Consider the following 57,671-nt stretch of genomic DNA (forward strand, 5'->3'; position numbering starts at 1 on the left):
TCGCCTATCTGCGGAGGCTGCTGGGCTGAGCCGGACGTGCCGGGCGGCGTTCGATCGCCGCCCGGCACCGGGTAGACAGGGGCTACCCGCATCGAAGGAGCCGCCCGTGCCCGCGCAGCCGCTGGAAGGCATCACCGTCGTCGCCCTGGAGCAGGCCGTCGCCGCCCCGTTCGCCACCCGTCAGCTCGCCGATCTGGGGGCCAGGGTCATCAAGGTGGAGCGGCCGGGGCGCGGGGACTTCGCCCGCGAGTACGACCGCGAGGTCATGGGCGCGTCGGCCTATTTCGTCTGGGTCAACCGCGGCAAGGAGAGCGTCGTCCTCGATGTCAAGGACGCCACCGACCGGGCGCTGCTCGATGCGATGCTCGCCCGTGCCGATGTCTTCGTGCACAATCTGGCGCCCGGCGCCGTGGACCGGCTGGGCCTGGGGGCGGCGACGCTGCGGGCCGCCCATCCTCGCCTGATCACCTGCGCGATCTCGGGATACGGGGACAGCGGCCCGTACCGCGAGAAGAAGGCGTACGACCTGCTGATCCAGTGCGAGGCGGGGCTGCTGTCGATCACCGGCAGCCCGGAGGCCCCGGCCCGCCCCGGGATCTCGATCGCCGATATCGCGGGCGGGATGTACGCCTACACCGGCATTCTCACCGCGCTGTACGAGCGGGAGCGCACCGGCGCGGGGACCGATCTGAGCGTGAGCCTGCTCGACGCGCTGGGCGAGTGGATGGGGCACCCCTATTTCGCCCAGGCGTACGGCGGCGCCGGAGTCGTCCGCAGCGGCGCCCGCCATCCGTCCATCTCCCCGTACGGCGCCTACCGCTGCGGGGACGGCGGTCAGGTGTTCCTGAGTGTGCAGAGCGACCGTGAATGGGTGGCCCTGTGCGAGCGGGTGCTCCGCCGCCCGGAGCTGATCCGCGATCCGCGATTCGCGGACAATCCGCTGCGCCGCACCCATGACGAGGAGCTGACGGCCGAGCTGGAGGCGTGCTTCGCGGACCACACCGCCGAGGGGCTGATCGCGCTGCTGGACGGGGCCGGTATCGCCAATGCCCGGCTGCGCGACCTCGCGGAGTTCGCCGCCCACCCCCAGTTCGACGCCCGCGACCGCTGGGGCGAGTTCGGCTCCCCGGTGGGACCGCTGCGCGGTCTGCTGCCGCCGGTGGAGGTGGCGGGCCGCAGGGCCCCGATGCGGCCGGTGCCGGAGCTGGGTGAGCACACGGAGGCGGTGCGCGCCGAGTTCTCCGAGCCGGTCCCCCGCCCCGGGAATCCGGGACCCGCCTGACGGGCGGCTCGACCTCCTGTGCTAGGACGCTGGTCATGGAGATCGAGCCGATCACCCTGTCCACGCCACGGCCCGTGCGACGGCCGACACTGGTCCAGCGCTGGGATGAACTCACCTTCCTGCACTGGCCGGTGGAGCCGGAGCGCGTGGCCCCGCTGCTGCCCGCCGGTACGCGCCCCGACACCCTCGACGGTGTCACCTATGTCGGGCTGGTCCCGTTCCTGATGCGCGGTGTGGGCTTCGGGCCGGGGCCCGGCCTGCCGTATCTGGGCACGTTCTGCGAGACGAACGTGCGGCTGTACTCGGTGGACGGGCAGGGCCGGCGCGGTGTGGTGTTCCGGTCCCTCGACGCGGCCCGGCTGCTCCCCGTACTGGTGGGCCGGCTCACCGTCCGGCTGCCCTATCGGTGGTCGACGATGCGGCTGCGCCGTGAGAGGGACGTGATCACCTACAGCTGCGGCCTGCGACTGCGCCCGGCGGCCCGGGATCGCGCGAGCCGGGCCGTGGTGAGGATAGGCGAAGCGGTCACGGAACCCACACGGCTGGAACGGTTCCTGACCGCCCGGTGGGGGCTGCATGTGGCATGGCACGGCCGTACGGTGCACCTGCCGAACGACCACGCACCGTGGCCGCTGCACCGGGCCGAGCTGCTCGATCTCGACGACGGCCTGATCACCACCGCGGGCCTGCCGCCCATGACGGGCCCGCCGGTGAGCGTGCTGTACTCCCCCGGGGTCGCCGTGCGCTTCGGGGCCCCGCAACGCGCATGAGCCCGGGAAGTGACACGACAGTGGACGAGTCATCGCACGGAAGCCCGTCATAGGCCGATGCCGAACCGTGGACACGGGCCTGGACCCAGAAATGCCAACGCGGCGCCACGACCGCGCCAATGAGAGTCAGCACACCACGGCACTCATGGCTTGAGAACGAAACTACCGGGGTGATGGAAATCGGGTTTCGATGCGGCATGCTTCAGCGCCCAATAGCTGAGCGTACCGTTGTCGTCCTCGATCACAGCAGCCAGTGCCATCTCACCCACCTGCGGCAGGCCGCGCAGGTCCGCCCGTATCTCGACCTCGAGCCGATTCGGCTCGCGCGTGACGCGGATCTGAGGGAGGTGCGCCGGATCAGCCGGCGTCATGTTCTCGTGATAGCCGTCAAAGGTATAGAGGGCCCACTCCGTGGAGGGTGAGGCATTCAGCTCGCAGTAGGCCGTGGTGTCCGACGACTTGCGCACGAACATCTCGAAGCAGGTGTGTTTCCACAGCCCGTCCACATGACATGACGGGCGGGGGTCCGGGATACGGAGGCGGGTGAGATCTGCGTCCAGCACATAGCGCACGACATACGTTCCCCGGATCGGCTCCTGAAGATGCGCGTCGAGTGCGTGTACGGGACTCTCCCGAGAGGGGGCGAAGGGCCTCAGTGAGACGCTGCAGGGAAATCGAGGCGACCTGGCATCGCGTTCATTCCTGATCTGTGACCGTTTCACAGTGACAGAGGCTCGCTGTTGCGGAACGACGTATCTGCTGACTCTTCCGCACAATCAAGTATCGCTGCGACGGCCTCATGACTCGGCAGTATGGAACGCGTCTCCGCGTGAGCGTCGCACTTCCCTTCTATGAGATCCACGAACCTGTCGCATTGAGCCGCCAGGGGCTCGGGGTAGTCGGAGCACTCTATCCGTTCTGAGATTTCACGACCGTCACCGAGGTCATCCGCTGAAGGGAAGGCGCCATGATACGACCTTCCATACACGGCAACGGACGGATTCAAAAGATCTGCCACTATGTTTCTGTCTTTTTCACATATCGCCAGCTGCCGTACCCGCCGGGGCGACATCCTGCTTGCCGACAAACCCGCGGTACGAGCACCCGGAAACTCCAATACGGCCGCCACACTGTCCTCCCCGATCCTGCCCTCGTCACCGCTGCGGCCGATGGCAGCGCTTACAATTTTCGGGGTTTCGCCATCGAAGATGCGAAGGGTGATGTCGAGGTCATGGACCAGGACATCCCATGTCACGCCCGCATTCATCCGGGGAGAGTAAGCTGAGAGCCGCTGCGCATAAACGGCACTCGGAGCATCCGCCCGCGATAGAGCCTCGACGACCGCGGGGTTGAATCTCTCAACGAACCCGCACATCAATGGGACTCCTCGGCGCAACGCCGTTTCAACAACCTCCCTGCTTTCTCCCAGACTCGCACACAACGGCTTCTCCACGAAGAGCGGGATGTTCGCCTCCAGCGCATTCAAGGCAATTTCCCGATGCTGATCCGTCGAGGAAGCGACAACGACAGCGTCCACATTTGACAGGCTATCGACTTCCGGCATCCAATCCACACCGAAACGCCTTGCCAGGCTGCTCCCACGACACTCGGCAGGATCTACCACAGCAGCCAACTCACACCGTTGGCTTTCAGCGATGACCCTTCCATGGTGACTTCCCATTGCCCCAGCGCCGACCAGAAGTAGACGCGGCAGACTTGAGCCGGTCATGCGAGAAGGGCCGATCGGGTCTCATCAATGACGCGATCCAGGTCCGCATCCGTGAGCTGAGGATGCACAGGCAGGGCGAGGACCTCCGAGGTGATCCTCGATGCGACAGGAACCTCAGACGCCATGACCTGGGGATGCTCTCGATAGCATTCGTAGTCGAACACCAGCCGGGGGTAGTGGATGCTCGTCGCTATGCCTCGACGTGCCAATTTCGACGACAACTCCTCCCGGGTGCACGAGGCATCTTCAGTAACGCGGACGGTGTACTGATGCCATACATGGCTACATCCGTCCATGACCTGTGGAAGCACGAGTCCTGCTATACCTTGCAGGCCATTGGAGAGCCGCTCCGCGTTGTACCTCCTCCGTTCACAGAACGCCTGGAGATGGCCTATTTGCGAAAGACCCACCGCCGCATGAATGTCTGATAGCCGATAGTTTCCACCGATGCACGAGTAGTCATATCGGCTACGCATTCCCTGGTTCCGAAGCAAGCGCACACGTTCAGCAATTTCACTGCGATCCGTCGTGATGACCCCGCCCTCTCCGGCGGTTACATTCTTGGTGGCATAGAGAGAGAAACAACCGATGCCAAAGGTTCCCGCCGACCGGCCATGGCGGGTCGCCCCGATGGCCTGGGCTGAATCCTCCACTATGGCGAGTCCATGCTTCGTCGCCAGTTCGTCGATTGCCGCCATATCTGCCATCTGACCGTACAGACTCACGGGCAACAGCACCTTTGTCCGTTCGGTCAGCTGATCTGCAAGCAAGGCCGGATCAATGTTGAAGTCATCAGGCCGGATATCCGAGAATACAGCCGTTGCCCCACTGGCCAGGATGGCGTTAAGGGTAGCGACAAACGTAAACGGAGACGTGATGACCTCGTCTCCCGGCTTCAAGTCCAAAGCTTGCAAGCTCAGTGACAGCGCTGCTGTTCCGCTGCTGACCGCTATTGCGTGCTCGACGCCAGTTATCCCCGCAATCGCCTGCTCCAGCCGCTCCACCATGGGCCCCTGGGCCATTTGCCCGGACCGTAAGACCTGCAGAACGAGAGGTTCCGCGTCCCGCACATCAACAGAAACCAACGGTATCAATGGAACTCCCTGAGGTGAACGGAAAATACCTGAGTTGATCTCATTGCGGGGGTTGATCTCGCGTTATGTCGGTAATAGTCCTGTGGAAATCAGGCCCGCAGGCCAGGATTGAGAACACATCCGCAGTCTTCGTCAGCGGATAACTATAGTCGAGCGGGCGGCCATTCATATCGGTGAACATCCCCCCGGCCTCTTCAATTATTATCTGCGCGGCAACACAGTCCCAAATCTGGTTACGGCGATGCATAAACCCACCGTACGCACCCTTGGCAACCATCATGCAATCAAAAATGCTATTACTCATGCGGATACCCCTGCAGCAGGATGCGATACCGGCCAGCATCCTGCAGTCAAGGGAGATCTCGGATGGATGGATATCCATACCGTAGGCAATCAATTGCTGCGCTAAATCTCCACGTGCCTTGATTCTCAGCCTGGTTTCATTGCAGTAAGCACCCTCCCCGGCCTCGGCGACATATGTCTCGGAAAAGGCTGGCAGGGCCACCCCGCCGGCAACTGGTTTGTCATGCTTGAGGACCCCCACCATGACACCGAACAGAGGGCTCCCCGCAGCGAAGTTGGAGGTTCCGTCGATAGGATCGATGATCCAAGTGATGGGTGACGCACCACGTACCGCACCAGACTCCTCGTCAATAACGCTGTCGTCGGGGAACCTTTCGCGTATCCGCCGCCTTATCTGGCTACCAATAGCCAAATCGGCCGACGTCACTACTTGATTCCTATCCGCACCCTTAATGCGCGATGGCATGTTCTGTGGAAAAGTCATGGCGAGCTTTCCCGCATCTTCGACCAAAGATTCCAGGAAGTTCAGGTATGTCATCCGGGCACGCTCCAGACGATCACAGGAGATTTTTTACAATTCTCACGTAATGCTCCAGGATCGGCACTTCTGGAGCAATCAGATCATTCGGGAGATCATCGACGGGAAAGAGTTGTGCCGTAGTTGCCTCTTCCGGATCCAGGTGAAAATTCCAGCCGCGTGCCTTTGCTGTGTAGACGGTCGTCACATTGAAGACCTGATCACCATTCGGATATCGGAAGTACTGGTCAGCTCCGGAAAAGACGCTCATCAGCGTTAGCCCATCAAGCTCCAGGCCGACCTCTTCCATGACCTCCCGGCGCACGGTCTCCTCAAGTGACTCCCCTGGCTCCATGAAGCCTCCAGGCAATCCCCACCCTCCGGTGTCGGCTCGCTGCAGCAGCAGGACGTGGCCGTCGGAGTTCAGGACGATCGCAGCAGCTCCGGGCAGGATGAGTGGACGCGTACCCACTACCGCGCGCAATTCCGAGATATAACTCATCGAAGATCCTTCTACCAGTCCCTTACCGAGTGCCGAGTGGACGGCATCAGCGATCTCTCTTATCCGCGATACCTTGGCGGCAGACAACAAGAGTAACGACACCTGCCCGCCGGCGCACAACGATTCGTTCCTGACCGAATCTCCCGTTTTGGCCGCGGGCCGGAAGATCTTTGGGCCGGCGCCTTGACAATTCGCCGCCTACCGTAAGTATGGAGAATGCTAACCGAGACTTACCCAACGAAGCGGGCTCGGCCCCTCGGGGACCTTGAACCCATCTGGCGACACAGCTGCGCGGGGAAGCGGACACATACGATGTGTCGCGGCGCGTGGTCATTTCTGTCCTTCAAGATGAGGAGTCTCCCTCGTGAATGACACGCAGCACCAGGAAGCCGGTTTCGACAATCCCGGTTCCGAGCCCCATGTCGGGCCAAGCACCCTCAAGCGACTCGTTGCCGCATGGCCTCGACGAGCCACCATCCGTACGGACATGGCCTCTTTCATGGAATCTGGACTCCCCGATTCAGGTCAAACAGACTATCCTGTACATCTCATCCCCTTCGTCGAACATCCACGCTTCCTGGAAGCCTCTGAAGGGTCGCGTCGGCTCGTGAATACACTGGCGTGGCAGGCGTACAACGCCCGCGTCATAGCAGCCGAAGAATATGTCGCCAACCCGACATTTGAGATGCTGACACGTGGGGTGTTCCCAGGGGTCGACCGGTACGAGGTCAAAGAGGCGTTGCAGCAATCACATATCGATGAAGTGTGGCACACCTATATGCACATGACGGCCATGCAACGCACCAAAGAGGCTCGCAAACTCACCAAAGAGCCGGACTACTCCCACCCCGTGACGAACCGGCGTCTGTTCAAGCTGACCGCGGAGCGGAGTGAGAAATGGGAGCGAGACATCCTGTTCCTGGTGTGGACAGTCGTTGGCGAGCTCCATATAAACAATTTCCTTGAACTGCTCGCACGCGACAAGACGATTCAGCCCATGCATTCGCTGGTTGCACGTTTGCACGCAAGGGATGAAGCGGCGCACGGGCCGATTGTGGCTGACGTGATGAAAGATGTCTTTGTCCACCTCAACAAAGAACAGCGCGAACTTTTCATTCGTACGCTTCCTGACGCGATCATCGCCCTCGGAGCGCAGGACTACGGTATCTGGTCCGACATTCTTCAGTTCGCCGAGATCCCCGGTGCCACCGAGATCCTCGCCGATACGCACCGACAGCCGGACACGGACATGATGCTCACGGACTTCTCCACGGTGGAGCGTCTGATCCGTGAGTTGGAGATTGAGGACCGCGTCGACTACGACTTCACAAATACGGCGCCGCGGCAGGGCAAGTAGGGGCCTGCGCCCGCAGCGCATCGCGAGCACCCCGCACGGCGCCGGCGACTGGTCAGGACGGAAGAAGTTCAGTGGTGCTTCACTCCCCCGAAACCATTCAGCCGTCCAAGCGGCTCTGGTCTCGAGATTTTGTGTTCTTCTTCGCGGCCCGGACTGTGTCCATCCTCGGCGACCAGATGCTGGTTCCGACCACGATCACGGTCGCCATGCTGCAGGTCGGGTACGGCGTCACCGGCGTGGGATACGCGCTCGCTGCCTACACCGCGCCGTTAGCCCTTCTTGTCGTCTTCGGGGGCGTCCTCGTAGACCGGTTCACGCCGGTGCGCGTCATGGTCGTCGCGGACATGGCCCGACTGGTCCTCTACGGAGTCCTCGCGATCTCCTTCGCCGCCGGTACGCCTGATCTCTGGCTGATCCTCACGTTACTCGCGCTGGGCAGCATCGGCACTGCCGCCTTTCAACCCGGTTATGCGAGCGTCATTCCGCGGATCGCCGACGATGTTCAGAAGGCCAACGCGGTGATTCGTGTCACGGAGGCGCTCATGACAGTGGCGGGGCCGGCCGTCGCCGGGCTGCTCCTCGCCTTCTCGTCCGTGTCGGTCGTCCTGGCGCTCAACGCCGCGACGTTCGGAGTCAGCGGCGTCTGCCTGCTCGCGTTGCGGCTGAGGATTACCCGTTCGACTCGGCGAACGTCTCTCCGCCGCGACCTCGTCCAAGGGTGGCAGGAGTTCAGTACACGCGGCTGGCTCTGGGGAGTCATCGTGATCTGGATGTTCTACCAGACGACCGTGAACGGCCCTTTCATCACCCTCGGGCAGAGCCTCATAACCATCGAGCACGGAGAAGGCACTCTCGGTTTCATCATGTCGATGTTCGGCCTGGGGAGTGTTCTGGGCGGGCTCGTCGCCGTGCGGCTCAAGCCTCCGTACCCGCTACGGGGAGGCGCCATCGCCCTGGTCGGCACCGCCTTCAGCCTCCTCGCGATGGCTCTCCATCAGCCTCCTCCAGTGATCGCGGCTGGTTACATCCTGCACGGAGCGGGTTCCGCATTGTGGTTGATCATGTTTCAGACGAGCGTGCAGACCAAGATTCCCCCCGATGTACTCGGCCGGGTGCACGCCTACGACGTCGCAGGATCACTCATCATGAAACCCGTGGGACAGATGGCCGTCGGACCGGTCGCCCTTGGGGTCGGGGCCGTGCCGGTGCTGTTCTTCTCTCTGGCCATGCTCTTGGCCACCGTCGGGTTGCTGCTCGCTGTCCCATCGATTCGCAATCTGCGAAGGGCCACCTGAGTTGTTCGACAGCGCTCCCATGACCAGCCTGGACCGTGATCCGCCGGCCGACCAGACCAAAGGGTGGCCTGTTTGGGTGGATCCGCACCTTTCTGGACGGGTGACGATCGAGTCGATTTGCCGACCATGGACCCCTGAGTTGATCAAGTATATTTCGACTGTCATCATGGTCAGTTCCATCGGGTTCCCGTCAAAATGGCCTCACTTCACCATTATCCGTTCCTTGCACTGTGACACGAGTGCGTCCACGTGCGGAGATCTCCGGGCCGAATCGGCTTCCGTGGCGGGCCAATCTGGTGTTGTCGCAGTTCAACCCCCTCTCCCAAGCACGGTATCCGGGCATTGGGGTCAGGCGCCGTCTCGGCGCTCGGCGGGTGAGCCGGTCGACCCACGCGTCTTTGCTCGGACGTCACTCCGTGTCGGCTGAAAATGATCGAAGCCCAGGCCGGGGGCATATCTTCGCCAAGACTTCATCAGTAGCGTCTTGTGAGTTCCACGTTCGTCACCTTTGGTCTCGAAGGAGCGGTCGCAGAGTTGGGGGAGCTCAAATTGACCCAAGAAGCCTCGAACCGGGCAGTGGGAACGGAGGCATTCATGTCGCCGAGCAGTCACGACGCAACGGGCAAGCGTCCCGTACAGATCGTGCCGATAGCCAAACTCAAGTCGGCCGACTCGCCTCGGCTACTAGGGCTTGACAAACAACACATCAATGCCCTGGCCACTTCTGACGAACCGTTTCCTCCCATCATCGTCCATCGCACGAGCATGCGAGTTGTCGACGGCATGCACCGGCTGCGCGCGGCCGAACTCCGGGGTAGCGAAGCCATGGAAGTGGTGTACTTCGACGGCGACGACGAGAGCGCCTTCCTGCGCGCGGTCCGGGAGAACACGGCCCACGGCTTGCGTCTTTCGTCGGCCGATCGCACCGCGGCGGCCGCTCGCATTCTGTGCGGCAGCCCGCACTGGTCCGACCGGAGGATTGCTTCAGTGGTCGGTCTGTCGCCGACAACTGTTGGTGCGATACGCCGCCGTTCGACTGTCCAAAGCGAACAGTCGAACGCGAGGATGGGCCGCGACGGCCGCACCCGACCGCTCGACAACGGCCCCGGTCGCTTGATCGCCGGCAAACTGTTATTGGAAAAGCCGGACGCATCGGTCCGCGAGGTCGCCAGAACCGCGGGCATCTCGCTGTCGACTGCCTACGACGTGTACAAGCGGGTGCGAACCGGTTCGTCCCCAGTAGCCCCCAAACAACGGCACGAAGCCGCCGCGGGGCTCGGGCAGAACCCTCCCGAGCCCCACACGGAGCAACGAGCGGATCCCAGCTGCCAGATCGACTATCAGCGCGATCTCAGCGCCCTGAGAAAGGACCCCTCCCTCCGCCTGAGTGAGAGAGGACGGAGCCTTATCCGTTGGCTGAGCTCCCCGGCAGCCGACGAGAAGCTGCGCTGTCGCCTGCTCGAGAGCGTGCCTCTGCACTGCGTTCCCCTCGTGGTGCGCCTGGCCAGAGAGAACAGCCGTGTGTGGCATAGGTTCGCGGATCTCTTGGAGAGGCGTGAGCAAGCTTCTTCCACATGACCCGGGCATCTCTCAGGAAGGTGTGACCTCGATCATGGTCCCAAAAGCGGCGCTCTTCGACCTCGACGGCACCCTGGTGGCCACCGAGCACCGCAGCCGGTCGGCGTGGACCCGGCTGTTCCTGGCACATGGGCTGCCGGTCGACGATGAACTGCTGGCGACCTTCGTGGGACGGCGCGGCAGGGATACGCTGGCCGAGCATCTGCACCGGTTCCCCGGTGGAACGGTCGACGAGCTGTTCGCGGAGGTCATCGGCTATCAGACCGGGCCGGACAGCCCGCCTCCATACGCCGTGCCGGGCGCCTCGGCCTTGGTAAAGTCCCTGCACGCGGAAGGGGTTCCCATGGCGGTGGTCACTTCGGGGCCGCGTGACCACGCTGGAGAACTACTCGACCTGGTGGGCGGCGCCACGATGTTCGTGGCGCTCATCGCCGCCGAAGACGTGAGCCGGGGCAAGCCGGACCCCGAAGGTTTCACCGCGGGGTGCGCGGCGCTGGGTGTCGCGCCCGCCGACGCCATCGCCTTCGAGGACGCCCCCGCGGGTATCGCAGCGGCACGGGCCACGGGTTTGCGCTGCGTCGCGGTCACCACGACCCATCCCGCGGCGGCCCTGGCGGACGCCGATCTCGTGATCTCCGATCTCACCGAGCTCAACTGGTCGACGCCGGCTCGGGAAATCGCACCCTGAGGGTCCACGGCGGGTACCGGGCACGATCCGTGATCGCGGGTGGATCAGCCACCCAGCTCGGAGAGCAAGATGACGCCGGAGTCCTCCAATTCGTACAGCACACGAGGGCCTACACGGTGGCGTCGGACGAGCCCCGCCGAGGAGAGGACGGCGAGGTGTTGCGACACGGTGCTCGGTGCCAAGCCAATCGAACTGGCCAGTCCCGTCGTAGTCGTGGGTGACAGCAGCGCACGTAGGACCGCCGCGCGGCCGCGCCCGAGCAAGATCGTGAGACTGTCCCTCGGACGCGGATCGTCGACCGGCTTACCGATGTCACTGCCGTGGCCACTGAGCACGGCGGCGCCCTGCGCCTGATAGGAGAATGCGACCGTGTCGTGAAGGGTGGAGAAAACCCGGGTACCGCGCGCGAACAGCACGGAGACGATGATCAAACGACCGTCTGTCATCGACCAGTCCAGGTCGGCCTGGTGCGGCACGTTCAACTCTGGACGCTCCCAGCGGATCCGGCCCCCCAGCTCCCGCAGCATCATGTCCGCCCCACAAGTCACCAGAGTGCGACCGCGTATCAGGATCTCTTCCTCCAGCACACCACGCATGGCGGGCCAATAGGGCGCGACCGCAGCACTCCAGTAGTCGCTCATGAGTTGCGCGAACCTGTCGTGGCCGGCCACTCGCAGAGCCATCAGTTCGTCCTCGATAGCGGGCGAGGGCTCCATCGGTATAGGGCTGAGAGAGGACCACGACGGCCTCCCCCACTGCGATCGCATTGTCGTGGCCAACTCTCGGTACAGCGCGGGTGATACCCGGCGCAGAGCCGAATCGGCCCATTTGGTATAGGGGTGCGGAATCTCGCTGCGGTACCGAACGGTCAACGCGAGGCTGGAGATGGCCTCCCATAGCGGGCTGATCGCGATGCGTACTCGACCGAGTGTCAGCTCGTCGAGGCGTATTCGAATCATGCGGACCCGGACAGCGAACTCAGGACTCTATCTTCAGCGCCAGGTCCTGACACAGCGTCAATACCTCGTTGATCCATTTCGCCGGGTTACCGGGATCGAAATTGCGCATCGTCTCGAGATCCCAATACTGGGCGAACGTAAGCGCCGTAGGATTGGCCGCCTGAAAACGGCGCGCCCGCCACTTGGGATTGCTGACGTACGGTCCTCGTTCTTCCAACAGCGCATCGACAGTATGGCCAAGAGCGATCCGGGCCGAGAGTACGGCACTGTTGATGTCCCCATCTTCCAGCTGCCCGAGGGTGTCCTCGACGGCACGGTGTGCCGCACCGAGCGATCGCGTCACCATGATGGACCGAAAGGCCGATGCCTCAAGCTCGGCTCGGCGACGTGCGACCCAGTCCTCTCCGATGAGCGGCACACATGTCGTCAGTCGTTCGAGAAATACCTCTTCCCGCCGCGCGAGAGTATCTCCGCTCGCGGCCCGAACTTGGTCGAAGTTCGCCCAGGAGACCTTGGCGAGCATCTGGTCGACCTGATCGTCCAGCCAGTAGGCGAGGTCCCAGCTACGGCTGTCGGCATAGAACGACTGCCACCCGACCACAGCGGGACGTAGCGGCACCGAGACCTCGATGCTCTCTGGCCCTGACCATGACTCAGTGCTGATCAGGTAGATATCGAAATCGCTTCTCTCGTTATTCCAGCCGCGGGCAGCCGACCCGACCAGCAGTGCCGCTTGACAGGCGCCCGGAACCAGTTGCCGATCGCGCAGTGTATCCACCATCCGGCTCAGGTCCATCCCCATCAGCGATCCCTTCGAGAGGAACAACTACGGACATCAGCAACAGCTTCGGCAGAGAGCGAGTGGAGAGTACGCAGCTTCGGCTCAGCGTGGCATGTCAATAGCCTGGTGAGCAGTTGAAATGCGCGATCCCAGGCACAAGGTAACCATTTGTCCATTGCGAGTACGAGATGACGCGTGCACGATTCATCGACCGTTCGGGACATCGCCGTAGTCTTCTTGACACCGTTCGTTCAGGCGCTAGGGTGATTTCGCTTACGTCGTCCAAGTGATTCCGTCGACAGACGGCCCAGTGGGTTGCGTATGAACGGGGGTAACGACGTTCGATGACGCGATGCGCGCGGTTCGCATCGCGTGCCGCGTCTACTTCGGTGATCCGTCGACACCGTCATTCCTCTTGTCCGGATCACAGTCAGCTATCGGTGCTCTGGATCTGTACCATCGCGCTCTTTCAAGGACTCTCCAGAAGCTGCGCGTATTCGTCGGTAGAGCTCCATCGGGAGGAGTACACCTTGCCTTCACAGCGAGTCACGTTTCGTCAGCTCATGGCAAACGGGAACCTGATACGCGCCGCCGGCGCGCACGACGCTCTCGGTTCCGCACTGGCCCAGCAGGCCGGGTTCCAAGCCGTCTGGGCGTCAAGCCTTGAGGTCTCCGCATCGCGGTGCCTTCCGGACGCCAGCGTTCTCACGATGACCGAATACCTTGCCGCCGCCGCGAACATGCAGAAGGCGGTCGACATCCCGGTTGTCGCCGACGTGGACACCGGGTTCGGCAACAACCTCAACGTGGCGCACATGGTCCGCGAGTACGAGGCAGCAGGTATCACCGCCGTCTGCATCGAGGACAAGGTCTATCCCAAGGTCAACAGCTTCGCTGCCACTGACCACGAACTGCTTCCGGTAGGCACCTTCACGCGCAAGCTCGCAACTGCGAAGGCCGCTCAACAAGACGAAGATTTATACGTCATCGCCCGAACCGAGGCCCTCATCAACAACAAGGGCGTCGATGAGGCGCTGGACCGCTGCTACGCCTATGCCGAGGCCGGGGCGGACGCGGTGCTGGTCCACTCCAAGAAGAAGGACCAAGGGGAGATCGTCGAGTTCCTCGACAGCTGGGATGGCCGCAGCCCCGTCGTGATCGTGCCAACCACTTACCCCCAGTGGTCCGCGGATGAGGCGGAGAAGCACGGGGTATCCATGGTGATCTACGCCAACCAAGGGCTGAGGGCCACGATCCAGGCGCTCCGGGATGCCTTCCGCACCATCTACGACGACGGCACGTCGCTCGGTGTCGAGAACGCTATCGCGCCTGTCTCCGACATCTTCGCCCTTCAGAAGCTCGATGATTGGCTGGCACTCGAAGCGTGATATCCAACGACAACTTCTGCATGGCGCTGAAGGAGCGCGGTTTCGGATTCATCGCAGGAGTCCCCTGTTCACACTTCTCCGGACCGATCGAGCGGCTGACCCGTGAAGGGATCTACCTGTCGGCGGCCAACGAGGGCGCCGCCCTGGCCGCGGCGGCCGGCGCGAGCGTCGCCGGACAGCGCTCCGCCGTCATCGCACAGAATTCCGGGCTCGGGAATCTCATCAATCCGCTGACATCGCTCGTCCAAACATACGGGATTCCCGTCCTTGTGTTCATGAGCCTCCGTGGCTGGCCCGACCCATCACAGGATGAGCCCCAGCACGCCATCATGGGGGCCACGACGCACAGACTCCTGGACTCGCTGGGGATTCCCCATGTGACTGTCCCCGCCGATGCCATGGAGCTTGGCTCCACGCTTGATCAGGCCGAAGAACACCTTGCCGCACGAAGAAGCGTGTTCATCCTGACCGAGAAGGGGGCCATCGAGAAGCACCGGAGTTCCGCCGATCCGGATGCGGCGGGCCTGAGCCGGGTCGAGGTGCTTCGCGCGATCGAACCGCTCCTGGAAGGCGCCGCGGTCGTCTCGACGACCGGCTACACCTCACGTGAGCTATTCGGTGTCATCGGCTCCAAGGAGCACTTCTACATGCAGGGCTCGATGGGTCACGCCGCCGCGTTCGGCCTGGGCGTCGCCCTTCGGTCGCCCCAGCGTCCTGTGATCGTTCTCGACGGTGACGGTGCCGCCATCATGCATCTCGGCACTCTGTCCTCCACGGGCGCCGCCGCGCCGGGCAACCTCGTCCATCTCATCTTCGACAATGGGACATATGAATCGACGGGCGGGCAGATGACAAGTTCTCGCTCGACCGACTTCGCCGGAGTGGCCCGCGCCGTCGGGTATGCGTCGGCGCACGAGTGCCATTCCATCGACCAGGTCACGACCGCACTCACGGTGGCACTCAAGGGGAGTGGCCCCCACCTCATCGCTGTACGCATAGTCAGTGGGGGTGTCTCCGCCTTCTCCCGTGCGACCGCGTCCATGACCACCACCGACATCCGCGAAGGCTTCGCGGCACGACTTCGGGCCGAGAGGCCGTCTGTCGTCGACGCCGCCGCGGGCCGCCCCGCGGCGGAACGAGTGCAGATCTCTTCGGCACCATAGGCAGGAGACCGGCCGACTGCCCGTGCGGATTCCCGGGCAGCCGGGGAGGTGAGGTCGCTGCGTGGAACATCCCACACCACGGCACGACGAAGACAGGAGTCCCATCAACGATGCGAATCCAGGGGGGCGCCACTGAGTTCCCGGGCGCGTGTCCGCGCCCAGGCATCGGCCTCCAACACCGTTTCCAGACTGTCAGCGGTTGGGTCCCCGAGTTCGGACACCACCTCGGTGACCGTGTCCATGATGGTGAGGAACGGCAGGCGGCCCGCCAGGAAGGCGTCGACGCATACCTCGTTGGCCGCGTTGAACACCGCCGGCGCGCAGCCGCCCAAGCCACCGACATGCCGTGCCAGCCCGACGGATGGGAACGCGTCATGGTCCAGCGGGAAGAGTTCCCAGGACTGGCATTCGCTCCAGTTGAAGGTCCTCGCCGCACCGGGCACCCGATCCGGCCACGACAATCCCAGCGCGATCGGCAGACGCATGTCCGGTGGGCTTGCCTGAGCGATGGTGGAACCATCGACGAACTCGACCATCGAGTGGATCGTCGACTGAGGGTGAATCATCACGACGATGTCCTCGTACGGCACATCGAACAGCAGATGAGCTTCGATGACTTCGAGACCCTTGTTCACCAGCGTGGCCGAATTGACGGAGATCACCGGACCCATGGACCAGGTGGGGTGTGCAAGTGCCTCCTCAACGGTGACATCTGCCAGTTCTGCGCGACTGCGGCCGCGGAACGGCCCTCCCGTGGCGGTCAGCACGAGCTTTCGCACCTCGCTCCGACTGCCGCCACGCAACGCTTGGGCCAGGGCGGAGTGTTCGGAGTCGACGGGAACGATCTGCCCCGGCCGGGCCTCGCGCTTCACCAGTTCACCCCCGACGATCAACGATTCCTTGTTGGCCAAGGCGAGCGTCGTACCGGCCCGCAGTGTCGCGAGCGTGGATGTGAGGCCCAAAGCTCCGGTAATGCCGTTGAGTACCACGGTGGCGGGGAGAGCCGCCACTTCTTCGACGCCGGCGCTACCGGAACAGATTTTCGGCCGCGGCCACTCACTCGCCGCCAGGCCGCGTCGGTCCGCCTCGGCCGCCACGGCTTCGGACACCGCCTCAGCGGCTTCCTCCCTGGCAACGGCAACGACCTCGGGCCTCAAATCCAAGATTTGCTCGGCGAGCAATTGGACGCGTCCCCCACCCGCGGCCAGACCGACGACGGTGAAACGATCCGGATTGCGTCGGATCACGTCAACCGCCTGCGTTCCGACCGATCCGGTAGAGCCCAGAACAACGACCGCTGTCATGAAATTCTCCCAGCTTGAGCCAGCTGCACGTCGTGGCCTGATCCTTCTCAGGTTCGCTGCCCGCGCAGTCCGACGCATCCTAGCAGGGAACTGGATCAGATTGAGTCGATATCAATGGCTCATCAAATCTTTCACATAGGTGACGACTGGCGTCATTCAAATCAGCGAGAAAGGACACCCGGATGGCCGAGTTCAATCTTGTCCGCCTGTCGCAGCTGCTCCGCGAACATGGAGAGCAGGATGCCTCCGTCGACGTGGACTTGGCGGGCAACATCGAGGACATCACATTTGAGGATCTCGGCATCGATTCACTGGCCCTGTTCAACACCTTCGTCCAGATCGAGCGGGAATACACCGTCGAGCTCTCCTATGACGTCGCCGTCGACGCAGAGACCCCCGGCGAACTGGTCAAGTTGGTGAACGAGAAACTCGCTACGGGTTCCTAGCCGGCGTCATGAAGTCCACCTATACGGAAGGGTGAGGTTGCGATGTGCGGAGTGACCGGGTGGGTTGATTTCAGTCGGGATCTGTCACAGGAAAGCGGAACGCTGCAGGCAATGACAGATACACTGGCGTGTCGCGGCCCGGATGCGGAGGGTATCTGGCTGAGCGGTCACGCGGCCTTCGGACACCGAAGGCTGGCCGTCATCGATGTCGAGGGTGGAAAGCAGCCGATGACGGCGGAGAGCAGGGCAGCGACCCAACCCTTCGTGCTCACCTTCAGCGGCGAAATATATAATTTCCGTGAACTGCGGAACGAGCTGATATCGCACGGCCATACTTTCCGGACAAAGAGCGATACTGAAGTGGCCCTACGGTCCTATCTTCAGTGGGGCGTCTCATTTGCCGAACGACTCAATGGCATGTACGCGATGGGCCTGTGGGATCCTCGCAGCCAGGAGCTTATTCTCGTTCGTGATCGAATGGGAATAAAGCCGCTCTACTACTTCCCGACGCACCATGGAGTCATCTTCGGCTCGGAGCCCAAGGCGATCCTCCGTCATCCCGCCGTACCGTCCCAGGTCAGCGCCGACGGCCTGCGTGAAGTGCTCGACATGGTGAAAACGCCGGAGCATGCCGTCTACAGCGGAATGTACGAAATACGCCCCGGATACCTCTTACGAGTAAATCGATCCGGTCTCACCAAACACCGGTACTGGGCACTTGAGGCGAGGCCGCACGTCGACGAGCTGAACACGACCGTCGAGACCGTGCGCGACCTGCTGGCAGACACTGTGCAGCGCCAGATGGTCTCGGACGTCCCCTTGGCCACACTGCTGTCGGGCGGCATCGATTCCTCAGCCGTCACCGCACTGGCGGTCGACACCGTTGAGCCAGGCACCCTCCGGTCCTTCTCCGTTGACTTCTCGAAAACCCTCGACGCATTCGAACCGGATGCGGTGCGGGGCGCTGCCGACGCACCGTTCGCTCGTGAACTCGCCCAGCATGTGCACTCAAATCACACCGAGATCATGCTGGATAGTCGCGAACTACTCGACCCGGCCGTCCGCTCGGCGGTACTGGCCGCCACAGATCTACCGCCCGCCTACTGGGGAGATATGTGGCCGTCGCTGTACCTGCTGTTTCGGGAGGTTCGAAAGCACTGCACGGTCGCGCTGTCCGGTGAGGCAGCGGACGAGCTTTTCGGGGGCTATCGATGGTTCCACAACCCGCGTGCGGTCGGGGCCGATACCTTCCCTTGGCTGACCTCTGGATCCTCCCGCTACTTCGGCGGCTTGCGCTTGCTTGACGCTAGTCTGCTGGAGAAGCTCGACATTCCCGGATATCGTGCGGCCCGTTATCGAGAGGCGTTGGCCGAAGTGCCCACCCTTCCCGGCGAGAGCGGCATCGAACGCCGAATGCGGGAGATCACCTATCTCAATCTCACGCGCTTCGTCCAGACCCTACTCGACCGCAAGGACCGGATGAGTATGGCCGTCGGCCTGGAGGTACGCGTCCCGTTTTGCGATCACCGGCTCGTGGAATACGTCTTCAACGTGCCATGGAGTATGAAGTCGTTCGATCGCCGGGAGAAGAGCCTGCTCCGCGCCGCTGTCGGCGATCTCCTACCGTCATCCATCCTCACGCGAGCAAAGACGCCATATCCGACCACCCAGGATCCCGACTACGAACTGGGTCTACGGAAGGAGATGCAGGGGATCTTGGCTGACCAGGACGCGCCCGTCCGGCCCCTGCTCGACACGGAAAAGGTCCGCACGGCGCTGGCCCGGCCCAAAGAGGCGGTCAGCCGCTCCTACAGCCGAGGAAGTCTGGAACTCGCGGTCTGGCTCAACCGATGGCTGACCGAATACGACGTCAGCCTCACGATCTGAGGAAAAGCAGCGGTGATTCCCATCGAGCCTGACATACTGCACCCGGCCGAAAATCTGCCAACTCCGGAGATCAGATCGTCATCGGTCATCGATCTCAACGTGCTGCGGTTCCGGCTGAGCAGCAACCTCGAAGAATTCCCGGCCCGGTCGTACTTCACACGCTTTGCCGACGACGACACCCCCGTGGATTTCGAGCTTCGCTGTATTGATACCGACCGCGATACGGTCGACGTCTCGTCCATTCGGCATCTGGTGGACACTACGGTGCGGGCGAAAAGGTTCACCAAGGGCTACTACAGGGGCCCCTATTTCGGCGATCCGGTGTATCTCATCACGCGAAACCGGGAATTCTATGTCTTCGGGCGCTCGCTTGAGAAGATCGTGTGGCCGTACTTCGTCAAATACCTCCTGAGCATATACGCTGCGGAGAACAGCTACCTGGACCTCAAGGCCGGCGGGTTCGTCCTGCCGGGCGGTGGAACACTTCTGTTCGGACAGACCGGCGGGGGCAAGAGCGTATTCTTGGCACAAGCCTGTATGGCCGGAGCTCAATTCCTCACCAATACCCACACATTGGTAAAGGGCGATATGGCGCATGCCGTACCCTCGGCGATGCGAGTGCGTCGGGACGTGTGCTTCGGTGAGTTGATCGACCGTCATGGGCTCCCTCCGCACATCGAAGCAGGAGAGTACATATCCAGCCCGGATGTACTCTTCGAGCAGCCAGCCGTGGATGCCGCTCGCATCCGTAACATAGTGATCGTCAATTCACGTCCAGAGGCACCCAGTGGATTCCGCAGGGTGGACCCGAGCACGGCCTTTTCTTTTCTCGATCAGTTCGGTCTAGGTGTGACAACGTATGGGCTCAAGGACGATCTGATAGCTCATTTCGGCTACGACCTCCAGCGTTACGCAGAGCACTACAAGTCCATGAAAGAAGGCCTTTCCCGTCTTTGCGAGAACGCTCGGTGCTTTGTTTCGAACATCGATATGATGGATGCGCGCGTTCGAGCATCCACCCTCTCCGTCCTGTCCGCATCAGGTTCCTAGCGTGTCGTACTCAGAAAAGGATTCTTCATGGGAGCACGTACTGTCGGGCACCGGCAAACCATAACGAGGGAACTGGTACACAAATGGTCGATCGATGAGGTCTTCATCACGGATTTCGAGCCCATCTCGGAGGATCGGATGGCGCTGGGCGCGCAACTGCCCCGCGCACACGGGTTCTACTGTGAGTACCCGCTACAGAACCGCCAGCCCGATCTCGCGCTGCTGGTCGAAATCTGCCGGCAGGCGTGCTTCGTCGTCGCGCACCAGCAGTTCGGTGTACCTGTCGAGGGGAACAACTACCAGTTCCTGTTCCAGGAGCTCGATGCGGAACTGGTCAACAAAAGGCCGCTCGACACCACGCGACCGGTCAATGCCGTCGTGGACAGCACCGTCGAGCGGGTATGGAAACGCGGAAACATGGTCTCTGGTCTGCTGTGGCGATTTGTGATGCAGGCAAACGAGGAGAAGCTCGCCGTTATACGTATCCGTATGACCTGGATCGAGCGGACGAAGTGGCGCGAGATGCGCGAATTCATGCGCAGGGGCCGCAGCCTTCCGTCAGAACTGAAGATGCCGGATCCTCCTACCACCTCGCTGACCCCGCAGGAGGTTGGGCGAGTAAACCCCGAGAACATCGTCCTGGCAGATCTCTCCTACGGCGACGAGGTCTCCACGGCCACTATACGGGCCGACATCGGACACCCAGTCCTTTTCGATCACCCAATCGACCACATCTACGGCATGGTGCAGCTGGAGGCGGCTCGGCAGCTGGCCGTGGCCACCATCTCCAGGCGCACCGGGACCCCGGCCAGTGAAATCAGGATGACGGCCTGTGCAACGAGTTTCACCTCGGTGGCAGAGTTCGATTTGCCCACCGAGCTGCGGGCACGAGTTGGTAGCGCGGACGATCCGGCCAAAAAGCATCTGGGAACGCCTCTGACCATTGAGGTCAGCCAGCAGGGACGAGTCGCATCCCGCTTCGATCTCCACGCGCGGATGGACTGAGTAATTCCCATCAACCCGAGCGATTTCAGAAAGCAGGGAGGCTGTGGCGACCATGCCCAGTACGATCCCCGTCGAGTTCGGCACGGGTCGGCTCGGTGACGAAATTCCGTCCTGGCTGTCGATCCAACCGCTGAAACGCAAGCTCTACGGCATTGATCTGTACTTCCGCGAGGCATGGGGAGAGCTCTCCACCGCTGCCAGGTCGGCTGACGAGCTGCGGGGGTGGATGAATCGGCACGCGATTCTGTTGTGCAAGCCGGACGCCGTCGTCAGCCGACAGTTGGAAGCCGTCTTCGACTGGCTGGCGCGACACGACATCAGGGTAGTCGCATCGGAAATCACAAGTGCCTCCCGGCATGTGATCCGTGCGCTATGGGAGTTTCAATGGAACATCGCCACACGCGACCGCCGCGATGTCACCGAGTTGTTCATGGCGCGATCGCATATGCTGGTGCTCGTGGTGCGGATGCCCTCACATCCCGTCCCAGCGGCGGTACGCATGGCCGCGCTCAAGGGATCGGCCGATGCCTCAGTCCGGGAATCCCATCAGCTTCGGTCGTCGCTGAGCACGGTCAACTACATCTTGAACGCCGTGCACTCGCCGGACGAACCCGCCGATTTTGTTCGTGAGCTGTCCGTCCTCCTCGATGAGGAACAGAGGCGACGGGTCCTCCACGCCATGCTGATCGACGCTGAGCACTCGCCTTCGGCTGAAGCCGAGCGGCTCTACCAGCAGACCGATAGGGAACGGTCCCTCGACTACGCGACGCGCCGGTCCGAATGGCTACATGCCATCGTCGCCACGGAGCACGGAGGGTTGATCGACACCGACCACGGCCTATTGCTGACAGAGCTGTTGGCGTCGGTTGAAGCGGGCAAACGCGGGTGGCATGAGTTCCCCACGGCCATGGTCCACGCACAGGTTCCGTGGGACGCCTGGGACACGGTGGTACTCGGCACGACCCTGGCCGATGCGAATGTGCCAGGTCGGTTCCGCATTCTTTCCGGGACCTCGGTGACGGAGTGGGTCCGCGGCTGACCAAGTGACCTATATCCGGGGCAGGTACAGCTCGGTCCGCCTCAGCCATCGGTCTTCCGGAGGAATGCGGTGATGGCCTCGGTGATCTCCTTCGGCTTCTCCTCCTGGGGAAAGTCTCCGCAGCCTGGCATCACGACCAGGGACGCATCGGTGAGCAGCGCCGAGAAGCGCTGCCCGGTCGACACCGGTACGATCGGATCCCGTGCACCGAAGATCAGCAACGTCGGCACCGCGAGGCCACTGATCGGTCCGGCCAATGCGTCGAAGTGTTCCCCGTAACTCAGCCGCAGGCCGAGCCCGGTCCGCGCCATCTCGGGTCCCTGGCGCCGCAATTGCTGGAAGTAGTGGTCCACCACTCCCGGCTCCGGGTTGTAGTCGGGGCCGTGAGCCGCCAGCCACCGCCGTTCGAACGTCCGCCTGGGGAACAGGCGGGAGACCCAAGCGCCCAGCCTTCGGCGGGCGAGCAGCCGGTACAGCGTCAGGTTCGCCTCTGTCTCGCCAAGTGCTCCAGCCGCCATGAGGACCATACGGTCGACGCGTTCCCGGCTCAGGGCGGCGAACCAGGCGGCGAGTGATCCCCCCATCTGGCTGCCGACGAGGATGGCCCTGTCCACTCCCAGTTCGTCCAGGAGATCCGCGACGAGCCGGACCCAGCGATTGGCGTCCCACCGCCCGTCCCGACCGGACGAACCGCCGCTACCCGGCAGGTCCACCAGGATCACCCGGTACCGGTCGGTGAATGCGGGATGGATATGGCGCCAGGTGAATGCCGAGGTCAGAAAGCCATGCAAGAAGACGAGCGGCGGCCCGTCCGGTCGGCCCTTCTCGTAGACGCGGAGCTGTCCATCGGCCAGATCGACCAGTCGGGAGGAGTGTTTCTCCTCAGGTGTCGAGGTCATCGCTCCACCCCGAAGAACTCGGTGACGATTTTGTTGAACGGCAGCGGTGCCTCGACCGGGGGCACATGTGCGGCGGGCAGCAGCTCCAGTGACGCGCCCGGGATCGCCGCCGCGAGTTCCTCGGTCACTGACGGCGGAAAGAGCATGTCCTGCTCTCCTCCAATCACCAGAGCGGGGCAGCGTACCGCGCACAGCTCGGTCAGCAGGTCGTGCTCGCGTGCCTGGCCGTAGATGCTGCGCAGCGCCGCGGTGGTGTACCGATCGAACATCGTCCGCCGCAGATGTGTCTCCATTCTGACCATGCGTTCGCTGCCGGCGGCCGAGAAAAGAAAGCTCTTCAGCACCTCCCAGAAGTTGGGCAAATCGTCGCGGTCGAGGAAGCCGTTGAGCATCTTGAGGAAGATGCCCGCCGAGCCACCCGGCCGGGCGAAGGACGCGACCAGCCCGAGACGGCGGACCCGATGGGGATGGCGCAGCGCGAGGTGCTGGACGACGAGACCGCCGTGGGAGAGCCCCAGCACAGACGCCCTGGGGATGCCCAGCGTCTCCAGGAGCCTGTCCAGGTCGTCGGCGTGCTCGGCGTTGGAGGGGAAGCCGCGCCGGGACGGAGAGTCGCCGAATCCACGCATGTCGTAGGTGAGTACGGAGTAGTGCTGCGAGAGTTGACGGATCTGCCGTATCCAGGTGCCGGCCAGCGTCGAGACCAGGACGAGCGGCGGGCCCTCCCCCTGGATTCGGTACCTGATCCTGCCATTCCCGAGATCCATGGTTCGTCGTGTCATGGTCATTCCCTCACGCTGAGCCACTGCGCCCCGGTGCCGTAAATCTCCTCGATCTTGTGCCGGCGGGGCTTGGTGGTTTCGGTCATGCAACCGTCCGCCACGGAAGGCATGGCGGCCACGACCGAGAAGAAGTGAATGCGCTCCCAGGGGTGCAGGCGCTGGTTGACCGCCTTGAGCAGGGCCCTGCATCCGTCCTCGCTCCTTTCCCCCTCCGGGGAAGCCGGATCGAAGAACAGAAGAGCACCCAGGCTGGACGCATCGGTCTTCATGACGGCACACAACCCTGCCCCGGTGGCGGCAGTAACCGCTTCCTCCAGGGAGCGCAAGAAGACCTTCTCACCGTTGGGCAGGGCCACGAAGTCCCGTATACGTCCGTACACGCTCAGGTAGCCGTCCGCGTCGACGGCACCAACGTCGCCCGTCGGCCACCAGGCGTCCGGGTTCCGTGCCACCGGTACGATGCGGGGCCCGGACACCTCGCCATGGCGAAAGGGTGTGGGGGTGCGGACCAGGATCTCACCGGTGGCCGGGTCGGTCGTCACGTCCCCCCAGGGGATGGGACGGCCGACGGTGCCCGGCCGGGTGGCCCCGGGGACATTGAGGCCGATCATTCCGAGCTCGGTGGTGCCGTAGACCTCGTAGACTGGCAGTCCGTCGGCGCGCAGTTCGGTGAGCAGCTGTGGATCGGTGGGCGCGCTGCCCACGAACACCGCCTTCAATGCGTTCCCGAAAACCGACGCGTACGCCTTCGACATGCCGCCTTCCACGTCGTCCGGACCTTGTCGCCGCGCGATGTCCTGCGCTCGCTTGTGCAGGTGCTGCAGCGAGCGCGGTACGGCCACATGAAGGGTGGGAGACCAGTTGACGCTGTCCGTCGTGATGCGGGCCGGGTCGCTGAGGACGAAGTCCATCCCCTGCCCGAGCCCCCAGTACAGCATCATGCGCTGTGGCAGGTGGGACAGCGGCAGATAGAGCAGCAACCGGTCCCGGCCGTCGAACCCGTACAGTTCCGCGAACCGGTCCATGGTGTACAGCAGCGGGGCGGAGTGGACCGCGAAGAGTTTGGGTTCGGAGAGGGTGCCACTGGTCGAAACGATGGTGAACGGGCCGTTTCCGCGGTCCGCCGGTTCGAAGGCGTCCGACGGCGCACCATCGGCTTCACCGATCAAGGCGGCCGCCGACGGCGCCGCGCCGACGCTGTCGCCCAGGCATACCACGTCCATTCCCGCGGTACGGAAGGCGGCGACGCAGTCTGCCCGGTCGGTGAAGACCACGCGACAGCCGGCTTCGTCGGCGGTGGCCACGGCCCGGCCCTTGGGAGCGCTCGGATAGAGCGCGACCGAGACGGCCCCGGCCAGCAGGACCGCGAGATCCGCCAGGACCCACTCATAGGACGTCGCGCCGTGAATCGCGACCCGAGAGCCTGGGGTGACGCCTCGCTGCCGCAGGGCGGCGGCGAGCAGAGTCGCGTCACGGTGGCACTCCGGATAGGACACGGACATCCGGGTCCCATCGCGCCGGCACAGCAGAGAACTCGACGCCCTGCTCGGCATGGCGGCGACAATCCCGGTGAGCGTACAGCGGTCCCCGTATTCAACCATGACCATGTCAACCAACTCGTGGAGCCATGTCAACCAACTCGTGGAGCCGTGGCGGCCCGGTCAGAGCCGCCCCGCTCCAGCGCATCGGTGAACAGCTGGGCGTACGCGCGGAGGGTGTACTTCCAGGCGGCGACCATCACCGTGTACGCCTCCGAGGACTCCGCGCAGCGGTCGAATCCCTTACGGACGACCTCGATGTGCTCCTGGTCCTCGGTCGAGTGCACCTTGAGGAAGGACAACGCGTCCTTGGCGAACTCGTATTGCCGCATGGCCTCGGCCGCCTTGGGGGCGAGAGTGGCACCGAGCCCTTCCGTGGCGGCGGCGAACCCGATGATGCCGATGGGATTGGCGGCTCGAGCCAGATAGTGGTTCTGCCCCACCATGGTCCAGGTGCCGAGACCGGGGATGATGCCGAGGTACTCGTCGGGGGCGATACCCAGCTTCTCCAGATCTCGTACGCAGAGCCTGTTGTGGTGACGCTCGTCGCGTGCCAGGTCCAGGAACCAGTCCTGCAGCCATTCGCGGTCGCTGTGCGACGCCGCGGCCGACAGGAAGTAGGGGGTCTGGGTCACCAGGTGGTAGGTCTCGCGCAGGTAGGCCGCGTAGACCGGCTTGGTGAGCGTCCCCTCCAGGATGCACGCGATGAAAGGGTGTGTTTCGATGTACTCCGCCAGCACCGGCGCCGTCTCGGCTTCTGCCCGCGCGTACGCACTCGTGGTCATCTCATGCCTCCAGCAGGCCCAGCTTGGACATCGTCTCGCCGAATCGCGCTCGGGTACGGGGGATGTAGTCGGCCTCGACGAAACCCTCTTCGATCGCCCATGAGATGGTCTGCGAGAGCTCGCCGCCGAGGTAGTTGTCGAGGTGCTCCTGGTACCACTTGCAGTACTCGATGCCGCGGCGCCGGGTCTCCTCGCTCTCTTCGAGCAGGCGCTTGGCCACTGTCAGGCCGAAGCCCATGTGACGGCGCTCCTCGCGCTCGATGCGGGAGAACTCCGGGAAGTACTTGGGCTTGTTCCGGCCGAGCTGGTGCAGTTCCTCCATGGCCAGCACGCCCTCGGCATAGAGGTTCAGCCCGATGAGGACCTCGATCTCGTCGTCACTCTCATACAGCTTGCGGAAACGCCGGTCGATGTCGTCGATGCGGTACTTGTCGTGGTCGAACTCATCCCAGACCAGTCCCAGCCGCTCGACGCCCTCCTTGAACAGGCGGGCGTGCACGACCTCGTCGGACGCGTGGTGGATGAGGTACGACTTCTCACGCAGGTTCTCCCGCCGTGGGATCCAGCGGGCGCACAGGTCGATGATCTCCAGCTCGGAGTAGTAGAAGTTCAGGTACACGGTCAGCACCAGGTCCAGGGCGTTCGGACCGTGCTTCTCGGTGATTTCGTCCTTGAGGGTCGAACTGCTCATGGCGGTGCCTCCTTCACTCCGGGTGTGACTGCGGGGCGGTAAGCTCCTCCTCCACATCGATGGCGAGGGCCTTGAGGAACCTGCTGGTGAGGTTGTACGTGCCGATGGCGAGCACGATGTTGACGATCTCGGCCTCGGTGAACACGCCACGCAGCCGCTTGCGCAATGCGTCGGTGGTGCCGTCCGGGTCCTGCGTCAGCCGGTCGGCGAGTTCGAGGATCAGGGCTTCCTTCGGATCGAACACCTGAGTCTGCGCCCGGGAGTCGCCGACGGCGCTGATCTCGTGCTCGCCCATACCCGCCCGGCGAGCTGAGGCGCTCATGTGGGCCACGCAGTACGCGCATTCCTGGGCCTTGGCGGTGCTGAGCGCCGCCAGGGCCCGCAACCGGGGGCCGATGGTGGGCGAGGCGTAGATCTGCGCCCAGAAGGGGACGAAGGCTTGGAGCAGATCCGGGCAGTGCGCCATCGCCCGGAGGATGTTCGGCACGAACCCGTACTCCTCACGGACCGCGGCGAAGACGGAGCGCACCTCGGGGATGACGTCTTCATCCTGCTGAAGGTCGACGATTGCCATCAGATACCGCCTCTCAGGCTTCCGCCGATTCCCGCGGCTCGAACAATCCGAAGGTGATGGCCTCATGGACCAGTGCCCGTGCCCGGTCCGCCGGTTCCAGCTCCTTTTCCACCAGCAGTCGGACGAGTTCCTCGGCGGACCGGCTGCCGTCGGCCAGGTCCCGAATCGCCGACAGCGCCGGGGTGAGCGGCATACTGGTGCCGGAGGGGTGGCGCAGGACCTGCGACGACCTCAGATATCGGCCGTCCACGGCGAGTTCTTCCCCGAGCTCGATCGCCTCGGCCGGTATCACCGGCTGCCGCCAGTCCACGTTGACGCCGGCGGACTTGCCCTCGAAGATCCCCTCGATGGTGCCGCGCAGCTCCGCGGGGACGTCCAGCTGTGCCAGGAACCTGCGGTACCAGGAACGGTGCTGGAAGGCACCGGCGATGAGGGAGACGAAGGCTTTCTCCGGTGCGATTCCCGGCACGTCGAACTGGCTGCGCGCGTGCCAGAAGTAGGACTCCTTCGACCCGCCATGACCGCCGTGACTGCCGTGACCTCCGTAGAGGAAGTAGACCTGGGCACGCAGCCGCTCGAATTCCTGGCGGTAGGTGCTCTCGTAGAAGTCCAGCACCGTGTCACGGCTGATCGCGGGCTTGTCCAGGATCGTGTTCACAGCGGTCGCGGCCAGGTATCCGCTGAGCATCGACAGGTGCACCCCGGTCGAGAAAAGCGGGTCGATGAAGCAGGCCGCGTCGCCGACGGCGAGGTATCCGTCCCCGCTGAACCTGTCGTAGATGTACGACCAGTCGCGCTGAGCGTGGATCGTGTCCGCCTGTTCAGCGTCCTTCAGCCGCTCGACCAGCTCGGGTGTCCGCTCCAGGCAATTCTGGTAGTAGCGGTCCAGCCCGGATGCCTTATGCCTGAGGTACGACTCACGGTCGACGACGACGCCGATGCTGGTGAGGTCGTCGCGCAGCGGGATGAACCACCACCAGCCCTCGTCGAAGGTCGGCAGGAAGGTGTTGCCCGCGTCCAGTCCGGCTGGGCGTTCGGCCCCCCGCCAGTAGGTCCACAGCGCCATGTTCTTGAGGTAGGGGTCCCACTCCCGCTGATGCAGCCGCTTGGTCACCAGGCCGCCCTGGCCCGAGGCGTCCACAAGCCAGCGGGCGGTCACGGACCCGAGGTTGCCGGCCGCGTCCGTGTAGTCGACCCGTACGGTGCCGTCGTCACCGATCGCGAAGTCCGTGACGCGGTGCCCCTCACGCGCGTCGACGCCGTGTTCGCGGGCGTTCTCCAGCAGCATCTGATCAAAGGGGCCGCGCTCGACCTGGTAGCCGTAGTCGTACGGCATGGCCAGCGCGTCCTTGAAGTACACCGTCCACGGCTCGCGTCGTTCTCCCCAGACCCATTCGACGCCGTGCTTCTTGACGAACCCGGCATCTTCCAGTTTGTCCAGGACACCGATCATCTTGAGCAGGTCGGCAGTGCCGGAGAGCAGCGATTCGCCGATGTGGTAGCGGGGGAACTGCGCCGATTCGAACAGAATGACGTGCTTCCCGTACTGGGCCAGCAGGGTGCTCGTCATGGATCCCCCCGGCCCTCCGCCGATGACTACGACGTCGTACTCGCATGCGGAGTCCGTCATTTTTCTCCCGTCCCGGTGCTTCAGTGATATACGTCTACTGTGCTGTCGTACTCCATGAGGTAGCGGTAGAATGACGCGCTGGTTCTGAACGGCCGCGAGAACAGCTCGGCCACCCGCAGGAGCAGCGCGATACTTCGTCCGGAACCTTCGAGTTCCGTGTCGATGAACTCCTTTCCGGTTTCCTCGAAGCCGAGTGCGGCCAGCGGGCCGATGGGCGTCGTCGCGGTTTCGGTGAAGAGGTCGGCCATAATGTGCGTGGCGTTATGGACGACGGACCAGTGAATACATCCCTTCACCAGCGCGGCGAGCACTCCGTACGGCATCAAGTCGTACCGCTGGTTGCGGTACTCGGGGAGGATCATCAGCCGCTGACACTCGATGAGCCGCCGGTCGGGAGCGCGCAGATCGTCGATGGAGACGAACTGCTCGATGGGCAAACCACCGCTTCCGTCTTCCACCAGCCGCATGGTGCCGACCGCCCGACCTTCGGCGCGGGCGAGCAGATAGGTGGCCTGCGCGTCGTAGCGATCCTTGTGCCGGGGCCCGTTCGCCGCGGGGAGCCAGCCGCACTCCTGCCCATACACCGCCTCCCACAGCGCGTCCACGGCTTCGAAATCCGCTTCGGTCGAGGCGATGTACAGGAAGAACGGTTGATCAGAGTTCTTGGGCTCCTCGCGGAATTTCCAGCCCGCGAGATGCTTTTTCGAGGGTCTTCCGGCCGTCGACCTGTCCCCGGAACACGTCAGGCCTTGAGATGCCGACCAATTTTCCATGATTACCACACACGCTTATGCCGTGTCGGGAGAGGGAAAGCGGCCCCGGTGCGGCGGGCGACCTTTCATGGCCGCGAACTGCTCGACGAGGCCAACTGATTCGACGTACACGATAACGCTGCCCGCAAGCAGGACACGCCAACGGGTAACGCTCGCTGCTTATGGCAGTTAACGGCATGCCTCGATGCCGAGCAATAATGCCCGCGAAGAGCCGCGTCAAAATCCAGCCACCTTTGGCGAGTTCCCGGCAGTGCAGCCCGCCGCATATACCCCCTTGCGCGCCGATCTGGTCGCCCCAGACAACCCCACAAGACCGTTCCGCACTTTGGCCAGTTGCTGGACCCTGAACAGTCATAACGCTTGTCAGGTTGTGCGCGGGCTGCACGGGGCGAGGCGCAGGCGCTGGTTCCGTGAGCGGCGAATACAGGACATGAGTGCGAGATCCAGCCAGAGTGCACGGCACTGTTGGCCGCTTATCGAAATTCTGGGATCCTCGTCCTTCGGGTCGGCTCTCGACGCCCCCCATTCAAACCTGGTTCGAATATCCTCTGGGCCCAGGCCGAGTACCTGACCACCAATTCCCTGGATTGTGTTCCGGCTGGTGCGGGCTCAAATGGACGGCCGCTGGAAGACGTCACACAACGGATCGCACAAAGGAATCCAGTCGTATGGCCACCGTGACACCGAACCCATTGACCGAATCCGGCATGGGCACCATCCTCTCTGCCGCGGAGGGCACCGACCTCGCGGCCCTCGGATCGGACATCCGCGAGGCGGCCCCGGTAAGCGGCTGCGTACTCGTCAGGGGCCTCAGCCTCGACGAGCAACAGTTCCAGAGCCTGGTGCACGCCGTGGGAGAGACCGTTCACCACAAGTTCGGCGAGGGACAGGCCGACCTGCTCAAGCTCAACGCCTCGCATGACGTCGGCAAGGTCGTCACAGGGCGCGGCCCTCTCCCGCTGCACACTGACGGCATGCTGGTCGGCGAGCGCACCGACCTGATCATGTTGTACGCCGCCGACTTCCAGGACGAGCCGGGGTCGGGTGAAACCTTCGTCTGCGACCAGTTGTCCGCGTGGAACGAAATGCCGGAAGATCTTCGGCAGCCGCTCGAGCACGCCGGCTCCCTCGAATATCTCGTCGAGGAACGCGGCTATTTCCCCAACGTGCCGGAGGATTGGTACTCCATCCCCGCGGTACGTGACCATGGTCGGGTACGTTCGCTCAATCTTGCGCTGAACTTCCCCGACGGCGCCGACGTACGCGGCTGGCGGGCACGGGTCCCCAACATGTCACTCGAGGAGTCCAGCCGTTTTCTCTCGCGCCTCGATGCCTACCTTCGCGAGCCCCGCTACACATACCAGCACCGTTGGCGCGTCGGCGATCTGGTCGTGATCGACAACCAGCGCACTCTACATGGTCGAACCGCGATCGGTACCGGTGGCACCCGGGTACTGTTCCGCGGCCAGATCGCTCTCTGAGGCAGGAATATCGGAGGAACCACGGATGGATTTGTCCTTCAAGGATCAATGGCGGCTTCCGGCCGTAGTGCCGAGCGAGGTGTTCACGCGCACGGCGGAGATCGCGGTCGAATGGCTCCAGTCACTGGACAGTCGGCCGATCGCAGAGTCGGCGACCGTCCACGATCTGCGCTCACGACTCGGCGGCCCGCTCCCCCGTGACCCCGTCGATCCGCTGGAGGTCGTGGAAGACCTGGCCCGCGCGGCTGAGCCGGGACTGGTCGGGATACCCTCGGGCCGCTATTTCGGGTTCGTGCTCGGAGGAGGTCTGCCGGCCGCCGTCGCCGCCGACTGGCTCACCTCCGTCTGGGACCAGGCTCCCGCGATGTACGCGTGCGGGCCGGCCGCCGCTGTCACCGAAGAAGTGGCGGGTGCATGGCTCCGGCAGCTGCTGGGGTTTCCGGACGACGCCTCGTTCGCCTTCGTTCCCGGGTCCCAGATGGCCCATCTCACGTGCCTGGCCGCAGCCAGGCACCACGTCCTGCGAGCAGCGGGCTGGGACGTCGAGGAGCTGGGACTGAACGGAGCCCCGCCCATCCGGGTCCTCACGGGCGCCCGGCGCCACGCAAGCGTCGACCGGGCCCTCCGGTTCCTGGGCATCGGGAAGGCCTCGTTGACCCTCATTCCCACTGACGGTTCCGCCCGGATGCGAGTCCCCCGGCTACGCGAGGAACTCGCCGCCGACGACAGTCCGGCCATCATCTGTGCCCAGGCCGGCGAGATCAACACCGGCGCCTTCGACGATATGGACGCCATCGCCGACGTCGCGGCCGAGGCTCGGGCATGGCTCCACATCGACGGGGCCTTCGGCCTATGGACCGCCGCAAGCCCCGCGCTTCGCCATCTGGTCAAGGGCGCCGGGCGCGCCGATTCCTGGGCCTTGGACGCCCATAAGTGGCTCAACGTCCCGTACGACTCCGGTCTGGCCTTCTGCGCCCACCCGCAGGCCCACCGGGCAGCGATGAGTGTTTCAGCGGACTATCTGGTGCAGGGCGGTCCGGGAGAGCCACGGGAGCCCATCAACTGGACTCCCGCCTTCTCCAGGCGCGCCAGGGGGTTCGCCGTCTACGCGGCGCTCAGGTCCCTTGGCCAACGGGGTGTCGCGGAGCTGGTGGAGCGGACCTGTGCACACGCGCGGACCTTTGCCGAGGGCTTGGCCGACATACCCGGCTGTCGCATCCTGAACGAGGTCGTGATCAACCAGGTTCTCTTCCGGTTCGAGGACGACGAGACGACGGAGCGGGTCCTGCGCCGGGTTGTGGACAGCGGCGAGGCGTACATGAGCGGAACCTCCTTCGACGGCCGACGAGCTATCCGCATATCGGTGTCCAACTGGCAGACGGACGATGGTGACGTCGCTCGTACTCTTGAGGCGTTCCGGAACGCTGTGGGCCGTCAGGACACCGATGGATCCGCCGACATGGGAGGAACGAGTGCCTCGCACCGTCCGTGACCTTGCCGGTGGGACGACGGCTGCCATCAGTGCTCGCTCCGACCCGGTGATCCGGGTAGGGAATGCGCCCAGTCGGAGAGCAGGGTACGGATCGCGGCGACAAGCGCGAGGGGCTGGTCGAGCATGATGTGATGTCTCGCGCCGGGGATCTCGATGACTGAGGCGACCCGGCCGAGCTGGTCATACATGGCGTCGCGGCGTTCCGGCTGGACCATGCCGTGCTCGGCGTGCACCAGCGCCACCCGGCAGTCCAGTCGGATCAACGGGTTCTCGACCCGCTCCCGCGCGAATATGGCGGGGTCCCATTTCCAGGTCCAACCACCGGGCACCTCGCGGATGGATGTGGCGGCGACATGATCGGCGACGTAGCCGAGCACCGGTTGGTTGGGCATGGGACTGAACTGGCCGATGATCGCCTCACGCGAGGGATAGCGGCGTGTCGCCGCCCCGAAGGCGCGCCGTTCCCGCGTCGCGCGTTTCTCCGCCACTGGGCCGACCATGGGAGAGTCGATCAGGACAGCCCCCTCGATGCGGTGCCCGGACAGCGCGGCCAGCCGGAGCGTCACCGCGCCTCCCAGGCTGTGCCCGATCACCACTGGCGGCGCGTCAAGTCCCGCGTCCGCGATGACGGCGAGCACTTCACGCATCCAGATCTCGAGGCCGTACGCGTCGCGCCTACCGCTGTCGCCGTGCCCGGACAGGTCCAGCGCGACGACCCGCCCGCCGCTGACCAGCAGCGGGCCGACATGATCCCACCAGCGCGAATGTGCGGCGGCCCCATGCACGAGTACGACGCCGCGCCCGGTCGGCTCGCCCCAGGCCCGGTAGGCGATCGGGGTGCCCGCCACCGTGATCTCATGTTCGGTGACCGGCGTGGCCAGCGCGGTGGTGTACCACGCGGGTGGCGCGGCGGAATCCGGATCAGCCGATGTGGTCATACAGGAGAGTCAACCAGAGGTTGGCGACCAACGAGCGGGATCCTCGCCTCAGTTGATATCGTCGCCTATCATTTCCAAGATCCCTGCCGCATTCTCCACCATCGAGCCACTGAGCCAGCAGCCACCACCACCAGGGCCAGGGACGCCAGGAGAGAGGCGGAGCACCATGACCGATGAGTTCGGGATCGACGGGAAGACGCTGCTCGTCACCGGCTCCGGCCGTAATCTCGGCAAGGCGATCGTCCTCGAGTTCGCTGCCCGCGGCGCGAACGTCGTCATCAACTCGAGGTCGAACGCGGACGAGGCCAACCAGGTCAAGGACGAGGCGGAAGCCCTCGGCGCGAAGGCCATCGTCGTGCTCGGCGACGCGGCCGAGAAGTCGACGGTGCTGGAGTTGAAGGACCGGGCGGAACAGGCGTTCGGGCACGTGGACATCTACGTGAGCAACGCCGCCCGGCGGCTGCACAAGGACTTCTGGGATACGACGGACGAGGACTGGCACCTCCACCTCAACCAGCAACTGACCGCGTCGTGGCACCTCGCCAAGGCGTTCGCGCCGGGGATGCGCGAGCGCGGCTGGGGCCGAATCGTGCACATGAACGGGCCGGACGGCTGGATCGGCGGCCCGACCCGGATCCCCCACTCCACCGCCAAGGGCGGATTGCGGACCCTTACCCGCTCCCTGTCCCGCAGCCTCGGGCCGTTCGGGATCACGGTGAACGACATCAACCCGGGGTTCGCCGACACGATCCGCGACTTGGAGACCCATCCGGGGATGACTCCCGGGCGGTCGGAGCGGTTCGCCCGGGAGACCATCGCGATCAAGCGGCAGCCGCAGCCCGCGGAGATCGCCTGGGCGTGCGCGTTCCTCGCGGCCGAGCGGTCCGCGGCCATCACAGGCGCCGCCATTCACGTCGACGGCGGCCAGTTCATGATCGGCTGAGTGCCCGCGAAGGGCTCACCGGAAGCGTTTGAGAAACCCGGACAGCGCCACGTCCGGGTCCTGTGCCACTGCCGAAACCATTGACGCGTAGGTGTCCGCCATGGCGGACACGAGCTCCGGTGGATAGACCCCCTCGGCCCAGCGCAGCACGCCGCTCAGCCCGTCCGGCCGGGGGGTGATGAACAGTTCCAGGTCGAAGTGGCTGCTCACACCGGCGGGGAAGGGCAGTGACACCGCCTCCAGACCGTTGAAGTCCGCCCCGGCGGCGCCGTCCGCGTTCGGCGGCGTGGCCAGCATGTTGAACGCCACCTCCCCGGCCCGGGACACGGTCCGTGGCGTCGTGCCGGGGTGGGTCACCACATTGAAGATCGGGTACTCCTGGTGGGCCATCGCGTCCAGGGACGTGGTCCGGGTCAGCCGCAGCACGTCCCGGAACGTGGGCTCGGCGGGCAGGTCCACCCGCAGATAGGTCAGATTGGCGAACTGCCCCACGGTGTTCCAGGCCTCGGGGCGGATCCGGTTGGCGTGGATCGAGCAGACCACCAGCCCGAGTTCCTCGGTCGCCGCGTGCAGCACGCTGAACCACAGGGCCAGCAGCGCCGCGAACAACGTGGTGCGCTCGGCGGTGGCGAGCTCCCGCAGCGCGGCCACATCGCCGGATACGAACGCGATATCGACCGTTCTGGACGGCGGCCGCCGCTCGCCGAACTTCTCCGCCCGCTGACGCAGCCCGGCCCACTTCAGCCGCGGCGCCTGCCGGTCCCAGTACTCGGCGTGGCGGCGGCCCGGCTCGCCGGCCAGCCGTGCGTCCCGCCAGGCGTAGTAGTCGCCGGGCAGCCACTCGACGACCGGGAGCGGCTCGGTCGCCACACCGGTTTCGGCGTTGTAGAACCGGGCCAGGTCGCGGCGGATCAGGGCATTCGACCACGCGTCGGTGACCCGGTGGTTCACGTTGATCAGCAGCAGATGCTCGGTGTCGGCCAGCCGGTACAGGTCGGCCGTGAGCGGCAGGCCGTCCGGGTCGAACATCTCGGTCATGCGCGCGAGGATCAGCCGCTCGGCCTCGTCCGGCTCGGATACGACGGTCTCGCTCAGCGGCAGGTGAACACCGGGTGGCAGGACGTGCTCGCGCAGCCTCCGCAGACCGGCCCGCTCGTACGTGATCCGCAGCGCCGCGTGCCGGTCCACCACCCGGTCGAGCGCACGGCTGAGCGCGGCCCGGTCCAGTGGTCCACGGAACCGGTAGAGAATGGGCACGCTCATCAGGCCACCGGCGAGAACTCTGTCGTCCGGCACCATCAACCGGTGCTTGTCCGACTCGGTCATCGGCCCGCTCCTTCCGTGGTACCGGATGTCCGCTCGCCGATCGCCGCGGCCATCGCCTCGATCGTCGTGATGTCGGTGAAGAGCTCAGCCGGGGTGATGGCCACGCCGAGGCTGTCCTCGACCAGGCTCAGCAGCGCCATCCCGGCCATGGAGTCCCCGCCCAGGGCCATGAAGTCGTTGTCCACGCCGATGTCCTCCCGCTTGAGCACGAGCGACCACAGCCCCTTGAGCATGGCCTCGACCGGCGTCCGGGGCGCGGTCCGCCCGTCCGACTCCGCCGTCGGCCCGGCCGCGGTCAGCTCCTCGGCCAGCACCCTGGCCAGCGAGCCGCGCTGGATCTTGCCGGATTCGGCGACCGGGATGTCCGCGCGGCGCAGGAAGACCCGGGGAACTTTGACCGGTGCGAGCCGCTGCCCGAGGTACGTCCGGAACTCCTCGTCGCCCAGCGTCGCGCCCGGCCCGAGTACGAGCACGGCACCGAGGTGTTCGTCGCGGACCGGGTCCGGGATGCCGAACGCGACCGCCTCGGCCACCGCGGGATGGCTCAGCATCGCGGCCTCCACCTCGAACGGCGACACCTTCTCGCCGCCCACGTTGATCATCTCCTTGACCCGCCCGGTGATCAGGAACGAGCCGTCCGGCAGCAACCGGCCCAGGTCACCGGTGCGCAGCCAGCCGGCCCCTTCCGTGTCGCCTGCGGAGCCGCCGCGAACGAACGGGGACTTAAGGCCGGGCGGCCACACGTACCCGTGCATGACGTTGGCGCCGCGGATGACGATCTCGCCGGACGCGTCCGGCGCGGTGCTGACCTGGCCGTGCTGGTCGAGGACCGCGACCTCGGAGCCGGTCGGGACGAGCCCGGCGGCGCCCGGGTCGCCAGGCAGCGGGGTCGAGGCGATCTGGTGCGCCTCGGACATCCCGTACGACTCGACCACCGGCAGGCCGTAGCCGGTTTCGAGCTCGGCCCGCAGGCCCGCGGTCAGGGCTCCGGAGCCGCAGCGGACGAAGCGCAGCGGGCCGGGCCAGTCGCGGTCCCGGGGGACGTGCCGCACCATCAGCCGGTGCATGGTCGGGGTGGCCGAGAGCCAGGTCGCCTCGCTGTCCAGCGCGTGCCGCAGTGCGGTGGCCGGGTCCGGGGCCGGCGCGCAGACGATGCTGCCGCCCGGGAGCAGCGAGGCGATCAGCGAACCGACCAGGCCCTGAACGTGGAAGAACGGCATGATGTTGAACCGGCGGTCGGAGTCGGTCAGATGGTAGGCGTCCACCGTGGCCTGGGCGGCCGCGACCACGCCGGCGGCGCTGAGGGACACGACCTTGCCGATGGAGGTCGTACCCGAGGTCCGCAGCAGCAGCGCCTCGTCCGGATACGGCCCGGTCGCCGCCGTCTCGGCCGGGCGGCCGCCGTCCTGCGGCTCCACCACCAGGTCCTCGCCGGTGAACCGGAGCGTCACCGCCGGTGCCTTGGCCGCCGCCACCTGCTGCGCGGCGGCGGTTCCGGCCCCGTCGGCCAGCACGATCAGCGCGACGTCGAGCGTGTCCAGGTAGTCCTGGGTCTCGGTGGCCGACCAGAGTGGGTTGACCGGGCAGCACGCCGCGGCGGCGAGCACGCCGAGCAGCAGCGCGGCACTGTCGGCGTCCTCTCCCGGGACCACCGCGACCCGGTGCCCGGGGCGCACCCCGAGCCCGGTCAGCGCCGCGCGGACGGCGTGCATGCGGCCGGACAGGCGCCGGTAGCTCAGCCCGGCCGGGTCGCCCGGCGCGAGGATCGCGGGCGCGTCACCCCGGATCCGCGCATGACGCTCAATGACCGCGAGTACCGGGCTGCCGGCATCGGGGTTCGACATGGAACAACCTTTCCGTGGACTTGGATCGTGGGTGAGTGCCTCGGTCATGCCGTCGCCGTCCGGTGGAACCGCAGGCCGGTGATCCGCGCGACCGGGGCGCCGTCGGCCGACACCAGGTCCAGGTCGCTCAGGTCCCCGCGACCGCGCACCCGGCACCAGACCTCCGCCGGCACGTCGTCGAAGAGTTCGAGCCGCTCGGCCCCGGCCACGCTCCCCCCGGCGGCGGCCAGCCGGAGGCAGCCGTCGAGCACCTCGGCGGCGGAGTCGCCCGTGACCTGGATCAGTCCGCCGTCGGCGCGGTCCGGGAGGTCGCCGGCCGGTTCCGGCTCGGCGATCTCCGCATCCAGGTACGCCGTCCAGCCGGCACCGGACGCACCGGACGCACGGACGTACCCGCCGATCCGCATCGGCACCGCACCGGTACGCACCGCGGTCTGCACCGCGGCCGGCCCCACCGACTCGGTGGCCGGCTCCGGGAAGACCAGGTCGCGCAGCGCGGCCGGCGCACCGACAGCGCGTGCGGCGGCCACCGCCCAGTCGGCGCGCGCACCGGCGGACAGCACGGGTGTGGCGTCCGTCCGGCCGAACCATCGCTGGGCGGGGTCGGCCAGTTCAACCGCCGTCCCGAGCAACGGGTGCGCGCCCGCCGCAGCCGGCGCCGGCCAGAAGCGACGGCGCTGGAACGGGTAGGTGGGCAGTCCGGCCCGGCGCCGGCCGGAGCCGGCCGACACCGCGGTCCAGTCCACCGACGCGCCGTTGACATAGGCCTCGGCCAGGAAGCTCAGCACGCGCGAGGCGTCGCCCTGGTCGCGCAGCAGCACGCTGGTCACCCAGCCTCGGTCGTCGACATCGGCCAGGACGCCGCTGACCGCTGGGCTGAGCACGCCGTCCGGGCCGACCTCGAGGAAGCCGGTGACGCCCCGGTCGCGCAGCAGCCGTACGCCGTCCTCCAGTCCGTCCGGTGTCTCGGCCGGGCGGCTCCAGTAGCCGGGGCTCGCGATCTCCGAGGGATCGAGAAGTTTGCCGGTCACCGCGGAAACCACCGGGATGGACGGTGCGGAGAAGGCGATCTGCTCCACCGTCTCCCGCAGCCCGGTCCCGCCGGCCCGCGCGACCACCAGCCGGCCGGCGTCGGCCAGGGAGAACACACCGGCCAGGTACGCCGCTGCCACCTCGCCCACCGAGTCGCCCAGCAGGAAGTCGGGACGCAGTCCGTATGACCGCAGCAGCGCCGCCAGTGCCACCTCGACCGCGAAGACCCCGGCGTGCTCCTCCCGTCGCCGCGCGTCCGCCTCGGAACCGATCAGCGGCTCCAGGGAGGCCTGTGCCTCCTGCAGCGCGTCCGCGAAGACCGCTGACCGCTCGGCGAGCCGGAGGGCCATGCCGGGCCAGGAGGACTCGGCGCCGGGGAAGAGGAACGCGACGCGCCCTGGCCGGGTCACCGCCGTACGGGCGTACGCGACCGGCTGCCCCTCGGCAACGCTGCGAAGCCCGGCGACGAGGTCTTCCCGGTCGGCCGCCCACACCACCGCGCGGCAGCGGAAGCCGACCCGGTTCGCGGCCAGCGATGCGGCCACGTCCGCCGCCGGCACGTCCTGGTTGCGCCCGGCCCAGTCGGCGACGTCCGCCGCCAAGGCCCGCAGCGCACCGTCGGTACGCGCGGACACCGCCCATGGCACCAGGTCGCCCAGAGCCGATTGGGCCGGGGTGTCGCTGCCGGGCGGCACCGGCGCGGCGGGGGCCTGTTCCAGGATCACGTGTGCGTTGGTGCCGCTGATCCCGAACGTCGATACACCCACGCGCCGCGGACGCCCGTCGGACTCCCACGGCCGGGCCTCGGTCAGCAGCCGTACGTCGCCGGCCGACCAGTCGATCTGCCGTGACGGCTCGTCCACGTGCAGCGTCGCCGGCAGCGTCCCGTGCCGCATCGCCTCGACCATCTTGATCACCCCGGCCACGCCCGACGCCGCCTGGGTGTGGCCGATGTTCGACTTCACCGACCCCAGCCACAGCGGCCGCTCCTCGGGGCGGTCCTGGCCGTAGGTGGCGAGCATCGCCTGGGCCTCGATCGTGTCGCCCAGATGGGTCCCCGTCCCGTGCCCCTCCGCCGCGTCGACGTCGGAGCCCGACAGGCGGGCGTCGGCCAGGGCCCGGCGGATCACCCGCTCCTGCGCGGGGCCGTTCGGCGCCGACAGCCCGTTGCTCGCCCCGTCCTGGTTGACCGCGCTGCCGCGCAGCACCGCCAGCACCGGATGCCCGAGCCGTCGCGCCTCCGACAGCCGCTCCAGCAGCACCACGCCCACGCCCTCGGACATTCCCATGCCGTCAGCGGCCTCGGAGAACGACTTGGACCGTCCTACCGCCGAGATCGCGCGTTGCATCGCGAGTTCCGCGAGCGGCCCCGGCGTGGACATCACCGTCACTCCCCCGGCCACGGCCAGCGAGCACTCCCCGCTGCGCAGCGCCTGGGCCGCCAGGTGCATCGCCACCAACGACGACGAACAGGCGGTGTCGATCGTCACCGCGGGACCTTCGAAGCCGAACGTGTACGCCACCCGGCCGGACGCGACGCTCGACGCGTTCCCCGTCATCAGATAGCCCTCGGCCCCCTGCTGCGCGGCGACCGCGGCCGCGTAGTCCTGGCCGGCCAGGCCGGCGTAGACGGCGGTGTCCGTGCCCTTCATCGCGGTCGGGTCCAGACCGGCCCGTTCCAGCGCCTCCCAGACGACCTCGAGCAGCAGCCGCTGCTGCGGATCCATTGCCAGCGCCTCACGCGGGGACACCCCGAACAGCACCGGGTCGAAGTCCGCCACCCCGTCCAGGAAACCGCCCTCCCGCGTGTATACGCGGCCCGGCGTGCCCGGCGTCGGATCGTAGATGGCCGACAGGTCCCAGCCGCGGTCGTCCGGGAAGGCTCCGACCGCGTCCTCGCCGTCCCTGACGAGCCGCCACAGATCCTCGGGCGAGGCCACCCCGCCGGGGTAGCGGCAGGCCATCGACACGATCGCGATCGGTTCGCCCGCCGCCGCCGGGGCCGGGGCGGCCTTCTCGGCGGCCGCGGCCGCGCCGGTCACCTGGGCCACCAGATACTCGGCCAGGTCCTGCGGCGTCGGGTAGTCGAAGACCAGCGTGGCCGGCAGCGTCAGCCCGGACACCACGGCCAGCCGGTTGCGCAACTCCACCGCCGTCAGCGAGTCGAAGCCGAGGTTGCGGAACGCCTGATCGGCTTCGATGCCGCTGTCGTCGCTGTGGCCGAGGACCACCGCGGCGTGCTCGCGCACCAGGTCCAGCACCACCCGCGGATGCTCGCCGGGCGGCAACTGAGCCAGCCGGCGGGCCAGCGCACCGCCGCCGGCACCGGCCACAGCCGCCCGCCGGGGCGCACGGCCCAGGCCCTGCAATGCCGTCGGCACCGGTGTCCCCGCCGCGATCGCCTGACGGATCGCACCGACGTCGAGACCCGCCGCAAGCACCGGCCGGCCCAGGCCCAGCGCCCGGTCCAGCAGGGCGAGCGCCTGCTCCGTGCTCAGCACCACACCACCGCTGCGGGCCTGGCGAGCCCGATCCGCCTCGGTCAGCGCGGCGGTCATGCCGCTCGTCTGCTCCCACATGCCCCAGGCGATCGAGACGGCGGGCAGCCCTTCGGCCATCCGGTGCGCGGCGAGGGCGTCCAGGTAGGCGTTGGCCGCCGCGTAGTTGCCCTGCCCGGGGTTGCCCAGCAGCCCCGACAGCGACGAGAACAACACGAACGTCCGCAGATCCCGATCCCGCGTCGCCTCGTGCAGGTACCGAGCGGCGTCCGCCTTGGCGGCCAGCACCCGGCCCAGCGACTCACCGGTCAACGAGGTCACCGGGGTGTCCTCCAGCACGCCGGTCGCGTGCACCACCCCGACCAGCTCCGGGACACCCGCCACCAGCGCGTCCACCGCGACGCGGTCGGACAGGTCCGCCGCGACGATCCGCACTCGCGCCCCGAGCGCAGCCAACCCGGTCGTCAACTCGGCGGCGCCGGGCGCATCCGGTCCGGAGCGGCTCGCCAGCACCAGATCCCGAACCCCGTGCCGGACCACCAGATGCCGAGCGACCATGCCACCCAGCGTCCCGGTCCCGCCCGTGATCAGCACCGTGCCGTCGCCCACCCCGGGCATCCGCAGCACGATCTTGCCCACGTGCCGGGCCTGGCTCATGTATCGCAGCGCCGCACCCGCCTGAGCGGCCGGGAACACCGTGACCGGCAGCGGAACGGCCTGTTCCAGGACCCGCCGCCAGATCACCGCGAGCCGGTCCGGGTCCAGATCCGCCAGATCGAACGGCACCTGACGCGGATCACGGATATCGATCTTGCCCAGCTCCACGAACCGGCCGCCCTCGGCCAGCATCCCCAGCGACGCGTCCAACAACTCCCCGGTCAACGAGTTCAACACCACGTCGACCTGGCCGAACTCGGCCGCGAAGTCCGCCGTACGCGACGAAGCGATACGGGTCACGCCCAGCTCGGCCACCGCCGCCTGCTTGGGCGGGCTCGCCGTCGCGAACACCTGCGCCCCGGCCGCCAACGCCAGCCGGACCGCCGCCGTGCCCACGCCGCCGGAGGCCGCATGGATCAGCACCCGATCGCCCGAGCGCACCCGGCCCAGATCGAACAGCGCGTGATAGGCGGTCAGATACGCGGTCGCGACCCCGGCCGCCTCGACATCGCTCCACCCGTCCGGGACCGGCGCGACCAGCCGCGCATCGATCACCGCCAGCGGGCCGAACGCCGCGAACATCCCCATCACCCGCGTGCCGACCGGCAGGCCCCGCACTTGGGACCCCGTCTCGACCACCACACCGGTGCCCTCGCCGCCCGGAGGACGGGGGTCGCCGGGAAGCATGCCCAGCGATGAAACCACGTCGCGGAAGTTCACTCCGGCCACGCGGACCGCGATGCGGATCTCATGCGGTTCCAGCGGCCGTTCGGCGTCCGGGGCCGGCACCGCACGCACCTCGTCCAGGTCGCCGTCCGGACCCCATTGGAGCCGCCACGCACCCTCGCCCATCGGCAGCTCCGGCCCGTTGGGGACCGGACGCAGCCGGGGTACCAGCACTGCCCCGTCGCGCAGGGCCATTTCTCGTTCGCCGGTGGCCAGTGCCGCGGCGACGACCGCGTCGGACCCGGGGCGGCCGTCGTCGTCCAGCAGCACCAGACCCGCGTCGGGGTGCTCGGACTGCGCCGACCTGACCAGGCCCCAGATACCGGCCTCGGCCAGACCGGCCACGGTGTCGCCCGGCGCTGCCGCCACCGCGTCGCGGGTACGAACCGCCAACCGTGACCCCGCCGGATACTCTGCCCCCAGCCACGCCTGTACCAAGGCCAGCGCCGCGGACACGTCGGCCGGGTCGGCCCACGCAAGCACCGGCCGGCCCACCGCGTCGGGCAGCGCCGGGCCCACCCGGTCCCAGGCCTCCTCCGGTGCCGGCCCAAGACTGATCGGCGCCCATTCCAGCGACAGAAGCCCGGCGCCCGCGGCGGGGGCGGCGCCCAGGCGGCTGGTGTCGGCGGGGCGGGAGATGATCGCGCCGGCCGATATCACCGGCTGCCCCTCGCCGTCGGCGGCCAGCAGGGAGAACGCGTCCGGCCCGGCCGGGCTCAGCCGCACCCGCAGCGCCGACGCCCCGGTCGCGTGCAACCGTACGTCCCGCCACCCGAACGGCAGCAGAACCTGGTCGCTGTCCCCGACCGCGTCGCGGATCGCGGCGACGAGAAGGGCATGCAGCGCGGCGTCCAGCAGCGCCGGATGTATCCCGAACCCGTCCAGCCCCTCCGCCGCGGCGGCCGGGAGCTCCACCTCGGCATACACGTCCTCGCCGAGCCGCCAGGCCGCTTGCAGCCCACGGAACGCGGGGCCGTATTCATACCCGCGAGCCGCTATGTCCGCGTAAGCGTCGCTGACGGGCAACGGCTGGGCGCCGGCCGGCGGCCACTGCCCTTCCAGACCGGCGACCGTCCCCTCCGGGTCGGCCAGGGTCGCGGTCGCGTGCCGGATCCACTGCTCCCCCGTACGGGAGAACACGCCCGCCTGGCCGCCCTCCACCGACACCTGCACATCGACCGGACTGCCGCCCAGGACCAGCGGCTGCTCGAACGTGATCTCGGCGATCGCCGGCAGCCCGGCCCGGTCCCCGGCGTGCAGGACCAGCTCCGCCAGCGCCGCCCCGGGGACCAGTACCGTCCCCGACACCGCGTGATCGGCCAGCCACGGGCTCGTGGCGGTCGACACCCGCCCCGACAGCACCCAACCGGCGTCCTCGGCCAGCCGTACCGCGCTGCCCAGCAACTGGTGCCCGGTGTCACCGCGGGCGACTCCGCCCCCGGAGGCCCAGTAGCGGCGGTGCTGGAACGGATACGTCGGCAGCGTGACCGGCCGGCCCCCGGCTGTCAGACGCGCCCAGTCCACCGTCGCGCCGTGGGTCCACGCGTCGGCCAGAGAGGCGAGCAGGCGCCGCTGCCCGCCGTCGTCCCGCCGCAGCGAACCGACCGCCCACCGTCCCTCGATTCCCTGCATCAGGACCGGATGCGGGCTCACCTCGACAAACCCCTCGACGGGCATCCCCGCGACCGTCTGGGCGAACTTCACCTGCTCCCGCAGGTTCCGCCACCAATAGCCGGCGTCCAGGGTCGCCGTATCGATCGCCGTGCCCGTCACCGCCGAATAGAACGGCACCCGGGCCGTCCGCGGTGTCACCTCCACTGCCAGCAGGTCTTCGCGGACCGCCTCCACCAGCGGGTGGTGACTCGCGTAGTCGACCTCGACCCGCCGGGCCCGGATGCCCGCCGACTCACACCGCGCGACCAGCGACTCCAGCGGCGCCGGGGCACCGGAAACCACCACCTGCGAGTCAGCGTTGACCGCCGCGATCCGCAGACCGTCCCGCAGCAGGCCTTCGACCACGTCCGGGGCCGCGGAGACGGACACCATCCCGCCCGTACCCGCCAGCGCCCGCAACGCCCGGCCTCGCGCGGTGACCAGGCCGAGGGCGTCTTCCAGGGACAGCGCGCCCGCGAAACAGGCCGCGGCCAGCTCGCCCTGTGAATGCCCCACCACCGCCGATGGGACCACTCCGGCGGCTTCCCACACCCGGGCCAGACCGACCATCATCACGAACAAGGCGGGCTGGACCACTTCGACCTGGTCCATTCCCACCCCGGAGACCAGCGCGTCCCGCAGCGGCCAATCCACCAGCCGCTCGCATTCGGCCACGAACTCCGCGAACACCGGCGAGCAGGCCAGCAACTCCCGGCCCATCCCCAGCCACTGCGAACCCTGCCCCGGGAACACAAACGCCACACCACCGCTGTCCGCCGCCCGACCCGGCTCCACCCGCGTCAAAGCCTCGTCCAGCTCCGCCCGGTCAGCACCCAGGACAACCGCCCGGTACTCCAGGCCCGCCCTCGAACCGGCCAGCGACACCGCCACATCCGCGACGGGCGTGTCGACCGGGACATCGGATGCCAGCCGCGCGGCCAGCGCCTGCAGAGCGGCCTCCGACCGCGCCGACAAAACCCACGGCACCAGACCACCCGTCACCACCGGGTCACTCGCGCGGGACGGCGCCGGCGCGGCGGGCGCCTCCTCCACGATCACGTGCGCGTTCGTACCGCTGATCCCGAAAGACGACACGCCCGCCCGCCGGGGCCGCCCCGTGGATTCCCACGGGCGTGCCTCGGTCAGCAGCCGCATATCGCCGGCCGTCCAGTCCACGTGCGGTGACGGCTCATCGGCGTGCAGCGTCGCCGGGAGCGTCCGATGCCGGAGCGCCTCGACCATCTTGATCACACCGCCCACACCGGCACCCGCCACGGTGTGGCCGATGTTCGATTTCAGCGAGCCCAGCCACAACGGCCGGTCCTCCGGCCGGTCCTGACCGTAGGCGGCCAGCAGCGCCTGCGCCTCGATCGGATCGCCCAGCGCCGTCCCGGTCCCGTGCGCCTCGACCGCGTCCACGTCGACCGGGGTCAACCGGGCATCGGCCAGGGCCCGGCGAATCACCCGTTCCTGCGACGGGCCGTTCGGCGCGGTCAGACCGTTGCTCGCCCCGTCCTGGTTCACCGCGCTGCCCCGCAACACCGCGAGCACCGGGTGCCCCAGCCGTTGGGCCTCCGACAACCGCTCCAGCACCAGCACCCCGATGCCCTCGGACATCCCCATGCCGTCGGCCGCCGCCGAGAACGCCTTGCTCCGGCCGTCCGACGCGAGCGCGCCCTGCTGTTCGAACTCCGCGAACGCTGCCGGCGTGGCCAGCACCGTCGCGCCCCCGGCCAGCGCCAGTGAGCACTCCCCGTTGCGGAGCGCCTGCACGGCCAGGTGCGTCGCCACCAGCGAGGACGAACACGCCGTATCGACCGTGACCGCCGGGCCTTCCAGACCGAACGTGTACGCCAACCGGCCGGACGCGACGCTGGACGCGTTGCCCGTCATCCCGAAGCCGGCGCCGCCATCGGACAGCCGCAAGCTGTAGTCCTGCATGGCCATCCCGGCGAAGACCCCGGTGTCCGTGCCCTTCATCGCGGACGGGTCCAGACCGGCCCGTTCCAGCGCCTCCCAGACGACCTCGAGCAGCAGCCGCTGCTGCGGGTCCATGGCGAGGGCCTCACGCGGCGAGATCCCGAAGAACTCCGCGTCGAAGTCGCCGGCGCCGCTCAGGAAGCCGCCGACTTGCACGTACCCCGCGGAATCCGTCTCCCAGCCGCGGTCCGCCGGGAAGGCACCCATCGCGTCCACACCGTCCGCGACCACCCGCCACAGATCCTCCGGCGACGCCACCCCGCCCGGATAGCGGCACGCCATCCCCACGATCGCCACCGGCTCACCCGCCGACCGTGTCAGCACCACCTCCGCGGCGCTCTCCTCGACGCCCGACACCCGCCTCATCACGTATTCGGCCAGGGCCTGCGCGGTCGGGTGATCGAAGACCAGCGTGGCCGGGAGTGTCAGCCCGGTCGCCGTGGCCAGCCGGTTGCGCAGCTCCACCGCGGTGATCGAGTCGAAACCGATGTCCCGGAACGCCCGGTCGGCGCGTACGTCCGCGGCCTGGTCGTGGCCGAGCACCGCGGCGGCGTTCTCGCGGACCAGGTCCAGCAGGACGCGTGCCCGCTCGGCCTCGCCCAGGGCCGCCATCTGACGGGCGAATTGACTCGCGCCCGGCCCGCTCGCGGCGGCCCGGCGAGGCACCCGGACCAGACCGCCCAGCACCGCGGGCAGCGGGGACCCGGCAGCGATCGCGCTGCGGACCGAACTCAGGTCGAGACCGGCCGCCAGCACCGGCCCATCCGCGTTCAGCGCCCGATCGAGCAGGTTCAGCGCATGCTCGGACGGCATTGGCGTGCCGTTGGCATCAGTCGTATCGCTCTGTTCCTCCCAACGCCCCCAGGCGATGGAGACGGCGGGCAGCCCTTCGGCCATCCGGTGCGCGGCGAGGGCGTCCAGGTAGGTGTTGGCCGCCGCATAGTTGCCCTGCCCGGCGTTGCCGAGCAGCCCCGACAACGAGGAGAACAACACGAACATCCGCAGATCCAGATGCCCGGTGGCCTCGTGCAAATGCTGGGCCGTGTCCGCCTTGGCCGCCAGCACCCGGCCCAGCGACGCCTCGTCAAGCGAGGTGATCGGGGCGTCCTCGAGCACCCCGTCGGCGTGCACCACCCCGGACAGCTCCGGGACGTCCGCCACCAGCGCGTCCACCGCGGCCCGGTCGGACAGATCCGCCGCCACGATCCGCACCCGCGCCCCGAGTGTCTCCAGCACGGTAGTCAACTCGGCGGCGCCGGGCGCGTCCGGACCGGACCGGCTGACCAGCACCAGGCTCCGGACGCCGTGCCGGGTGGCCAGATGCCGGGCGACCAGCGCGCCCACCGTCGACGTCCCGCCAGTGATCAACACCGTGCCCTCGGGGTCGAGCACCGGCACCGCGTCGTCATCAGATTCGACCCGGCGCAACCGCGGCACCAGCACGACCCCATCGCGAAGCGCCAGCTCCTTTTCGCCCGTCGCCAAAGCCGCGACGACGAACGCATCGGATTCCGGGCGGCCATCGTCGTCGAGCAGCACCAGACCCGCGTCGGGATGCTCGGCCATCGCCGACCGCACCAGACCCCAGACACCGGCGTGCGCCAGACCGGCCACGGTGTCGCCCGCCGCTGCCGCCACCGCGTCGCGGGTACGAACCGCCAACCGTGACCCCGCCGGGTACCCGGCCCCCAGCCACGCTCGCACCAGGGCCAACGCGCCAGTCGCATGGGCGGGTTCGGCCCAGGCATACACCGGCTCGTCCCGGGCCTCGGGCAATTCCAGCTCCGGGCCGACCGGCACCCAGGCCTCCTCCGCGCCCGGCTCCGGCGGGCTGACCGGCGCCCATTCCAACGCCAGCAGGCCTTCGCCCGCGCCCGGGGCGGCCAGCCGGCCCGTGTCCGCCGGCCGGGAGATCATCGCACCGGCCGACACCACCGGCTGACCCTCGCCGTCGGCGGCCAGCAGGGAGAACGCGTCCGGCCCGGCCGGGCTCAGCCGCACCCGCAGCGCCGACGCCCCGGTCGCGTGGAGCCGCACATCCCGCCACGCGAACGGCATCCGCACCGCACCGTCGCCGTTGTCGCCACTGTCGTCGGCCCCGGCTATCAGAACGTGCAGCGTGGCGTCCAGCAGCGCCGGATGGATCCCGAACTTCTCCTGTCCGTCCCCGACCGGCAATTCCACTTCGGCGTACAGATCCTCGCCGAGCCGCCAGGCGGCTTGCAGACCACGGAACGCCGGCCCGTACTCGTACCCACGAGCCGCCATGACGTCGTAGACATCGCCGACGGGCAACGGCTGCGCGCCGGCCGGCGGCCACTGACCGTCCAGCCCCGTGACGGTTCCGGCCGGATCGGCCAGGGCCGCTGTCGCGTGCCGGATCCACTGCTCCCCGGCACGGGAGTACACGCCCGCCTGCTGCCCATCGACCCGCACCTGCACATCGACCGGGCGGCCAACCAGCACCAGCGGCTGCTCGAACGTGATCTCCCCGATGGCGGGCAGCCCGGCCCGGTCCCCGGCATGCAACACCAGTTCCGTCAGCGCCGCCCCGGGTACCAGCACCGTCCCCGACACCGCGTGATCGGCCAGCCACGCGCTCGTCGCGGTCGACACCCGCCCCGAGAACGCCCAGCCGGATTCCTCGGCCAGCCGCACCGCGTGGTCCAGCAGCGGATGATCCGCGTTACCGCGGCTGGTTCCGCCGCCTGAGGCCCAGTAGCGGCGGTGCTGGAACGGATACGTCGGCAGCGTCACCCGGCTGCCTTCGGGAACCACCCGGGTCCAGTCCACATTCGCGCCATGAATCCACGCGTCGGCCAGAGAGGCGAGCAGGCGCCGCTGTCCGCCGTCGTCCCGACGCAGCGAACCGACCGCCCAGCGCCCCTCGACCAGGTGCGCCAGCACCGGGTGCGGGCTCACCTCGATGAACCCCGCGGCGGACACCGCCGCGACGGTCTGGGCGAACTTCACCTGCTCCCGCAGATTCCGCCACCAATAGCCGGCGTCCAGGCTCGCCCCATCGATGGCCGTGCCCGTCACGGCCGAATAGAACGGCATCCGGGCCGTCCGGGGTGTCAGCCGCACCGCCAGCATGGCTTCGCGGATCGGCTCCACCACCGGGTGGTGGCTCGCGTAATTCGTTTCGACGCGCCGGGCCCGGATCCCCGCCGTCTCACACTGCGCCGTGAACGCCTCCAACGGCCCCGGCGCACCTACCACCACCACCGAACTGGCAGAGTTGATCGCCGCGATTTCCAAACCGTCCCGCAGCAGCGGCTCGACCACGTCCGGGCCCGCGGCGACCGACACCAGCCCGGCCGTACCCGCCAACGACTGCAGCGCCGTACCCCGCGCGGTAACCAAACGGAGAGCGTCTTCCAGTGACAGGGCACCCGCGAAACAGGCCGCGGCCAGCTCGCCCTGTGAATGCCCCACCACCGCCGATGGAACCACTCCGGCGGCTTCCCACACCCGGGCCAGACCGACCATCATCACGAACAAGGCGGGCTGGATCACCTCACCGCGGTCCAACCCCGCCCCGGAGACCAGCGCGTCCCGCAGCGGCCAATCCACGAACTGCTCGCATTCGGCCACGAACTCCGCGAACACCGGCGAGCAGGCCAGCAACTCACGGCCCATCCCCAGCCACTGCGAACCCTGACCCGGGAACACAAACGCCACACCGCCACTGTCCGCCGCCCGACCCGGCTCCACCCGCCTCAAAGCCTCGTCCAGCTCCGCCCGGTCAGCACCCAGGACAACCGCCCGGTACTCCAGACCCGCCCTCGAACCGGCCAGCGACACCGCCACATCGGCCGCCCCGGCGTCCGGGTTCCGCCCGGCCCAGCCGGCGACCTCCGACGCCAGGGCGTGCAGCCCGGCCTCCGACCGCGCCGACAACACCCACGGCACCACCACATCCGCGACCAGCGGCCGGGCCGGGCCGGGGGCCGTTACCGGCGCGGGGACCGGGTCCGGGGCCTGTTCCAGGATCAGGTGGGCGTTCGTGCCGCTGACGCCGAACGACGACACCCCGGCGCGCCTCGGACGCCCGTCGGACTCCCACGGACGCGCCTCGGTCAGCAGCCGCACCTCGCCGGCCGACCAGTCAATGTGCGGCGACGGCTCATCGGCGTACAGGGTCGCCGGGAGCACTCCGCGTTGGAGTGCCTCGACCATCTTGATCACACCGGCCGCCCCGGCCGCGGCCTGGGTGTGGCCGATGTTCGACTTCACCGAACCCAGCCACAACGGCCGCTCCTCCGGCCGGTCCTGGCCGTAGGCGGCCAGCAGCGCCCGCGCCTCGATCGGATCGCCGAGCGTGGTCCCGGTCCCGTGCCCCTCCACCACGTCCACATCGGAGGCCGACAGCTTCGCGCCGGCCAGCGCCGCCCGGATCACCCGTTCCTGCGAGGGACCGTTCGGCGCGGTCAGGCCGTTGCTGGCCCCGTCCTGGTTCACCGCGCTGCCGCGCAGCACGGCCAGCACCGGATGCCCGAGCCGCTGCGCCTCCGACAGCCGCTCCAGCACCAACACCCCGACGCCCTCGGCCCAGTTGGTGCCGTCGGCTGCGGCCGAGTACGCCTTGACCCGCCCGTCGGCCGCCAGCCCGTCCTGCAACGCGAACTCCGCGAACGTTCCCGGGGTGGGCATCACCGTCACACCACCGGCCAGGGCCAGCGAGCACTCGCCGTTGCGCAGCGCCTGAGCCGCCAGGTGCATCGCCACCAACGACGACGAACAGGCGGTATCCACCGTCACCGCGGGCCCTTCGAGGCCGAGCACGTAGGACACCCGGCCCGACGCCACGCTCGACGTGTTTCCGGTCATCCGGAAACCACTGCCGTCACCTTCGGCCAGCAGCGAGTCGTAGCCCTGGGAGGCCAGCCCGGCGAAGACTCCGGTGTCCGTACCCTTCATCGCGGCCGGGTCCACGCCCGCGCGTTCCAGGGCTTCCCAGGACACTTCGAGCAGCAGCCGCTGCTGCGGGTCCATCGCCACCGCCTCACGCGGCGAGATCCCGAAGAACTCCGCATCGAAGTCCGCCGCACCGGACAGGAAACCGCCCACCCGCGCGTACCCGGCAGACTCCGTCTCCCAGCCGCGATCGGCCGGGAAGTCACCCATCGCATCCACGTTGTTCGCGACCAGCCGCCACAGGTCCTCCGGCGAAGCCACCCCGCCCGGGAACCGGCACGCCATCGACACGATCGCGACCGGCTCGCCCACCGCCACCGGGGCCGGAGCGGCCTTCACCTCGGCCGGGGCCGCGCCGGTCACCTGGGCCAGCAGATACTCGGCCAGCACCCGGGGCGTCGGGTAGTCGAAGACCAGCGTGGCCGGCAGCGTCAGCCCGGACGCCGCCGCCAGCCGGTTACGCAGCTCGACCGCCGTCAGCGAGTCGAAGCCCAGATCCCGGAACGCCCGGTCAGCGGGAATACCCGCACCCTCGTCATCACCGTGGCCGAGCACCACAGCGGCGTGCTCACGCACGAGCTCCAACAGAACAAGGGACCGCTCGGCCTCACCCAGACCACCCAGCCGACGGGCCAACGCACTGGTAGACCCGGTACGGGCCGCGACGGCACGCCGCGGCGCACGGCCCAGACCGAGCAGCGCGGCCGGTACCACCGCCCCGGACGCGATCGCACTGCGGATCGCGCTCACATCCAGGCCCGCCGCCACCACCGGCTCACGACCGGCCACCGCGGCGTCCAACAGCCGCAGCGCCTGCTCGGTGGGCAGCGCCGCACCGCCGCCCCGAGCCAGCCGGGCCCGGTCCACCTCGGTCAGCGTGCCGGTCATGCCGCTCGACTGCTCCCACAAGCCCCAAGCAATCGACACCGCGGGCAATCCAAGCGCCGTCCGATACGCGGCCAGGGCATCCAGATAGGCGTTGGCCGCCGCATAGTTGCCCTGCCCCGGATTCCCGAGCAGCCCGGCCAGAGACGAGAACAACACGAACATCCGCAGATCCCGGCCGACAGTCGCCTCATGCAAATGCCAGGCAGCCTCCGCCTTGGCCGACACCACCAAATCCAGCGACTCACCGGTCAACGACGCCACCGGAGCGTCCCGCAACACCCCAGCCGCGTGCACCACCCCAACCAGACCCGAAATACCCGCAACCAGCGCATCCACCGCGACCCGATCAGACAGATCCGCCGCGACAACCCGCACCCGCGCCCCAACCGCCTCCAGCCCAGCAACCAGCTCGACAGCCCCAGGCGCATCCAGCCCGGAACGGCTCGCCAGGACCAAGTCCCGCACCCCATGCCGGACCACCAGGTGACGGGCGACCAGACCGCCCAGCGTTCCGGTGCCGCCGGTGATCAGCACCGCACCGTCGTCCACCCCCGGCAGGCGCAGCACGATCTTGCCCACATGGCGGGCCTGACTCATGAACCGCAGCGCGGCACCGGCCTGAGCGGCCGGGAACACCGTGACCGGCAACGGGACCGCCGTCTCCAGAACCCGCTGCCACACCGCGGCAACCCGGTCGGGGTCCAAGTCCCCCAGGTCGAACGGGACCTGACGCGGATCACGGATATCAATCTTGCCCAGCTCCACGAACCGGCCACCCTCGGCCAGCATCCCCAGCGACGCGTCCAACAACTCCCCGGTCAACGAGTTCAACACCACGTCAACCTGGCCGAACTCGTCGGCGAAGTCCGCCGTACGCGAGGAAGCGATGTGTGTCACGCCCAGCGCCGCCACCGCGGCCTGCTTGGCCGGACTCGCCGTCGCGAACACCTCCGCCCCCGCCGCCAACGCCAGATGTACCGCCGCCATCCCCACACCACCGGCCGCAGCATGAATCAGCACCCGGTCCCCCGGTTGCACATGGCCCAGATCGAACAACGCGTGATAGGCAGTCAGGTACGCGACGGGCACCCCGGCCGCCTCGACATCGCTCCACTCGTCCGGGACCGGCACGACCAGCCGCGCATCGACCACCGCCAGCGGGCCGAATCCCTGGAACATCCCCATCACCCGCATGCCGGGTGCCAGGCCGTCCACCCCCGGGCCCGTCTCGGTCACGACCCCGGCGCCCTCACCACCCGACATACGGAGGTCGTTGGGGAGCATGCCGAGGGCCTGCAGGACGTCACGGAAGTTCACTCCGGCCGCGCGGAGGGCGATACGGACCTCACCGGGCGCCAAGGGCCGCTCGGCGTCGGGCGCCGACACCGCCCGCACATCGTCCAAGTCTCCGTCCGGACCCCATTCGAGCCGCCATGCCTCCGGACCGGTCGGCAGCTCGGGAACGGCCGGGACCGGGCGCAGGCGGGGCACCAGAACGGCGCCGGTCCGCAGGGCCAGTTCCTTTTCGCCCGTGGCCAGGGCGGCGCCGACGATCTCGGCGGATTCGGGGCGGCCGTCGTCGTCGAGCAACGCCAGGCCCGCGTCGGGGTGCTCGGCCATGGCCGACCGCACCAGACCCCAGACCCCAGACCCCGGCAAACCAGCCACGGTGTCGCCCGCCGCGGCCGCGACCGCGTCACGGGTACGGACCGCCAGCCGCGACCCCGCCGGATACGCGGCCTCCAGCCACGCCTGCACCAGCGCCAGCGCCCCGGGCAGATCCGCGGGCTCAGCCCAGGCAAGCACCGGCTCGTCCGTGGCCTCAGGCAGATCCAGCTCCGGGCCCACCCGCACCCAGGCCTGCTCCAGTGCAGATCCCAGACTCAACGGCGCCCATTCCAGCGACAGCAGCCCCGCACCCGTACTAGGCCCGGCGAGCTGGCTGGCATCGGCCGGACGGGAAACCATCGCCGCCGCCGACACCACCGGCTGACCCTCACCATCGACGGCCAGCAGAGAAAACGCATCCGACCCGGCCGGGCTCAACCGCACCCGCAACGCCGACGCACCCGTCGCAAGCAACCGCACATCACGCCACGCGAACGGCAACCGCACCTCCTGACCGTCCTCCGCGGCCACGATCATCGCGTGCAGGGCGGCGTCCAGCAACGCCGGGTGAATCCCGAACCCGTCCCCTTCTTCGCCCGCTGCGGCAGGCAGCTCGACCTCGGCGTACACGTCCTCGCCGAGCCGCCAAGCCACCTGCAGACCACGGAACGCCGGCCCATACGCGTATCCATGGGCGGACAAGTTCTCGTAGGCATCACCGATCGGCAACGGCTGCGCGCCCACCGGAGGCCAGGCCCCCTCGAATCCGGCGATAGTCCCAGCCGACGGGTCGGCCAGGGTCGCGGTCGCATGCCGGGTCCACTGCTCGTCGGTCCGGGAGAACACGGCCGCCTGGCCGCCCTCGACCGACACCTGCAGATCGACCGGGCTGCCGTTGAGGACAAGAGGCTGCTCGAAAGTGATCTCCCCGATGGCGGGTAGCCCGGCCCGGTCACCGGCGTGCAGCACCAACTCCGCCAACGCCGCACCAGGAACCAGCACCGTGCCCGACACCGCATGGTCCGCCAGCCACGGACTCGTCGCGGCCGACACCCGCCCCGACAACACCCAACCCGCATCCTCAGCCAACCGCACCGCACTCTCCAACAACGGATGCCCGGCACTACCCCGACCCATCGCACTACCCGACGCCCAATACCGGCGGTGCTGGAACGGATACGTCGGCAAAGTGACCAGGCCGCCCTGGGGAACCAGACGCGCCCAGTCCACCCCCGCCCCATGAACCCACGCCTCAGCCAGACCCGCCAACAGACGACGAGCCCCCGCATCATCACGCTCAGCCAGACTCGCCGCCCACACCTGCGCCCCACCGTCATGGACCACAGACGACAACACCGTGTCCGGGCCGATCTCAACGAACCCGGCGACGCCACGCTCATGCAGATAACGGACCACGTCGTGGAACCGAACCGTACCCAGCGCCTGCTCCACCCAATAACCCGGGTCACCCAGCACCACCGCATCAGCCACAACCCCCGTCACCGCAGACACCAACGGCACCCGCGGCTCCCCGAACCGGATCCCCGCCACCACCCGCACCAGCTCATCGGCAATCGGACGCATCAACGGAGAATGGAACGCATGGCTGACCTCCAGCCAACGCACCTTCCGACCCGCCAGCCGCCCTATCGCCTCCTCGACCGCCTCCCGATCACCAGAAAGAACCACCGCCGACGAACTGTTCACCGCCGCCACCGCAACCCGGCCCTCCACACCAGCCAAATCCACCTCATGCTCCCCCGCCTGCACCGCGACCATCACCCCGCCCGACGGCAACGCCTGCATCAACGCACCCCGCGCCACCAACAACCGCACCGCATCCTCAAGCGTCAGCACACCAGCCACGAACGCCGCCGTCACCTCACCCACCGAATGACCAGCCACAAAATCCGGCTTCAAACCCGCAGCCCGCGCCACCGCCGCCAAACCAGCCTCGAACGCGAACACCGCCACCTGCGTAAACGCCGTCTGGTGCACCTCGACGGCACTGAACATCACATCCCGCAGCGAGCAGCCCAACAACGGATCCGCCACCGCACACACCTCGTCAAACACTGCCGCGAACACCGGCGAGCACTCCGCCAGCTCACGACCCATACCAGTCCACTGCGACCCCTGACCCGGGAACACCCACGCCACCGGACCCCGCATCGCCACCCCGGCCGACTCCACCGCCGCCAGACCCCGATCCAGCTCTTCGCGATCCGTCCCGAGCACCACCGCACGGAACTCCAGCCCCGCCCTCGACGCCGCCAACGACCCCGCCACATCAGCAATGTCGACCCCAGCCGGGACAACCGACACCAGCCGATCAGCCAACACCCGCAGCGCCACATCCGACCGCGCCGACAACACCCACGGCACCACACCACCCGTCACCACCGGCAGCACCGACGGAGCCGCAACCGGGTCCGCGGAGGCTTCTTCGAGAATGACGTGCGCGTTGGTGCCGCTGATCCCGAACGACGAGACACCGGCCCGTCGCGGACGTCCGTCGGAATCCCACGAGCGCGCCTCGGTCAGCAGCCGCACGTCTGCGGTTGTCCAGTCCACGTGCGGCGACGGCTCATCGGCGTGCAGCGTCGCCGGGAGCGTCCCGTGCCGCAGCGCCTCGACCATCTTGATCACACCGGCCACACCGGCCGCCGCCGAAGTGTGGCCGATGTTCGACTTCACCGAGCCCAGCCACAACGGGCGATCGTCGGGCCGGTCCTGCCCATAGGCGGCCAGCAACGCCTGCGCCTCGATCGGGTCCCCGAGCGTGGTGCCGGTCCCGTGCCCCTCGACCACATCGACATCGCCCGGGGTCAGCCGGGCGTCGGCCAGCGCCCGGCGGATGACACGTTCCTGCGACGGACCGTTCGGCGCCGACAGACCGTTCGACGCCCCGTCCTGATTCACCGCACTGCCCCGCAGCACCGCCAGCACCGGATGCCCGAGCCGCCGCGCCTCCGACAAACGCTCCAGCACCACCACGCCAACGCCCTCGGACAACGCCGTGCCGTCCGCCGTACCCGAGAACGCCTTGACCCGCCCGTCGGCCGCAAGGCCGCCCTGCAGCGCGAACTCCGCGAACGCCGCCGAGGTGGCCATCACCGTCACGCCCCCGGCCAGCGCCAGCGAGCACTCGCCGTTGCGCAGCGCCTGCGCCGCCAGGTGCATCGCCACCAGCGACGACGAACACGCCGTGTCCACCGTCACCGCCGGACCCTCCAGGCCGAACGTGTAGGCCACGCGGCCGGAGACGACGCTCGACGCGTTGCCGGTCATCCGGAATCCGCCCGCGTCACCCGCCGGCAGACGCCAGGAGTAGTCCTGCATGGCCAGGCCGGCGAAGACGCCGGTGTCGGAGCCGCGCAGCCCGGAGGGGTCCAGGCCCGCTCGTTCCAGGGCTTCCCAGGACACTTCGAGCAGCAACCGCTGCTGCGGATCCATCGCCACCGCCTCACGCGGCGAGATCCCGAAGAACTCCGCATCGAAGTCCGCCGCACCGGACAGGAACCCGCCCACCCGCGCATACCCGGCAGGCTCGGTCTCCCAGCCGCGGTCGGCCGGGAAGTCGCCCATCGCGTCGGCCCGGTCCTCGATGAGTCGCCAGAGGTCTTCGGGCGAGGCGATCCCACCGGGGAAGCGGCAGGCCATCGACACGATCGCGATGGGCTCGCCGACCAACCGCGGGGCCGCCGGGGCGATCTCCACCGCGGCCGGGGCCGCGCCGGTCACCTGGGCCACCAGGTAGTCCGCCAGGGCCTGCGGTGTGGGGTAGTCGAAGACCAGCGTGGCGGGCAGCGCCAGCCCGGCCGCCGCGGCCAGCCGGTTACGCAGCTCCACCGCGGTGACCGAGTCGAAGCCGAG

Annotated in this window: 36 protein-coding genes and 1 pseudogene (2 of these 37 running past the window's edge); 17 read left to right on the forward strand and 20 right to left on the reverse strand. The window is 67.5% G+C overall.

All coding sequences use genetic code 11. The annotated features are described in order from the left end of the window. From J2Z30_RS40245 to J2Z30_RS40255, 3 genes are all read left to right on the forward strand, one after another. Positions 1 to 29, forward strand: partial view of an acetylxylan esterase gene (locus J2Z30_RS40245; protein ID WP_044567244.1) — the 3' portion only. Its footprint begins 940 nt before the window's first position; the window shows 29 of its 969 coding nt (coding positions 941–969); its start codon lies off the left edge, out of view; the stop codon is at positions 27 to 29. Between the two features lie 77 nt (positions 30 to 106). Further along, entirely contained in the window at positions 107 to 1,282 is a 1,176-nt protein-coding gene (locus tag J2Z30_RS40250) for a CaiB/BaiF CoA transferase family protein (protein ID WP_044567245.1), read from the forward strand. Positions 1,283 to 1,317: 35 nt separating this feature from the next. Then, positions 1,318 to 2,052 (forward strand): YqjF family protein, encoded by a 735-nt coding sequence (locus J2Z30_RS40255; protein WP_044567246.1) that lies wholly within the window; start codon positions 1,318 to 1,320, stop codon positions 2,050 to 2,052. Between the two features lie 143 nt (positions 2,053 to 2,195). Here J2Z30_RS40255 and J2Z30_RS40260 read toward each other — a convergent pair whose 3' ends face one another. The 5 genes from J2Z30_RS40260 to J2Z30_RS40280 form a co-directional block, all read right to left on the reverse strand. After that, positions 2,196 to 2,624, reverse strand: coding sequence for a DOMON-like domain-containing protein (locus J2Z30_RS40260; RefSeq protein ID WP_052701155.1), 429 nt, complete (start codon positions 2,622 to 2,624; stop codon positions 2,196 to 2,198). Positions 2,625 to 2,770: 146 nt separating this feature from the next. Then, positions 2,771 to 3,781, reverse strand: coding sequence for a Gfo/Idh/MocA family protein (locus J2Z30_RS40265; RefSeq protein ID WP_078956432.1), 1,011 nt, complete (start codon positions 3,779 to 3,781; stop codon positions 2,771 to 2,773). Continuing rightward, positions 3,778 to 4,851: a DegT/DnrJ/EryC1/StrS family aminotransferase gene (locus J2Z30_RS40270; RefSeq protein ID WP_308280234.1), complete on the reverse strand. Its 1,074-nt coding sequence runs from the start codon at positions 4,849 to 4,851 to the stop codon at positions 3,778 to 3,780. The genes J2Z30_RS40265 and J2Z30_RS40270 overlap by 4 nt, the downstream gene beginning before the upstream one ends. 64 nt (positions 4,852 to 4,915) lie before the next feature. Further along, the gene (locus J2Z30_RS40275) at positions 4,916 to 5,716 is read right to left on the reverse strand and encodes an inositol monophosphatase family protein (protein WP_078956433.1); all 801 of its coding nucleotides are present in this window, start codon (positions 5,714 to 5,716) and stop codon (positions 4,916 to 4,918) included. 19 nt (positions 5,717 to 5,735) lie between these two features. Further along, on the reverse strand, positions 5,736 to 6,197 hold the full coding sequence (locus J2Z30_RS40280; protein ID WP_078956434.1) for an NUDIX hydrolase: 462 nt from the start codon (positions 6,195 to 6,197) through the stop codon (positions 5,736 to 5,738). Between the two features lie 364 nt (positions 6,198 to 6,561). Between J2Z30_RS40280 and J2Z30_RS40285 the strand changes: the two genes are divergently transcribed. The 4 genes from J2Z30_RS40285 (at position 6,562) to J2Z30_RS40300 (ending at position 11,115) form a co-directional block, all read left to right on the forward strand. Next, positions 6,562 to 7,554 (forward strand): diiron oxygenase, encoded by a 993-nt coding sequence (locus tag J2Z30_RS40285; RefSeq protein WP_044567250.1) that lies wholly within the window; start codon positions 6,562 to 6,564, stop codon positions 7,552 to 7,554. Positions 7,555 to 7,628: 74 nt separating this feature from the next. Next, the gene (locus tag J2Z30_RS40290) at positions 7,629 to 8,849 is read left to right on the forward strand and encodes an MFS transporter (protein ID WP_308280233.1); all 1,221 of its coding nucleotides are present in this window, start codon (positions 7,629 to 7,631) and stop codon (positions 8,847 to 8,849) included. 486 nt (positions 8,850 to 9,335) lie between these two features. Then, on the forward strand, positions 9,336 to 10,427 hold the full coding sequence (locus tag J2Z30_RS40295; RefSeq protein ID WP_209469039.1) for a ParB/RepB/Spo0J family partition protein: 1,092 nt from the start codon (positions 9,336 to 9,338) through the stop codon (positions 10,425 to 10,427). Positions 10,428 to 10,461: 34 nt separating this feature from the next. Further along, complete coding sequence (locus tag J2Z30_RS40300; protein WP_044580790.1) at positions 10,462 to 11,115, forward strand: HAD family hydrolase; 654 nt, start codon at positions 10,462 to 10,464, stop codon at positions 11,113 to 11,115. Positions 11,116 to 11,159: 44 nt separating this feature from the next. On the opposite strand, the gene J2Z30_RS40305 is transcribed toward J2Z30_RS40300, so the two are convergent. Both J2Z30_RS40305 and J2Z30_RS40310 read right to left on the reverse strand, forming a co-directional pair. Further along, entirely contained in the window at positions 11,160 to 11,831 is a 672-nt protein-coding gene (locus J2Z30_RS40305) for an ArsR/SmtB family transcription factor (RefSeq protein ID WP_044567255.1), read from the reverse strand. A gap of 262 nt (positions 11,832 to 12,093) precedes the next feature. Next, positions 12,094 to 12,876, reverse strand: coding sequence for a hypothetical protein (locus J2Z30_RS40310; protein WP_044567257.1), 783 nt, complete (start codon positions 12,874 to 12,876; stop codon positions 12,094 to 12,096). Positions 12,877 to 13,418: 542 nt separating this feature from the next. Between J2Z30_RS40310 and J2Z30_RS40315 the strand changes: the two genes are divergently transcribed. Together J2Z30_RS40315 and aepY are read left to right on the forward strand one after the other, a co-directional pair. Continuing rightward, positions 13,419 to 14,243: an isocitrate lyase/phosphoenolpyruvate mutase family protein gene (locus J2Z30_RS40315; RefSeq protein ID WP_044567259.1), complete on the forward strand. Its 825-nt coding sequence runs from the start codon at positions 13,419 to 13,421 to the stop codon at positions 14,241 to 14,243. Then, entirely contained in the window at positions 14,240 to 15,406 is a 1,167-nt protein-coding gene (gene aepY / locus J2Z30_RS40320) for a phosphonopyruvate decarboxylase (RefSeq protein WP_044567261.1), read from the forward strand. The genes J2Z30_RS40315 and aepY overlap by 4 nt, the downstream gene beginning before the upstream one ends. Positions 15,407 to 15,510: 104 nt before the next feature. Here the strand turns inward: aepY and dxr are convergent, their stop codons facing one another. Continuing rightward, complete coding sequence (gene dxr / locus J2Z30_RS40325) at positions 15,511 to 16,710, reverse strand: 1-deoxy-D-xylulose-5-phosphate reductoisomerase (RefSeq protein ID WP_052701157.1); 1,200 nt, start codon at positions 16,708 to 16,710, stop codon at positions 15,511 to 15,513. Positions 16,711 to 16,892: 182 nt separating this feature from the next. Between dxr and J2Z30_RS40330 the strand changes: the two genes are divergently transcribed. Genes J2Z30_RS40330 through J2Z30_RS40350 form a run of 5 tightly spaced genes read left to right on the forward strand, consistent with a single transcriptional unit; the run spans position 16,893 to position 22,137 of the window. Then, positions 16,893 to 17,156, forward strand: a complete 264-nt coding sequence (locus tag J2Z30_RS40330; RefSeq protein WP_044567262.1) for an acyl carrier protein — start codon at positions 16,893 to 16,895, stop codon at positions 17,154 to 17,156. A gap of 42 nt (positions 17,157 to 17,198) precedes the next feature. Further along, a complete protein-coding gene (asnB, locus tag J2Z30_RS40335; protein ID WP_044567263.1) occupies positions 17,199 to 19,043 on the forward strand; it encodes an asparagine synthase (glutamine-hydrolyzing) in 1,845 nt (614 codons plus the stop codon). 54 nt (positions 19,044 to 19,097) lie between these two features. Then, on the forward strand, positions 19,098 to 20,093 hold the full coding sequence (locus tag J2Z30_RS40340; protein ID WP_107073473.1) for a FomB family phosphonate monophosphate kinase: 996 nt from the start codon (positions 19,098 to 19,100) through the stop codon (positions 20,091 to 20,093). 27 nt (positions 20,094 to 20,120) lie between these two features. Next, positions 20,121 to 21,098 carry an AfsA-related hotdog domain-containing protein gene (locus J2Z30_RS40345; RefSeq protein WP_052701158.1) on the forward strand — a complete coding sequence of 326 codons (978 nt, stop codon included), beginning with the start codon at positions 20,121 to 20,123 and terminating at the stop codon, positions 21,096 to 21,098. A 52-nt stretch (positions 21,099 to 21,150) separates the two neighbouring features. Continuing rightward, positions 21,151 to 22,137, forward strand: coding sequence for a nucleoside-diphosphate kinase (locus J2Z30_RS40350; protein ID WP_209469040.1), 987 nt, complete (start codon positions 21,151 to 21,153; stop codon positions 22,135 to 22,137). 41 nt (positions 22,138 to 22,178) lie between these two features. Here J2Z30_RS40350 and J2Z30_RS40355 read toward each other — a convergent pair whose 3' ends face one another. The 8 genes from J2Z30_RS40355 to J2Z30_RS40385 all read right to left on the reverse strand — a co-directional run bounded on the left by J2Z30_RS40355 (position 22,179) and on the right by J2Z30_RS40385 (position 29,809). After that, positions 22,179 to 23,036 (reverse strand): alpha/beta fold hydrolase, encoded by an 858-nt coding sequence (locus J2Z30_RS40355; RefSeq protein WP_044567265.1) that lies wholly within the window; start codon positions 23,034 to 23,036, stop codon positions 22,179 to 22,181. After that, the gene (locus J2Z30_RS40360) at positions 23,033 to 23,818 is read right to left on the reverse strand and encodes an alpha/beta fold hydrolase (protein WP_209469041.1); all 786 of its coding nucleotides are present in this window, start codon (positions 23,816 to 23,818) and stop codon (positions 23,033 to 23,035) included. Before J2Z30_RS40360 ends, J2Z30_RS40355 begins: the two co-directional genes overlap by 4 nt. A 2-nt stretch (positions 23,819 to 23,820) precedes the next feature. After that, the gene (locus J2Z30_RS40365; RefSeq protein ID WP_044567268.1) at positions 23,821 to 25,320 is read right to left on the reverse strand and encodes an AMP-binding protein; all 1,500 of its coding nucleotides are present in this window, start codon (positions 25,318 to 25,320) and stop codon (positions 23,821 to 23,823) included. 128 nt (positions 25,321 to 25,448) lie between these two features. Beyond that, on the reverse strand, positions 25,449 to 26,141 hold the full coding sequence (locus J2Z30_RS40370) for an iron-containing redox enzyme family protein (protein ID WP_044567270.1): 693 nt from the start codon (positions 26,139 to 26,141) through the stop codon (positions 25,449 to 25,451). A 1-nt stretch (position 26,142) separates the two neighbouring features. Beyond that, the gene (locus J2Z30_RS40375) at positions 26,143 to 26,832 is read right to left on the reverse strand and encodes a hypothetical protein (RefSeq protein WP_044567271.1); all 690 of its coding nucleotides are present in this window, start codon (positions 26,830 to 26,832) and stop codon (positions 26,143 to 26,145) included. A 13-nt stretch (positions 26,833 to 26,845) separates the two neighbouring features. Next, a complete protein-coding gene (locus J2Z30_RS50255) occupies positions 26,846 to 27,406 on the reverse strand; it encodes a carboxymuconolactone decarboxylase family protein (protein WP_044567272.1) in 561 nt (186 codons plus the stop codon). 13 nt (positions 27,407 to 27,419) lie between these two features. Beyond that, positions 27,420 to 29,036 carry an NAD(P)/FAD-dependent oxidoreductase gene (locus J2Z30_RS40380; protein ID WP_078956441.1) on the reverse strand — a complete coding sequence of 539 codons (1,617 nt, stop codon included), beginning with the start codon at positions 29,034 to 29,036 and terminating at the stop codon, positions 27,420 to 27,422. Positions 29,037 to 29,056: 20 nt separating this feature from the next. Continuing rightward, the gene (locus J2Z30_RS40385; protein ID WP_078956442.1) at positions 29,057 to 29,809 is read right to left on the reverse strand and encodes a GNAT family N-acetyltransferase; all 753 of its coding nucleotides are present in this window, start codon (positions 29,807 to 29,809) and stop codon (positions 29,057 to 29,059) included. A gap of 668 nt (positions 29,810 to 30,477) precedes the next feature. On the opposite strand from J2Z30_RS40385, the gene J2Z30_RS40390 reads away from it, so the two are divergent. Together J2Z30_RS40390 and J2Z30_RS40395 are read left to right on the forward strand one after the other, a co-directional pair. Next, on the forward strand, positions 30,478 to 31,290 hold the full coding sequence (locus J2Z30_RS40390; RefSeq protein ID WP_044567276.1) for a TauD/TfdA family dioxygenase: 813 nt from the start codon (positions 30,478 to 30,480) through the stop codon (positions 31,288 to 31,290). 25 nt (positions 31,291 to 31,315) lie between these two features. Continuing rightward, positions 31,316 to 32,782: a pyridoxal phosphate-dependent decarboxylase family protein gene (locus J2Z30_RS40395; RefSeq protein WP_063790844.1), complete on the forward strand. Its 1,467-nt coding sequence runs from the start codon at positions 31,316 to 31,318 to the stop codon at positions 32,780 to 32,782. Between the two features lie 26 nt (positions 32,783 to 32,808). On the opposite strand, the gene J2Z30_RS40400 is transcribed toward J2Z30_RS40395, so the two are convergent. Beyond that, positions 32,809 to 33,720, reverse strand: coding sequence for an alpha/beta fold hydrolase (locus J2Z30_RS40400; protein WP_044567277.1), 912 nt, complete (start codon positions 33,718 to 33,720; stop codon positions 32,809 to 32,811). A gap of 166 nt (positions 33,721 to 33,886) precedes the next feature. Between J2Z30_RS40400 and J2Z30_RS40405 the strand changes: the two genes are divergently transcribed. Beyond that, the gene (locus J2Z30_RS40405; protein ID WP_052701161.1) at positions 33,887 to 34,663 is read left to right on the forward strand and encodes an SDR family NAD(P)-dependent oxidoreductase; all 777 of its coding nucleotides are present in this window, start codon (positions 33,887 to 33,889) and stop codon (positions 34,661 to 34,663) included. A 15-nt stretch (positions 34,664 to 34,678) separates the two neighbouring features. Here J2Z30_RS40405 and J2Z30_RS40410 read toward each other — a convergent pair whose 3' ends face one another. The 3 genes and pseudogenes from J2Z30_RS40410 to J2Z30_RS50260 form a co-directional block, all read right to left on the reverse strand. Continuing rightward, a complete protein-coding gene (locus J2Z30_RS40410; RefSeq protein WP_044567279.1) occupies positions 34,679 to 35,989 on the reverse strand; it encodes a condensation domain-containing protein in 1,311 nt (436 codons plus the stop codon). Further along, positions 35,986 to 37,833 (reverse strand): non-ribosomal peptide synthetase, encoded by a 1,848-nt coding sequence (locus J2Z30_RS40415; RefSeq protein ID WP_052701162.1) that lies wholly within the window; start codon positions 37,831 to 37,833, stop codon positions 35,986 to 35,988. The genes J2Z30_RS40410 and J2Z30_RS40415 overlap by 4 nt, the downstream gene beginning before the upstream one ends. A 1,112-nt stretch (positions 37,834 to 38,945) precedes the next feature. Further along, positions 38,946 to 57,671, reverse strand: a pseudogene (locus J2Z30_RS50260) (SDR family NAD(P)-dependent oxidoreductase); its annotated part runs 10,704 nt beyond the window's last position; the annotation flags it as partial.

This window comes from Streptomyces iranensis (assembly GCF_017874715.1).
Classification (GTDB): Bacteria; Actinomycetota; Actinomycetes; order Streptomycetales; family Streptomycetaceae; genus Streptomyces; species Streptomyces iranensis.

Bases quoted from the DNA above. Each gene is read 5' to 3' on its own strand.
- J2Z30_RS40255 (WP_044567246.1), top strand. From the start codon at position 1,318: ATGGAGATCGAGCCGATCACCCTGTCCACGCCACGGCCCGTGCGACGG.
- J2Z30_RS40265 (WP_078956432.1), bottom strand. From the start codon at position 3,781: ATGACCGGCTCAAGTCTGCCGCGTCTACTTCTGGTCGGCGCTGGGGCA.
- J2Z30_RS40275 (WP_078956433.1), bottom strand. From the start codon at position 5,716: ATGACATACCTGAACTTCCTGGAATCTTTGGTCGAAGATGCGGGAAAG.
- J2Z30_RS40280 (WP_078956434.1), bottom strand. From the start codon at position 6,197: ATGAGTTATATCTCGGAATTGCGCGCGGTAGTGGGTACGCGTCCACTC.
- J2Z30_RS40300 (WP_044580790.1), top strand. From the start codon at position 10,462: ATGGTCCCAAAAGCGGCGCTCTTCGACCTCGACGGCACCCTGGTGGCC.
- J2Z30_RS40305 (WP_044567255.1), bottom strand. From the start codon at position 11,831: ATGGAGCCCTCGCCCGCTATCGAGGACGAACTGATGGCTCTGCGAGTG.
- J2Z30_RS40310 (WP_044567257.1), bottom strand. From the start codon at position 12,876: ATGGGGATGGACCTGAGCCGGATGGTGGATACACTGCGCGATCGGCAA.
- J2Z30_RS40315 (WP_044567259.1), top strand. From the start codon at position 13,419: ATGGCAAACGGGAACCTGATACGCGCCGCCGGCGCGCACGACGCTCTC.
- dxr (WP_052701157.1), bottom strand. From the start codon at position 16,710: ATGACAGCGGTCGTTGTTCTGGGCTCTACCGGATCGGTCGGAACGCAG.
- J2Z30_RS40330 (WP_044567262.1), top strand. From the start codon at position 16,893: ATGGCCGAGTTCAATCTTGTCCGCCTGTCGCAGCTGCTCCGCGAACAT.
- asnB (WP_044567263.1), top strand. From the start codon at position 17,199: ATGTGCGGAGTGACCGGGTGGGTTGATTTCAGTCGGGATCTGTCACAG.
- J2Z30_RS40345 (WP_052701158.1), top strand. From the start codon at position 20,121: ATGGGAGCACGTACTGTCGGGCACCGGCAAACCATAACGAGGGAACTG.
- J2Z30_RS40350 (WP_209469040.1), top strand. From the start codon at position 21,151: ATGCCCAGTACGATCCCCGTCGAGTTCGGCACGGGTCGGCTCGGTGAC.
- J2Z30_RS40355 (WP_044567265.1), bottom strand. From the start codon at position 23,036: ATGACCTCGACACCTGAGGAGAAACACTCCTCCCGACTGGTCGATCTG.
- J2Z30_RS40360 (WP_209469041.1), bottom strand. From the start codon at position 23,818: ATGACACGACGAACCATGGATCTCGGGAATGGCAGGATCAGGTACCGA.
- J2Z30_RS40365 (WP_044567268.1), bottom strand. From the start codon at position 25,320: ATGTCCGTGTCCTATCCGGAGTGCCACCGTGACGCGACTCTGCTCGCC.
- J2Z30_RS40370 (WP_044567270.1), bottom strand. From the start codon at position 26,141: ATGACCACGAGTGCGTACGCGCGGGCAGAAGCCGAGACGGCGCCGGTG.
- J2Z30_RS40375 (WP_044567271.1), bottom strand. From the start codon at position 26,832: ATGAGCAGTTCGACCCTCAAGGACGAAATCACCGAGAAGCACGGTCCG.
- J2Z30_RS50255 (WP_044567272.1), bottom strand. From the start codon at position 27,406: ATGGCAATCGTCGACCTTCAGCAGGATGAAGACGTCATCCCCGAGGTG.
- J2Z30_RS40380 (WP_078956441.1), bottom strand. From the start codon at position 29,036: ATGACGGACTCCGCATGCGAGTACGACGTCGTAGTCATCGGCGGAGGG.
- J2Z30_RS40385 (WP_078956442.1), bottom strand. From the start codon at position 29,809: ATGGAAAATTGGTCGGCATCTCAAGGCCTGACGTGTTCCGGGGACAGG.
- J2Z30_RS40390 (WP_044567276.1), top strand. From the start codon at position 30,478: ATGGCCACCGTGACACCGAACCCATTGACCGAATCCGGCATGGGCACC.
- J2Z30_RS40395 (WP_063790844.1), top strand. From the start codon at position 31,316: ATGGATTTGTCCTTCAAGGATCAATGGCGGCTTCCGGCCGTAGTGCCG.
- J2Z30_RS40400 (WP_044567277.1), bottom strand. From the start codon at position 33,720: ATGACCACATCGGCTGATCCGGATTCCGCCGCGCCACCCGCGTGGTAC.
- J2Z30_RS40405 (WP_052701161.1), top strand. From the start codon at position 33,887: ATGACCGATGAGTTCGGGATCGACGGGAAGACGCTGCTCGTCACCGGC.
- J2Z30_RS40410 (WP_044567279.1), bottom strand. From the start codon at position 35,989: ATGACCGAGTCGGACAAGCACCGGTTGATGGTGCCGGACGACAGAGTT.
- J2Z30_RS40415 (WP_052701162.1), bottom strand. From the start codon at position 37,833: ATGTCGAACCCCGATGCCGGCAGCCCGGTACTCGCGGTCATTGAGCGT.